The organism is Pseudomonas nitroreducens TX1 (assembly GCF_000313755.1).
Taxonomy (GTDB): domain Bacteria; phylum Pseudomonadota; class Gammaproteobacteria; order Pseudomonadales; family Pseudomonadaceae; genus Pseudomonas; species Pseudomonas nitroreducens_A.
This window is the reverse complement of sequence record NZ_AMZB01000112.1, coordinates 57672-111994: the sequence shown is the minus strand read 5'-3', so window position 1 is coordinate 111994 and position 54323 is coordinate 57672. Positions and strand designations below refer to the sequence as shown.

General features: G+C 66.0%; 57 protein-coding genes (2 of these 57 cut by a window edge). 33 read left to right on the top strand and 24 right to left on the bottom strand.

Annotated features, from left to right (window positions below; translation table 11 throughout):
- Nucleotides 1-1012, bottom strand: the 5' portion of a protein-coding gene (locus tag C167_RS0115050) for an acetate kinase (protein WP_017519104.1). It extends 179 nt beyond the left edge of the window; the window shows 1012 of its 1191 coding nt (coding positions 1-1012); it begins with the start codon at nt 1010-1012; its stop codon lies off the left edge, out of view.
- A gap of 2 nt (nt 1013-1014) precedes the next feature.
- A complete protein-coding gene (locus C167_RS0115045; protein WP_026079070.1) occupies nt 1015-1347 on the bottom strand; it encodes a DUF3565 domain-containing protein in 333 nt (110 codons plus the stop codon).
- Between C167_RS0115045 and C167_RS0115040 the strand changes: the two genes are divergently transcribed.
- The 3 genes from C167_RS0115040 to C167_RS0115030 all read left to right on the top strand — a co-directional run bounded on the left by C167_RS0115040 (nt 1316) and on the right by C167_RS0115030 (nt 3356).
- A complete protein-coding gene (locus tag C167_RS0115040; protein WP_017519102.1) occupies nt 1316-1801 on the top strand; it encodes an FKBP-type peptidyl-prolyl cis-trans isomerase in 486 nt (161 codons plus the stop codon). The two genes, C167_RS0115045 and C167_RS0115040, sit on opposite strands and share 32 nt — an antisense overlap.
- A gap of 217 nt (nt 1802-2018) precedes the next feature.
- The gene (locus tag C167_RS0115035) at nt 2019-2504 is read left to right on the top strand and encodes a glutathione peroxidase (protein WP_017519101.1); all 486 of its coding nucleotides are present in this window, start codon (nt 2019-2021) and stop codon (nt 2502-2504) included.
- 111 nt (nt 2505-2615) lie between these two features.
- On the top strand, nt 2616-3356 hold the full coding sequence (locus C167_RS0115030; RefSeq protein WP_017519100.1) for a nitroreductase family protein: 741 nt from the start codon (nt 2616-2618) through the stop codon (nt 3354-3356).
- Here the strand turns inward: C167_RS0115030 and C167_RS0115025 are convergent.
- Nucleotides 3343-3750 (bottom strand): tautomerase family protein, encoded by a 408-nt coding sequence (locus tag C167_RS0115025; RefSeq protein ID WP_017519099.1) that lies wholly within the window; start codon nt 3748-3750, stop codon nt 3343-3345. The two genes, C167_RS0115030 and C167_RS0115025, sit on opposite strands and share 14 nt — an antisense overlap.
- 107 nt (nt 3751-3857) lie before the next feature.
- Between C167_RS0115025 and C167_RS0115020 the strand changes: the two genes are divergently transcribed.
- The 4 genes from C167_RS0115020 to C167_RS0115005 all read left to right on the top strand — a co-directional run bounded on the left by C167_RS0115020 (nt 3858) and on the right by C167_RS0115005 (nt 8026).
- Nucleotides 3858-4748, top strand: coding sequence for a LysR substrate-binding domain-containing protein (locus C167_RS0115020; RefSeq protein WP_017519098.1), 891 nt, complete (start codon nt 3858-3860; stop codon nt 4746-4748).
- 74 nt (nt 4749-4822) lie between these two features.
- Entirely contained in the window at nt 4823-5413 is a 591-nt protein-coding gene (locus C167_RS0115015; protein WP_017519097.1) for a TetR/AcrR family transcriptional regulator, read from the top strand.
- A 78-nt stretch (nt 5414-5491) separates the two neighbouring features.
- Nucleotides 5492-6604, top strand: a complete 1113-nt coding sequence (locus tag C167_RS0115010) for an NADH:flavin oxidoreductase (RefSeq protein ID WP_017519096.1) — start codon at nt 5492-5494, stop codon at nt 6602-6604.
- Nucleotides 6605-7066: 462 nt separating this feature from the next.
- Nucleotides 7067-8026, top strand: a complete 960-nt coding sequence (locus C167_RS0115005) for a DegV family protein (RefSeq protein WP_017519095.1) — start codon at nt 7067-7069, stop codon at nt 8024-8026.
- A 2-nt stretch (nt 8027-8028) separates the two neighbouring features.
- Here the strand turns inward: C167_RS0115005 and C167_RS0115000 are convergent, their stop codons facing one another.
- From C167_RS0115000 to C167_RS0114990, 3 genes are all read right to left on the bottom strand, one after another.
- On the bottom strand, nt 8029-9225 hold the full coding sequence (locus C167_RS0115000; RefSeq protein WP_017519094.1) for a glycosyltransferase family 4 protein: 1197 nt from the start codon (nt 9223-9225) through the stop codon (nt 8029-8031).
- A 72-nt stretch (nt 9226-9297) separates the two neighbouring features.
- Nucleotides 9298-10038 carry a sulfate transporter CysZ gene (gene cysZ / locus C167_RS0114995; protein WP_017519093.1) on the bottom strand — a complete coding sequence of 247 codons (741 nt, stop codon included), beginning with the start codon at nt 10036-10038 and terminating at the stop codon, nt 9298-9300.
- A gap of 97 nt (nt 10039-10135) precedes the next feature.
- Nucleotides 10136-12067, bottom strand: coding sequence for a diguanylate cyclase domain-containing protein (locus C167_RS0114990; protein ID WP_017519092.1), 1932 nt, complete (start codon nt 12065-12067; stop codon nt 10136-10138).
- 412 nt (nt 12068-12479) lie between these two features.
- On the opposite strand from C167_RS0114990, the gene trxB reads away from it, so the two are divergent.
- Nucleotides 12480-13424 carry a thioredoxin-disulfide reductase gene (gene trxB / locus C167_RS0114985; protein WP_017519091.1) on the top strand — a complete coding sequence of 315 codons (945 nt, stop codon included), beginning with the start codon at nt 12480-12482 and terminating at the stop codon, nt 13422-13424.
- Between the two features lie 211 nt (nt 13425-13635).
- Here the strand turns inward: trxB and C167_RS0114980 are convergent, their stop codons facing one another.
- The 5 genes from C167_RS0114980 to folM form a co-directional block, all read right to left on the bottom strand.
- On the bottom strand, nt 13636-13974 hold the full coding sequence (locus C167_RS0114980; protein ID WP_017519090.1) for a HopJ type III effector protein: 339 nt from the start codon (nt 13972-13974) through the stop codon (nt 13636-13638).
- Nucleotides 13975-13986: 12 nt separating this feature from the next.
- On the bottom strand, nt 13987-14298 hold the full coding sequence (locus tag C167_RS0114975) for a DUF1244 domain-containing protein (protein WP_017519089.1): 312 nt from the start codon (nt 14296-14298) through the stop codon (nt 13987-13989).
- A gap of 136 nt (nt 14299-14434) precedes the next feature.
- On the bottom strand, nt 14435-14806 hold the full coding sequence (gene folX, locus C167_RS0114970; RefSeq protein WP_017519088.1) for a dihydroneopterin triphosphate 2'-epimerase: 372 nt from the start codon (nt 14804-14806) through the stop codon (nt 14435-14437).
- 1 nt (nt 14807) lies between these two features.
- On the bottom strand, nt 14808-15368 hold the full coding sequence (gene folE, locus C167_RS0114965) for a GTP cyclohydrolase I FolE (protein WP_017519087.1): 561 nt from the start codon (nt 15366-15368) through the stop codon (nt 14808-14810).
- Between the two features lie 32 nt (nt 15369-15400).
- Nucleotides 15401-16126: a dihydromonapterin reductase gene (gene folM / locus C167_RS0114960; RefSeq protein WP_017519086.1), complete on the bottom strand. Its 726-nt coding sequence runs from the start codon at nt 16124-16126 to the stop codon at nt 15401-15403.
- A 145-nt stretch (nt 16127-16271) separates the two neighbouring features.
- Between folM and C167_RS0114955 the strand changes: the two genes are divergently transcribed.
- From C167_RS0114955 to C167_RS33330, 3 genes are read left to right on the top strand one after another with little or no spacing between them, the layout of a single operon-like run.
- Nucleotides 16272-16727: a flavodoxin gene (locus C167_RS0114955; RefSeq protein ID WP_017519085.1), complete on the top strand. Its 456-nt coding sequence runs from the start codon at nt 16272-16274 to the stop codon at nt 16725-16727.
- Nucleotides 16727-17194: a cupin domain-containing protein gene (locus tag C167_RS0114950; RefSeq protein ID WP_017519084.1), complete on the top strand. Its 468-nt coding sequence runs from the start codon at nt 16727-16729 to the stop codon at nt 17192-17194. The genes C167_RS0114955 and C167_RS0114950 overlap by 1 nt, the downstream gene beginning before the upstream one ends.
- A 9-nt stretch (nt 17195-17203) precedes the next feature.
- Nucleotides 17204-18268: a hypothetical protein gene (locus C167_RS33330; RefSeq protein WP_017519083.1), complete on the top strand. Its 1065-nt coding sequence runs from the start codon at nt 17204-17206 to the stop codon at nt 18266-18268.
- Nucleotides 18269-18275: 7 nt separating this feature from the next.
- On the opposite strand, the gene C167_RS0114940 is transcribed toward C167_RS33330, so the two are convergent.
- Entirely contained in the window at nt 18276-19172 is an 897-nt protein-coding gene (locus C167_RS0114940) for a LysR family transcriptional regulator (RefSeq protein ID WP_017519082.1), read from the bottom strand.
- Between the two features lie 112 nt (nt 19173-19284).
- On the opposite strand from C167_RS0114940, the gene C167_RS0114935 reads away from it, so the two are divergent.
- Nucleotides 19285-19662: a CidA/LrgA family protein gene (locus C167_RS0114935; protein WP_017519081.1), complete on the top strand. Its 378-nt coding sequence runs from the start codon at nt 19285-19287 to the stop codon at nt 19660-19662.
- Nucleotides 19649-20335, top strand: a complete 687-nt coding sequence (locus tag C167_RS0114930; protein WP_017519080.1) for an LrgB family protein — start codon at nt 19649-19651, stop codon at nt 20333-20335. Before C167_RS0114935 ends, C167_RS0114930 begins: the two co-directional genes overlap by 14 nt.
- A 3-nt stretch (nt 20336-20338) precedes the next feature.
- On the opposite strand, the gene C167_RS0114925 is transcribed toward C167_RS0114930, so the two are convergent.
- Nucleotides 20339-21052: a WbqC family protein gene (locus C167_RS0114925; protein WP_026079068.1), complete on the bottom strand. Its 714-nt coding sequence runs from the start codon at nt 21050-21052 to the stop codon at nt 20339-20341.
- 422 nt (nt 21053-21474) lie between these two features.
- Here C167_RS0114925 and C167_RS0114920 point away from each other — a divergent pair, with 422 nt between their 5' ends.
- The 5 genes from C167_RS0114920 to C167_RS0114900 all read left to right on the top strand — a co-directional run bounded on the left by C167_RS0114920 (nt 21475) and on the right by C167_RS0114900 (nt 25446).
- Nucleotides 21475-22257 (top strand): class II aldolase/adducin family protein, encoded by a 783-nt coding sequence (locus tag C167_RS0114920; protein WP_017519078.1) that lies wholly within the window; start codon nt 21475-21477, stop codon nt 22255-22257.
- Nucleotides 22257-23135, top strand: coding sequence for an alpha/beta fold hydrolase (locus C167_RS0114915; RefSeq protein WP_017519077.1), 879 nt, complete (start codon nt 22257-22259; stop codon nt 23133-23135). Before C167_RS0114920 ends, C167_RS0114915 begins: the two co-directional genes overlap by 1 nt.
- A 99-nt stretch (nt 23136-23234) precedes the next feature.
- A complete protein-coding gene (locus C167_RS0114910) occupies nt 23235-23528 on the top strand; it encodes a hypothetical protein (RefSeq protein WP_017519076.1) in 294 nt (97 codons plus the stop codon).
- A gap of 112 nt (nt 23529-23640) precedes the next feature.
- Nucleotides 23641-24552, top strand: coding sequence for an SDR family oxidoreductase (locus tag C167_RS0114905; protein WP_017519075.1), 912 nt, complete (start codon nt 23641-23643; stop codon nt 24550-24552).
- A gap of 126 nt (nt 24553-24678) precedes the next feature.
- Nucleotides 24679-25446 carry a crotonase/enoyl-CoA hydratase family protein gene (locus C167_RS0114900; protein ID WP_017519074.1) on the top strand — a complete coding sequence of 256 codons (768 nt, stop codon included), beginning with the start codon at nt 24679-24681 and terminating at the stop codon, nt 25444-25446.
- A 204-nt stretch (nt 25447-25650) separates the two neighbouring features.
- Here the strand turns inward: C167_RS0114900 and C167_RS0114895 are convergent, their stop codons facing one another.
- The 3 genes from C167_RS0114895 to C167_RS0114885 all read right to left on the bottom strand — a co-directional run bounded on the left by C167_RS0114895 (nt 25651) and on the right by C167_RS0114885 (nt 28344).
- On the bottom strand, nt 25651-25998 hold the full coding sequence (locus C167_RS0114895) for a cupin domain-containing protein (protein ID WP_017519073.1): 348 nt from the start codon (nt 25996-25998) through the stop codon (nt 25651-25653).
- Nucleotides 25999-26056: 58 nt separating this feature from the next.
- A complete protein-coding gene (locus tag C167_RS0114890) occupies nt 26057-27478 on the bottom strand; it encodes an NAD(P)/FAD-dependent oxidoreductase (protein ID WP_017519072.1) in 1422 nt (473 codons plus the stop codon).
- Between the two features lie 113 nt (nt 27479-27591).
- Nucleotides 27592-28344 carry a nuclear transport factor 2 family protein gene (locus C167_RS0114885; protein WP_026079067.1) on the bottom strand — a complete coding sequence of 251 codons (753 nt, stop codon included), beginning with the start codon at nt 28342-28344 and terminating at the stop codon, nt 27592-27594.
- Between the two features lie 303 nt (nt 28345-28647).
- On the opposite strand from C167_RS0114885, the gene C167_RS0114880 reads away from it, so the two are divergent.
- From C167_RS0114880 to C167_RS0114870, 3 genes are all read left to right on the top strand, one after another.
- The gene (locus C167_RS0114880; RefSeq protein ID WP_017519070.1) at nt 28648-30459 is read left to right on the top strand and encodes a DUF1302 domain-containing protein; all 1812 of its coding nucleotides are present in this window, start codon (nt 28648-28650) and stop codon (nt 30457-30459) included.
- Nucleotides 30460-30481: 22 nt separating this feature from the next.
- Nucleotides 30482-31852, top strand: a complete 1371-nt coding sequence (locus tag C167_RS0114875) for a DUF1329 domain-containing protein (protein WP_017519069.1) — start codon at nt 30482-30484, stop codon at nt 31850-31852.
- Nucleotides 31853-32043: 191 nt separating this feature from the next.
- The gene (locus C167_RS0114870; protein WP_017519068.1) at nt 32044-34572 is read left to right on the top strand and encodes a LuxR C-terminal-related transcriptional regulator; all 2529 of its coding nucleotides are present in this window, start codon (nt 32044-32046) and stop codon (nt 34570-34572) included.
- Nucleotides 34573-34594: 22 nt separating this feature from the next.
- On the opposite strand, the gene C167_RS0114865 is transcribed toward C167_RS0114870, so the two are convergent.
- Nucleotides 34595-35404, bottom strand: a complete 810-nt coding sequence (locus C167_RS0114865; RefSeq protein ID WP_017519067.1) for a SirB1 family protein — start codon at nt 35402-35404, stop codon at nt 34595-34597.
- A gap of 154 nt (nt 35405-35558) precedes the next feature.
- Between C167_RS0114865 and C167_RS0114860 the strand changes: the two genes are divergently transcribed.
- On the top strand, nt 35559-36593 hold the full coding sequence (locus tag C167_RS0114860; protein WP_017519066.1) for a Glu/Leu/Phe/Val dehydrogenase family protein: 1035 nt from the start codon (nt 35559-35561) through the stop codon (nt 36591-36593).
- Nucleotides 36594-36688: 95 nt separating this feature from the next.
- Here C167_RS0114860 and C167_RS0114855 read toward each other — a convergent pair whose 3' ends face one another.
- Together C167_RS0114855 and C167_RS0114850 are read right to left on the bottom strand one after the other, a co-directional pair.
- The gene (locus C167_RS0114855) at nt 36689-36955 is read right to left on the bottom strand and encodes a YebG family protein (RefSeq protein WP_017519065.1); all 267 of its coding nucleotides are present in this window, start codon (nt 36953-36955) and stop codon (nt 36689-36691) included.
- Between the two features lie 269 nt (nt 36956-37224).
- A complete protein-coding gene (locus tag C167_RS0114850; protein ID WP_017519064.1) occupies nt 37225-37506 on the bottom strand; it encodes a DUF3509 domain-containing protein in 282 nt (93 codons plus the stop codon).
- A gap of 168 nt (nt 37507-37674) precedes the next feature.
- Between C167_RS0114850 and C167_RS0114845 the strand changes: the two genes are divergently transcribed.
- The 6 genes from C167_RS0114845 (at nt 37675) to C167_RS0114820 (ending at nt 42729) form a co-directional block, all read left to right on the top strand.
- On the top strand, nt 37675-38154 hold the full coding sequence (locus tag C167_RS0114845) for a phosphate-starvation-inducible protein PsiE (RefSeq protein WP_017519063.1): 480 nt from the start codon (nt 37675-37677) through the stop codon (nt 38152-38154).
- A gap of 84 nt (nt 38155-38238) precedes the next feature.
- Nucleotides 38239-39210 (top strand): HlyD family secretion protein, encoded by a 972-nt coding sequence (locus tag C167_RS0114840; protein ID WP_017519062.1) that lies wholly within the window; start codon nt 38239-38241, stop codon nt 39208-39210.
- Nucleotides 39192-40364, top strand: a complete 1173-nt coding sequence (locus C167_RS0114835; RefSeq protein ID WP_017519061.1) for an ABC transporter permease — start codon at nt 39192-39194, stop codon at nt 40362-40364. The genes C167_RS0114840 and C167_RS0114835 overlap by 19 nt, the downstream gene beginning before the upstream one ends.
- 9 nt (nt 40365-40373) lie before the next feature.
- Nucleotides 40374-41507, top strand: coding sequence for an ABC transporter permease (locus tag C167_RS0114830; RefSeq protein WP_017519060.1), 1134 nt, complete (start codon nt 40374-40376; stop codon nt 41505-41507).
- A 34-nt stretch (nt 41508-41541) separates the two neighbouring features.
- Complete coding sequence (locus C167_RS0114825; protein WP_017519059.1) at nt 41542-41901, top strand: YceK/YidQ family lipoprotein; 360 nt, start codon at nt 41542-41544, stop codon at nt 41899-41901.
- Nucleotides 41902-41943: 42 nt separating this feature from the next.
- The gene (locus C167_RS0114820) at nt 41944-42729 is read left to right on the top strand and encodes a 3-hydroxybutyrate dehydrogenase (RefSeq protein ID WP_017519058.1); all 786 of its coding nucleotides are present in this window, start codon (nt 41944-41946) and stop codon (nt 42727-42729) included.
- Nucleotides 42730-42755: 26 nt separating this feature from the next.
- On the opposite strand, the gene C167_RS0114815 is transcribed toward C167_RS0114820, so the two are convergent.
- Together C167_RS0114815 and C167_RS0114810 are read right to left on the bottom strand one after the other, a co-directional pair.
- Nucleotides 42756-44786 (bottom strand): DEAD/DEAH box helicase, encoded by a 2031-nt coding sequence (locus C167_RS0114815; RefSeq protein ID WP_026079065.1) that lies wholly within the window; start codon nt 44784-44786, stop codon nt 42756-42758.
- A gap of 441 nt (nt 44787-45227) precedes the next feature.
- Nucleotides 45228-46115, bottom strand: coding sequence for a DMT family transporter (locus tag C167_RS0114810; protein WP_017519056.1), 888 nt, complete (start codon nt 46113-46115; stop codon nt 45228-45230).
- 136 nt (nt 46116-46251) lie between these two features.
- Here C167_RS0114810 and C167_RS0114805 point away from each other — a divergent pair, with 136 nt between their 5' ends.
- The 4 genes from C167_RS0114805 to C167_RS0114790 all read left to right on the top strand — a co-directional run bounded on the left by C167_RS0114805 (nt 46252) and on the right by C167_RS0114790 (nt 50177).
- Nucleotides 46252-47652, top strand: a complete 1401-nt coding sequence (locus C167_RS0114805) for a PLP-dependent aminotransferase family protein (protein ID WP_026079064.1) — start codon at nt 46252-46254, stop codon at nt 47650-47652.
- Between the two features lie 394 nt (nt 47653-48046).
- Nucleotides 48047-48334 (top strand): hypothetical protein, encoded by a 288-nt coding sequence (locus C167_RS0114800; protein ID WP_017519054.1) that lies wholly within the window; start codon nt 48047-48049, stop codon nt 48332-48334.
- Nucleotides 48331-49854 (top strand): PepSY-associated TM helix domain-containing protein, encoded by a 1524-nt coding sequence (locus tag C167_RS0114795; protein WP_026079063.1) that lies wholly within the window; start codon nt 48331-48333, stop codon nt 49852-49854. Before C167_RS0114800 ends, C167_RS0114795 begins: the two co-directional genes overlap by 4 nt.
- Nucleotides 49854-50177 (top strand): DUF3325 domain-containing protein, encoded by a 324-nt coding sequence (locus C167_RS0114790; protein WP_017519052.1) that lies wholly within the window; start codon nt 49854-49856, stop codon nt 50175-50177. Before C167_RS0114795 ends, C167_RS0114790 begins: the two co-directional genes overlap by 1 nt.
- A gap of 73 nt (nt 50178-50250) precedes the next feature.
- Here the strand turns inward: C167_RS0114790 and C167_RS0114785 are convergent, their stop codons facing one another.
- On the bottom strand, nt 50251-51126 hold the full coding sequence (locus C167_RS0114785; RefSeq protein ID WP_017519051.1) for an AraC family transcriptional regulator: 876 nt from the start codon (nt 51124-51126) through the stop codon (nt 50251-50253).
- A gap of 137 nt (nt 51127-51263) precedes the next feature.
- Between C167_RS0114785 and C167_RS0114780 the strand changes: the two genes are divergently transcribed.
- Nucleotides 51264-52157, top strand: a complete 894-nt coding sequence (locus C167_RS0114780; protein ID WP_017519050.1) for a DMT family transporter — start codon at nt 51264-51266, stop codon at nt 52155-52157.
- A gap of 118 nt (nt 52158-52275) precedes the next feature.
- Here the strand turns inward: C167_RS0114780 and C167_RS0114775 are convergent, their stop codons facing one another.
- Together C167_RS0114775 and C167_RS0114770 are read right to left on the bottom strand one after the other, a co-directional pair.
- Nucleotides 52276-53250 (bottom strand): 2-hydroxyacid dehydrogenase, encoded by a 975-nt coding sequence (locus C167_RS0114775; protein WP_017519049.1) that lies wholly within the window; start codon nt 53248-53250, stop codon nt 52276-52278.
- Between the two features lie 207 nt (nt 53251-53457).
- Nucleotides 53458-54323: the 3' portion of a LysR family transcriptional regulator gene (locus C167_RS0114770; protein ID WP_017519048.1), read on the bottom strand. Its footprint extends 70 nt past the window's final position; 866 of the gene's 936 nt are visible here — the last part of the coding sequence; the start codon falls outside the window, past its right edge; the stop codon is at nt 53458-53460.

Below are 54323 nucleotides of genomic sequence, written 5' to 3'. Positions count from 1 at the left end.
GCACCAGCGCGGAGTTCTCGCCGATGCCGCCGGTGAAGATGATGCCGTCCAGCCGCGGCAGCGCACAGGTCAGCGAGGCCAGGGACTTGGCCAATCGGTAACAGAATACTTCGATGGCCAGCGCCGCATTGGCGTGGCCCTGCTCGCGGGCGTTTTCCAGGGTGCGCATGTCGTTGGACAGCCCCGACAGGCCGAGCAGGCCGCTGTCGTGGTTGAGCATGTGGTCGATCTTCTCCAGGCTCCAGCCCAGGGTGCGCGCCAGGTGGCTGTGCAGGTTCGGGTCGACGTCGCCGGAGCGGGTGCCCATCATCAGGCCTTCCAGCGGAGTGAGGCCCATGCTGGTGTCGCGGCTCTGGCCGTTGGCGATGGCGCAGGTGGAGCTGCCGTTGCCCAGGTGTGCGGACAGCCAGTAGCTGTCGCCCACCGCCAGCCCGCTCATTTCCGCCGCCCGGTGGCTGACATAGCGGTGGCTGGTGCCGTGGAAACCGTAGCGGCGTACGTGCTGCTCGCGGTACAGCGGTTCGGGGATGGCGTAGCGGTAGGCGCGCTCGGGCAGGCTCTGGTGGAAAGCGGTGTCGAACACCGCGATATGCGGCAGGTCCGGATAGAGCGCCATGGCGGCGTCGATGCCCACCAGGTTGGCCGGGTTGTGCAGCGGCGCCAGCGGCGAGGTCTCGCGGATGGCGCTGAGGACTTCATCGGTCAGGCGCGAGGCCTGGGTGAAACGCTCGCCGCCATGCACCACGCGGTGGCCGATGGCATGCAGTTCGCCCTGTGCGGCCTGGGCTACCAGCGGCAGCAGGCGGGCGAGGGCGGCCTTGTGGTCGGCGCCGGGCAGCTCGAGGGTTTGCGGCTGCTCGTCGGTCTCGCCCTGCCAGCGCAGGCTCGCGCCGTTGGCGCCGAGGCGTTCGGCCAGGCCGTGGAGGATGAATTCGTCGCGCCCCTCTCGAACCAGGGCGAACTTGATCGAAGAACTGCCGCAGTTGATCACCAGGATATTGCGAGCCGGCATGCCTACTCCTTGTTGCTGTCGGAATCCTTGGCGCACCAGCCGCAGGGGAATAGCCGGCCGATCTGCGCCTCGCGCTGTTGCGGGTCCAGCACCCAGGGCCGCGATTGCCACGGCGGCTCATGGCGCAGGTGCTGGGTGTGGCCGCAGGACAAGACTGCCACCCAGTGGCCGTCTTCGTCCTGATGAAAGTCAAGCAGGCGCGGCGGGACCGCGTGATCCCGTCCGTCCGTCTTCGGGTCGCATTCGGGGGCGTCGCCGCGTAGACTTACGCGCTCAACTTCTATATCAGATAGGTTTCGAACCATGCAGATCGCGGCCAACAAGGCGGTTTCCATCGACTATACCCTGACCAACGACGCAGGTGAGGTCATCGACAGCTCCGCCGGCGGCGCTCCGCTGGTCTACCTGCACGGCGCCCACAACATCATCGGCGGCCTGGAAAAGGCCCTGGAAGGCAAGCAGGTCGGTGACGAGCTGGACGTGACCGTCGAGCCGGCCGATGCCTACGGCGAATACAGCGCCGAGCTGGTCGCCACCCTGACCCGCGAGATGTTCGAAGGCGTGGACGAGCTGGAAGTCGGCATGCAGTTCCACGCTTCCGCTCCGGACGGCGGCATGCAGATCGTCACCATCCGCGACATCGAAGGCGACGACGTAATCGTCGACGGCAACCACCCGCTGGCCGGCCAGCGCCTGAACTTCAAGGTGAAAGTGGTCGACATCCGCGACGCGTCCGCCGAAGAAGTCGCCCATGGCCACGTCCACGGCGAAGGTGGTCACCACCATTGATGGCTGTCGCCCGGTCGGCCATCGGCCGGGTGAAGCCATCATTGAGCTGCTACGCTCAATCTTGAAAGGCGCCTTTGGGCGCCTTTCTCATGCAACCTGATCGACTGCAACAAGGCCAGGGCATTTTTCCCGCATCGACTGGGATTGCGCAGCACGACGGACACGTTGTCCGCTCCCTGCGCGGGCACTTCGTGCCTACTTCTTCAAGGAGCAAGCAATGAGCGCTTTTCACGATCTGACGCTGCATGGCCTCGACGGCCAGGATCTGCCGTTGGCCCCGCTCAAGGGCAAGGTCGTGCTGGTGGTCAACGTCGCCTCGAAATGCGGCCTGACCCCGCAGTACGCCGCTCTGGAAAACCTTTACCAGCAGTACAAGGACCGGGGGTTCGTGGTTCTCGGTCTGCCCTGCAACCAGTTCGCCGGGCAGGAGCCGGGCAGCGAAGCCGAGATCCAGTCGTTCTGCTCGCTGAACTATGGGGTCAGTTTCCCCATGTCGGGCAAGCTCGAGGTCAACGGCTCCGAGCGCCATCCGCTGTACCGCCTGCTGGCGGGCGAGGGCGCCGAGTTCCCCGGCGACATCACCTGGAACTTCGAGAAGTTCCTCCTCGGCCCGGATGGCCGCGTGCTGGCCCGCTTCAGCCCGCGCACCACGCCGGATGATCCGGCGCTGATCCAGGCCATCGAGAAGGCGCTGGGCGCCTGATCCACCGGCGGGAGAGGGCGCATGCGCCAATCCCGCCGGCATTTCTCCCTTCCGTCTTGTTCCACGCCAGGTGTGGCGGCTTAATCGGGCGACCTGTTTCCGGAGCCCGCCATGAGCCGTTTCGCCGCCGAGTCCGCCTGCCTGCCCGCCACGCCCGATGCCTTGCGCGCGCTGATCGAACAGCGCCGCGCGGTGCGCCGTTTTCTCGATGATCCGGTGCCGGAAGCGGTACTGCGCGACAGCCTGGAACAGGCGGTGCTGGCGCCCAACGCGTGCAACCTGCAGCCCTGGAGCTTCCAGGTGATCCGCGATGCCGAGCTGCGCCGCAAGCTGGTGCCGGTGTGCCTGGGGCAGAACGCCGCGCGCACGGCTCCGGTGCTGATCGTGGTGCTGGCGCGGCCGGACACCTGGCGCGAGTCATGTGCAGCGATCCTCGACCAGTGGCCGGAGCCGCAGGTGCCGAAAAAGGTGCGCGACTTCTACCAGCGCACCGCGCCCTTCCAGTACAACCAGGGCGTTTTCGGGCTACGTGGGCTGTTCAAGCGCACCCTCTATGCGTTCGTCGGCCTGCGCCGTGCGCTGATGCGCCAGCCCAACAGCCACGCCGAGATGCGCCTGTGGGCGGTGAAGTCCACTGCGCTGGCGGCGCAGAACCTGATGCTGGCCCTGCAGAGCCACGGCTACGCCACCTGCCCCATGGAAGGCTTCGATGAAGTGCGGTTGCGCAAGGTGCTGGATATTCCTCGCCGCGCGGTGCCGATCATGCTGCTGGCGGCAGGGCGGGCGGCCGACAATGGCGTCTACAACCCGCGCCTGCGCTTCCCGCTGGAGCAGCGCGTCAGCTGGCACTGACCGCATCGGGCTTGGTCAGCACGCCCATGCGACCGCCACCGAAGGACCAGTCGTCCGCCTCGCTGGTGGTGATCTGCACCATCACGTCCTCGCTGGCTATCTCCAGCCGCTCGCCCAGCAGCGCGTTCAGCCGCCGGTAGAACGCCTGCCTGGTCTGCGAGTCCCGCGGGCGGCCGATGGTGATGGCGATCAGCACGAAATCGTCGCTGCGCGGCCCGCCCAGGTAATGGCGATTGAAGACGAATTCCTCCGCCTCGTGCTGGTGGATCATCACGAACTGATCGCCCTCCGGCACGTTGAAGGCCTCGTGCATGGCGTCATAGACGGTGTCGGCGAGTTCGCGCAGGTACTCGGGTTGCTTGCCCTTGCGCAGGGAGATGCGGACGGTAGGCATGGCGCCGTTCCTCGGTGAGTGATTGACGGAATCAGGCTAGCCCGGCAATTTGATCCTGAAAATCGGGAAATATTTAACAGATAGTTCGAATAATCAGGATGGTTGCCATGCCCCGTATCCACTTCGACCTGGACGTGTTGCGGACCTTCGTGACCGGCATCGAGCTGGGCAGTTTTGCCCGCGCGGCGGATCGCCTGGGGCGCTCCACCTCTGCCGTCAGCGCTCAATTGAAGAAGCTGGAAGAGCAGGCTGGCACCCCGGTATTGCGCCGCGAAGGGCGCGGCATGGCGCTGACCGAGGCGGGCGAGACGCTGCTGGCCTATGCCCGCCGGCTGCTGGAATTGAACGACGAAGCCGCCGCCGCCTTGCGTGGCGGTGCGCTGGAAGGCCGGGTGCGCCTCGGCCTGCAGGAGGATTTCGGCGAAACGCTGCTGCCCGCCGTGCTGGCGCGCTTTGCCCGTGCCCATCCCAAGGTGCGCATCGAGGTACGCACCGCGCGTAACCAGCAGCTCATCGAAGGCGTGCGCAACGGCGAGTTGGACCTGGCGCTGGCCTGGGAGACCGGCGAGCGCACGCCACACATGGAGCGCATTGGTGCGGTGGCGCAGTGCTGGATCGGCGCGTCGCAAGCGCTACCGTCTCCCGGTGCGGAACCCCTGCCGCTGGTGATGCTGGAGGCGCCTTGTCTGCTGCGCAGCGCGGCGACGGCGGCGCTGGACCGGGCCGGTATTGCCTGGCGCGTAGCGTTCACCAGCGCCGGGTTGTCCGGCATCTGGGCGGCGGTCGGGGCCGGGCTGGGCGTTGGCCTGCGCACGCCGATCGGCCTGCCGGCCAGCGTCGAGCGGCTGGATTCCGAGCGCGCCGGGCTGCCGGTGATGGCACCGCTGGGCCTGTGCCTGCACCGCAGCGAAGCCGAGCCGGAAGCAGTGGTCGAGCGCTTGCGTGAATTGCTGCAGGAAGGTGTGGCGCAACTGCTGGAAAGCCCGGCGATCCGCTGATCCGCTTCTGAGGGAAAATCACTGCGATCAATGGTTCTGGAAGAGGCGAGACGACCGGTCATATTCTTGCGCCCATGAACAGCATTCGACTCGACAAACGTGACCTGATCCTCGCCAAGGGCTCCTTGGCGATGACCCGCAGCGGCTACCACGGCACGGGCGTGCAGGACATCGTCCAGGCCGCCGGCATCCCCAAGGGCTCCTTCTACCACTACTTCGAGAGCAAGGAAGATTTCGCCCTGCAAGCCCTGGAACATCTGTACGCGCCGCGCCTGGCACGTTACGCCGAGGCGCTGGGCAACCCGGCATTGGGTCCGCGTGCGCGCATCCTTACTTATTACCGCGAACTCCTGGCGCATTTCGCCCGCCAGGAGAAGCTCGAATACCACTGTTTCATCGGCAGCTTGAGCTTCGAGATGGCTGAGCTGTCGCCGCCGATCGCCGAGCGCGTCGACGGCATCCTTCAGCAGTCCATCGATACCCTGCGCGACTGCCTGGCTGACGCCCAGCGCGCCGGGGAGTTGCCCGCCTCGGAGAACGTCGAGCAACTGGCCGAGTTCATCGGCAATGCCTGGCAGGGCGTGCTGGCGCGCATGAAAGTCAGCGCTTCGCTCAAACCGGTGGAGCGCTTTATCGAGCGCCTGGAGCACTTGCTACAGGCCTGATCTGCCTGAGTCATCACCCATTTTTCAGCCCAACTCAAAAACGAGACGACCGGTCGCCTGGCCGTCATGGAGACTTCAATGACTGCATCCGTAGATACCCTGTTCTCGCCCTTCCGCCTGGGCGGCCTGGAACTGCCCACGCGTATCGTGATGGCGCCGATGACCCGCAACTTCACCCCGGGCGGCGTACCCCACGCCCAGGTCGTCGAGTATTACCGCCGCCGCGCCGCCGCCGGTGTCGGCCTGATCGTCACCGAAGGCACTACGGTCAACCACAAGGCCGCCAACGGCTACCCGAACGTGCCGCGCTTCCACGGCGAAGACGCCCTGGCCGGCTGGAAGCAGGTGGTCGATGCGGTACACGCCGAGGGCGGCAAGATCGTCCCGCAACTGTGGCACGTCGGAGCCGTGCGCCGCCTGGGCACCGAGCCGGATGCCAGCGTTCCGGGCTACGGCCCCAGTGGCAAGGAAAAGGACGGCACCGTGCTGGTCCATGAGATGACCAAGGAAGACATCCAGGAGGTCATTGCCGCCTTCGCCCAAGCCGCCGTCGACGCCAAGTCCATCGGCATGGACGGCGTGGAAATCCACGGCGCCCACGGCTACCTGATCGACCAGTTCTTCTGGGATGGCAGCAACAAGCGCACCGACGAATACGGCGGCAGCCTGGCCAACCGTTCGCGCTTCGCCATCGAGCTGATTCAGGCCGTGCGAGCGGCCGTTGGCCCCGACTACCCGATCATCTTCCGCTTCTCCCAGTGGAAGCAGCAGGACTACAGCGCCCGCCTGGTGCAGACCGCCGAAGAGCTGGAAGCCTTCCTCAAGCCGCTGTCGGATGCAGGCGTGGACATCTTCCACTGCTCGACCCGCCGCTTCTGGATTCCGGAATTCGAAGGCTCCGATCTCAACCTGGCCGGCTGGACCCGCCAGCTCACCGGCAAGCCGACCATCACTGTCGGCAACGTCGGTCTGGATGGCAGCGAGTTCTTGGCCTTCTTCGGCAACACCGAGGAGGTCGCCCAGCCGTCGGGCATCGACGGTCTGCTGGAGCGCCTGAACAAGGATGAGTTCGACCTGGTGGCCGTCGGCCGCGCGCTGCTGGTGGACCCGGAATGGGCGGTGAAAGTCCGTGATGGCCGCCTGGAGGACATCAAGCCCTTCAGCCGCGACGCGCTGACATCGCTGGCCTGATTCGCCATTCGGTAATGAAAAGCCCCTGGCACCCTCGGTGCCAGGGGCTTTTGCTATTGCTGAACCCCTCGCGCAGCCGCTTCTTGGAGGAGCAATGTATTTTCTGAAAGTCCGTGCTGGAGTTTCCCTCTCCCTTACCCTCTCCCTGAAGGGAGAGGGGACTGGTTCGGTGCCGGTTGAAATCTTGGCGTCAGCCGGCACGGAAAACGCCCTCTCCATTCAGGGAGAGGGCGGGGAAGAGGGCAACACCTGGCGCAGAATTTCCCCGGTGAGAGCCCACGGCCTGTGCTCTGGTTATGACTGTTCATAAGCAATCTGAATGGTCTGAAAGTACCGTCCTAGGCGTTTACAAATCTTTTCCGAGACCCACCTTTCCGCATGCTGACTTCCCAGTCCGAAACGGGCAGAGTATGACCGCGTTCACACAAAAATAAGGCCGGGATACGGCCATAGGAGTAAGACATGCGGATCGGCTTGGTGGTCGATGCAACCTGCGACCTTCCCCCGGAGTTCCTTGCTGCCCACGACATTCGCGTACTGCCCATCGGTATCCGTGTGGGCGAACGGCGCATCGTCGATGACCGCGATCCCGACACCACCCTCAGGTTCTATTCCCAGGACCTGCCCAAGGTCGGCCCCGAGGACGGCAGCGAACCGCTGACGCCGGCGCAGACCCACGACTGGTTCCTGGAGCACCTGGTCACCGACTTCGACTACGTGATCTGCCTGACCGTGACCAGCCAGCGCAGCCCGATCTTCGAGCACGCCACCCAGGCTTCCTTCAGCCTGTTGCAGACTTACAAGGAGCGCCGCGCCGCTGCCGGTATCGCCGGGCCGTTCGCGCTGCGGGTGATCGACAGCCAGACCGTGTTCGCCGGCCTCGCCGTGCTGGCCGCCGAAGGTATCCGCCTGCTCGGCGAAGACCAGCACCCGAACGCGGTACGCACCCGCCTGGAGCAGCTCAGCCAGCAGATGAATACCTTCCTGGTCGCCAGCGACCTCGGACACATCCGCCGGCGCGGCTTCCAGAAGGGCGACCGCAGCAGCATCGGCGACCGCCTGCGCGGTGCCTTCCTCGGCCTGGGCTCGATGCTCGACATGAAGCCGGTACTGAGCCTGGTACAGGGCGAGGACAAGCCGGTGTCGGTCTCGCCAAACTACGAGAAGTCCGCCGAGCGCCTGCTCAACTTCGCCCGCGCGCGGGTCGAGGCGGGCGAGTTGCTGGCGCCACAGATGTGCCTGAGCTATGCCGGCGATCCCTCCGCCCTGCGTGACCTGCCCGGTTTCGCTGCGCTGGAAGCGGCCTGCCAGGCCAAGGGGGTACAGGTGCACCTGGCGATGCTCAGCCCCACCGGCGGCATCAACCTAGGCGAGGGCGCCATGAGCCTGTCCTTTGCTGCCGAGCCCAAGCCTTTCGCCTGATCCTATTTGTGGATGTCGGGCTGGCCCAGGCCGCCGGGGTGCTTCCCCGGCAGGGCCGTGCGGCAGGCTTCGTGAAGATAGCCTTCGAAACGCTCGACCACGTGGTCCCAGGCCTGATGGATGGCATGGTGACGCGCGTTGAGGCGCACCCGGCGCAAGCGCTCCGGGTCGCCCAGCAGCCAGCTCGCCGCTTCGAAGAAGCTCTGGTTCTCACCCGGCACAGCGAGCACACCGTTGTGCCCGTGGCGAATGTGCTGGCCGGCTGCTGCCTGGTCGAAAGCCACCACCGCCAGCCCTGAGGCCAGTGCTTCCAGCACCACGTTGCCGAAGGTTTCCGACAGGCTGGGAAAGAGGAACAGGTCGCCACTGGCATAGTGCCGGGCCAGTTCCTCGCCGCGCTGCAGCCCGCAGAAGACTGCTTCGGGCAGCTGCTTCTGCAGTGAGGCGCGTTGCGGTCCGTCACCGACTATCACCAGCCGGAGCTTGAGCTGCGGGTGCGCCGCGCACAGCGCACGGAAGCTGCTGCCCAGCAGCGACAGGTTCTTCTCCGCCGCCAGCCGGCCGACATGCAGGACGGCGATGTCTCGCTCGCCCAGGCCCCACTCGCGGCGCAGCGTTTCGTTGCGCCGTGATGGATTGAACAATTGGCTGTCGACGCCGCGCGAGAGTTGCGCCAGGCGCTCGAAACCGCGCCTTTGCAATTCCACGGACTGGCTGGCGCTGGGCACCAGGGTCTGCTGGGTGCGGTTGTGGAACCAGCGCAGGTACAGCGTCACCAGGCGCATCAGCGGGCCGAAGCCATAGTGCGCGCTGTACTGCTGGAAGTTGGTATGGAAGCCGCTGATCACTGGGATTCGCAGGCGCTTCGCGGCTCGCAGGGCTGCCAGGCCGAGCGGGCCTTCAGTGGCGATGTAGAGCACGTCCGGGCGGGTGCGCTTCCAGTGACGCAGCAGCTTGTGCAGGCACGACTGGCCCCATTGCAGGCCGGGATAGCCGGGCAGCGGCCAGCCACGGGTGAGGACGAGTTCGCCGTCGCTGTGCCGGCCGTCGTCGCCTTGCTGGCGCGGTCGCACGATCTGGATCTGGTGTCCGAGGCGCAACAGTCCCGAGGCCAGGCGGCCCAGAGTGTTGGCGACGCCATTGATTTCCGGCGGAAAGGTTTCGCTGATCAGCGCAATGCGCAGGGGAGTCGTGGTCATGCTCGCAGTGTCCCGGCGTGCGGTGGCGCGCCGATGACAATGCGATGATCGATAGGTGACAGCCGCCGACGGTTACTTCACCAGCGCCTTTTCACCACCCTCGCGCACCCAGAACAGCACCGCGCCGGCCACGGCGGCGGGCATGGCGACCAGGTTGACCAGCGGGATCAGCAGCGCCAGGTAGGTCACCCCGCCAAAGCCCATGCAGGCCCAGCGCTTGCTGCGCAGCCAGGCGAGCATCTCGTTCCAGCCCAGCTTGTGGTTGTCCGCCGGGTAGTCGATGTACTGCACGGCCATCATCCACACGCCGAAAATCAGCCACAGCGGGGCGGCGATCAGGTTCAGGCCGGGGATCAGGCTGAGGATGAACAGCGCGATGGCGCGCGGCAGGAAGTAGCCGAGCTTGCGCAGTTCGCGGCCGATGGTGCGCGGGACCATGGCCATCAGCTCGCCCCAGCTGAACTCGGGGAAGTCGTCGGTGCCGCGCACCACCACTTCGACCTTTTCCGCGAGGAAGCCGTTGAAGGGCGCGGCGATGATGTTGGCGATCATGGTGAAGGTGAAGAACACGATCAGCAGTACCAGCGCCACGAACAGCGGCCAGAGGATGAACTGCAGGAAGCTGAGCCAGTCCGGCAGGCTCGGCATCAGCCAGTCTACCCAGTGGCTGAACTGGTTGATGGCGAAGCCGATCAGGCCGACGAACAGCAACAGGTTGATGCTCAGGGGCAGCAGCACGAACAGCCGCAGGCCGGGGCGCATCATCAGTTTAAGGCCTTCGCTCAAGTATTGCGGGCCGCGCAGGGTGGACATTGGCTTCTCCAGGTGTGAACCGTCGGAGACCTTAGCAGACCCGGCTGACGACCGGCGAGCCGTCTGTTTTGCCGGGTATGTGTTCGCGTAGCAGCGTTCAGGCGACGGTATAGCGATAGCAGCGATTGCGTTCCTGCTTGGCCTGGTACATGGCGATATCGGCGGCGCGGGTGAGGGCATCGGCGTCGCCGGCATCCTGTGGGTAGAAGGCGATACCGATGCTGGGCGTGACGAAGTCGATCACCTGGCCGCCCAGGTGGTACTGCGCGCCGAGCACGGCCAGCAGGCGTGTGCCCAGGGCTTCGGCCTGGTCCGGCTCGGCGTTTTCCAGCAGCACGGCGAATTCGTCGCCGCCCAGGCGGAAGGCCTGGTCCGGCTGGCGCAGGCTGCTGCGCATGCGCTCGCCCACCGTTCCGAGCAGGGCATCGCCTATGGCATGGCCGAAGCGGTCGTTGACCTGCTTGAAGCGGTCCAGGTCGATGTACAGCAGGGCCACGCGACGGGCCTGCACGACGGCCTGCCCCAGTTGTTCGTTGAACGCCTTGCGGTTGCCCAGCCCGGTGAGGGTGTCGCGGTAGGCCAGGTCCAGCAGCTGCTTCTGATAGGCCACCTGATCACTGATGTCGCGCAGGATGCCGCGGAAGCCCTGGAACTCGCCCTGGGCGTCGCGGATCGCCGAGAGCCGCGTTTCGCAGTTGACCAGCCGGCCATCGCGGCGCTTGAAGGGAGCGGAGAAGGTGGTTTCCTGTTCGTCGTCGCGAGCCTGCTCATAGAGGCTGCGGGCCCTGAGCAGGTCCGCCTCCTGCAGCAGAATGCCGAAATGCTGGCCAGCGAGTTGCTCGGCGCTGTAACCGAGCATCCGGCACAACGCCGGATTGAGGGTGAGGATGACGCCTTGCGTGTCCATCTCGAAGAAGCCATCGCGGATCGCGTCGAGGATCGCCCGGTCCCGTGCTTCGCTCTGCTCCAGGCGGTCGAGCATGTGATTCATCTCGCTGGCCAGCTGGCCCAGCTCGTCGGCTCCCTGGGGGCTCAGGCGCGAAGGCGCGCCGTCCTGGCCGATGACCGCGACTTCCCGGTTCATGGTGGACACCCTGCGGATGATGCGGAATTCCAGCGCCACATAGGCGAGCACCGTGGCCCCACCGAGCAGGCCGATAGTCAGGTAAAGGAACAGCCGGACGGACTGCCGGCCCTGCTGGTACAGCGGCCTGGGGCTGGTGAGCTCCAGGCGCAGTTGTGCCCGCCCGTGCGAATCGAGGTAGAGCAGGGACATCTGCTGGTTGTTTTCATCCAGCAGGCGCCGGGGACTGATCAGCGTGGCGCCGCGCCCGGTGGGGATATTCAGGGTGCGCCAGTCGTTGCCCTGCACCGGGTCCTGTGCCAGACGCAGGCTTGCGCCCATCTGGGTCTGCAGGCTGGACATGCGCGCCCTGTCGAGCAGCACGCCGGCGATGACCACGCCAGCCGGCTCGGCGGTGCCGGCGCTATTGCTGATCGGGTAGGTGAGCAGCAGCTGCGGCAGGCCTTCTATCTGCAGCAACTGGTCAAGGCTGTGGTGCGGATCGCCTTCGATATCCAGCGCGCCCAGTTCCAGGGCGGTCCGCAGGACGCCCTGGCGCAGTTGGTTGGCGTCGGGAACCTTCTGCTGGGGAAAACGCCGGGCCAGCCCGTCGAGTTTCCATTGCTGGGCGACTGTCCGGCCTTTGCGGTCGAGGTAGAGCACGTAGTCGAACCCCAGGATACCCAGCAGGTCCTGGTCGAGATTTTCCTCGACGAAGTTTGCCTGCGGCAGGCGCATGAACCGGTAGCTGGCGTCCCACCAGGCATAGCTGTGGACGATGTCGAGGTTGCGCTGTTTCTCGTAGGCGACGCGGTTGTGGACGATGCGCACCTCATCGGCCAGGCGCTGGCGGTCGCCGCGGTCGAAGCGGTCGAGCAGGATCAGGTCCGATAGCAGCCAGACCCCGGCAAGGCTCGCGACGAACAGGGGCAGGCACAGCCAGAGCAGGCGGGCGCGAAGGTTCATGGCAATGCGTGTGACCTTTGTTCTGTTTGAGTCTAGCCATCCGGGCCGTGGGCGTGCGCTGCATAGGCCAAGCCTATGAGGTGCATTGAGATTGGACATTTCAGCAGGCCGCGAGCGCGGCGGTAAGCTACGTGCCATGTGCTATCGAACCAGTTCGAGGGTCGTTCCGAGACTTCCTGACTTATCTCAACGAGCCGGGCGCGATAGCGGAAATCCCTGACTTATCTCAAGGGTTTCCCGGAGTTCTGCCGGAGAATGCAACTGTGATTTCGGTCACACCGCATTGCCTCCAGTCTCCGGGTGATGCGGTCCGCGCAACAAACCTTTCCGTGGAGCTGCCGTTCTCCCAACCTTCCCCCTGGTGCTTTGGCAGCTCCCTTTTCTTTTGTCCGCTTCAGTACTGGAGGCTGTCATGTCCGATCGTCATGCGCGCGTCATCATTCTGGGTTCCGGTCCGGCCGGCTACAGCGCCGCCGTCTACGCCGCCCGCGCCAATCTCAAGCCGCTGCTGATCACCGGGATGCAGGCCGGCGGCCAACTGACCACCACGACCGAGGTCGACAACTGGCCGGGCGACCCGCACGGCCTGACCGGCCCGGCATTGATGCAGCGCATGCAGGAACACGCCGAGCGCTTCGAGACCGAGATCGTCTTCGACCACATCCATGGCGTGGACCTGGCCGGCAAGCCCTTCGTACTCAAGGGCGATAGCGGCACCTACACCGCCGATGCGCTGATCATCGCCACTGGCGCCAGCGCGCGTTACCTGGGGCTGCCGTCGGAAGAGCGCTTCATGGGCAAGGGCGTGTCCGCCTGCGCCACCTGTGACGGCTTCTTCTATCGCAACCGTGAAGTGGCGGTGGTGGGTGGCGGGAACACCGCCGTAGAGGAGGCCCTGTACCTCGCCAATATCGCCAGCAAGGTGACCCTGGTGCACCGCCGCGAGAGCTTCCGCGCCGAGAAGATCCTGCAGGACAAGCTGCGCGCGCGCATCGCTGAGGGCAAGATCGAATTGCGCCTGAATGCGCAGGTTGAGGACGTGCTGGGCGACGACATGGGCGTCACCGGCGTGCGCCTGCGCCACAATGATGGCGAGGCTTCGGAGCTGAAGGTCGACGGACTGTTCGTCGCCATCGGCCACACGCCCAACACTTCGCTGTTCGAAGGCCAGCTCGATCTGAAGGATGGCTACCTGGTGGTCAGCGGCAGTCGTGATGGCAACGCCACCGCCACCAACATCCCCGGCGTCTTCGCCGCTGGCGATGTGGCCGACCATGTCTACCGCCAGGCCATCACCTCCGCTGGCGCCGGTTGCATGGCCGCGCTGGACGTTGAACGTTACCTGGATTCCCTGTAACGGCCCGAAGAGCCGGCGTGCAGGAAGGGGCCCCGCTTGGCGGGGCCTTTTTCTGTGCGGGCCGAACGTACTGTTTGCAGGAGCGAGCGTGCTCGCGAACCGCTTGGCACCCTGCCTGGCAATTTCGCTGCCAGGGTTGCCAGATCACGCCAGGTGTTCGCCCAAGAAAAAGCCCCGCATCAGCGGGGCCTTTTCATCGAGCCAGGCGGCCTCAGCCGCGGCGCGACAGCGGCTGACGCTCGAAGTTGACGCCAGCCAGGCCCGTGCTCAGCAGGGCGCGGATGTTGGCGTGGTCGGTGCCCTCGGGGTTGTCGCGTACGGCGCGGTAGTGCTCGCCAAAGGCCAGCAGCGACTCTTCCTGGCTCAGGCCTTCGAGAATGGCGAAGCCCAGGGTCTTGCAGGACCCTTCGTTCTGCCCGGCGGGGTTTTCCACGCTGCCGTTGGTGAAGGCGCTGGGGGTGTAGCTGTAGTGCTCGGCGATGTACGCCAGGGTGTCGGTGAACAGGTGCTGCTCGCTGCGCAGACGCGAGCGGAAATCGTTGAGGGTCATCAAGGCAAACTCTTAGTGTTTCTTCGCGGTATCGAAGGCCGCCTGTTGCTCGGGCGAGGCTTCCGTCTGGTACTTGGCCTTCCATTCGGCGTAAGGCATGCCGTAGATCTCTTCGCGGGCCTGGTCCGGGCTGACCGGCAGGTCCATGTCGTCCGCGGCCGCCTTGTACCATTTGGACAGGCAGTTGCGGCAGAACCCGGCAAGATTCATCAGATCGATGTTCTGCACATCCTTGCGGGTACGCAGGTGCTGCACCAGGGTGCGGAACGCGGCGGCTTCGAGTTCGGTGCGCTGCTCGTCGGTCAGGTTCATCGGCTCGGTCATGGCATGTCTCTCTACTAAGGCGCATCAGAGGCGCATGGCGGGGCTGGCGAGATTCTAAGAGGCGGGCGATCTGCCAGCAACGCCCGTTGGCCGACTGGCACGGGCGTGCAGGGTGGCTGCTGGGTAATGTCGCGGCTCAGCGCTGGGCGGCCAGGGCGATGGATACCGACTCGGCGAAGCGCAGGGCGTGGGGCTTGTCCACTTCCACCTCGGCGTAGCGCACGGCGGGGTTGGCCATGACCAGGTCGAGCAGTTCCTGGGTCAGGCGCTCGAGCAGGGCGAAACGGTTTTCCTCGACGTGGGCGATGATCGCCTTGGTGATGGTGCGATAGTTCAGCGCGTGATCGATGTCGTTGACCTGCACCGCATCGCCAGCCGGGTAGAGGATGGTGAGGTTGATCAGCACATCCTGCTTGTTGAGGATTTCCTCCTCCTTGATGCCGATGTAGGTGCGCACGCGCAGGTCCTTGACCCGGATTCGCGCCATGCCCGGCTGCAATTGCGTCATTTCACTTGCTCCGTCCGATCAGTTGCAGGAATTCCTGGCGGGTATTGGTGGACGCGCGGAAGGCGCCGAGCATCACCGAGGTGTTCATCACCGAGTTCTGCTTCTCCACTCCGCGCATCATCATGCACATGTGCTGCGCCTCGATCACCACCGCCACGCCGGCGGCACTGGTGACCTGCTGGACTGCCTCGGCGATCTGCCGGGTCAGGCTTTCCTGGATCTGCAGGCGGCGCGCGAACATGTCGACGATGCGTGCGACCTTCGACAGGCCCAGCACCTTGCCGGTGGGAATGTATGCCACGTGGGCCTTGCCGATGAAGGGCAGCAGGTGATGTTCGCACAGCGAGTAGAGCTCGATGTCCTTCACGATCACCATTTCGTCATTGTCCGAGGCGAACAGCGCGCCGTTGACGATCTCCTCCAGCGTCTGCCCATAGCCGTGGCAGAGGTACTGCATGGCCTTGGCGGCGCGCTTGGGAGTGTCCAGCAGGCCTTCGCGGGTCGGGTCTTCGCCGAGCCCTTTGAGAATCTCACGGTAGTGGTGAGACATGTCTTCGATCATCGTGGGAGTTCCTCGCGCCCGCGCCGGGCGGGTCATTTGAGGTGCCGGCCGCCGTTGACGGTGAGGGTAGTGCCGGTCACGTAGGGGCTGTCGAGCAGGTAGCGCACGCTCTGGTAGATCACGTCCGGGCCGGGCTCGATGCCCATGGCGGATTTCGCCAGGGTGCGGGCGCGGTAGGCGTCGTCGTCGCCTTCGTTGAACAGGATCAGTGCCGGCGCGATGCCGTTGACCTTGATACGCGGCGCAAGGCTCGCGGCGAAGGACAGGGTGAGGTTGTCCAGGCCGGCCTTGCTGGCGCAATAGGCGATGCGGTTGGCGCTGCCCTTGCGGGCGACGTCGTCGGAAAGGTGGATGATGTCCGCCGCGGCCCCGCGCTCGGTCGCGTCGCGCTCGAGCAAGGGCGCGCAGCGCAGGTTGATCAGGTAGGGCGCGAGCATGTGCAGGCGGAACAGCGATTCGAAAGCCTGGGCTTCCTCGCCGGGGGTGTCGCCGATCCAGGCCGAGGCGTTGTGGATGATCGCGCGCAGGCGATCGGTATGGGACTTCAGTTGGTCGACGAAGGCGAGGATGCCGGCTTCGTCGGCCAGTTCGGCGTGCAGGCAGGTGGCGCCCAGTTCACGCAGTTCGGCAATGCCGGGCTTGTCCTGGCGATAGCTGACGATGACCGGCTGGCCGTCCCCCAGCAGGCGCTTCGCGCAATGCAGGCCGATGCGCTGGCTGGCGCCGGTGATCAGGATGGGGGCTGGGGTCTGGCCCATGCGCGCCTCGCGAAAATCCACTTCAGGGAGCGCCGCGGCGGACAATGTCCTAGCGGCCGGGTAGGGCAAAACTATACCAGCCCCGGCGCGGTGCGGCACGGATGGGGCATAATGGGCGGCCTTGTCTTGCCTTGTGGGAGTGAACATGAAAGTCGCCATTGTGTCCGGCTCGGTCTACGGCACCGCCGAGGAAGTCGCGCGCCATGCCAGGCGCCTGCTCGAAGCCGCCGGCTTCGAAGCCTGGTACGACCCGCGCGCCACCCTGGACGCCATGCTCGAGTTCGCCCCCGAAGCCTTCCTGGTGGTGACTGCCACCACTGGCATGGGCGACCTGCCCGACAGCTTCCAGCCGCTGTTCCACGCCATCCGCGACCGCCTGCCGGGCGAGTGGCGCGGCCGCCCGGGCGCTGTGCTGGCGCTGGGCGACTCCAGCTACGGCGATACCTACTGCGGCGGTGGAGAGCAGGTGCGTGAACTGTTCGCCGAACTGGGTGTGCAGGAAGTGGTGCCGATGCTGCGCCTGGATGGCAGCGAGACGGTGGACCAGGAGACCGATTCCGAGCCGTGGCTGGCCGATTTCATCGCCGCGCTGAAGGCCTGATGCACTCGCGCGCCCGCTTTCTGATCGACACCCTGCAGCTCGCCCCGCATCCCGAGGGCGGCTTCTACCGGCGGGTGTTCGAATCGGGGCTCGTGGGCGCCGCTGGCCGGCTGCAGTCCTCGGCCATCCTCTTCCTTTTACCCGCCGGCACCGTCAGCCGCTGGCACCGCGTGGACGCCGACGAGCTCTGGCATTTCCACGAAGGCAGCCCGCTGGAGTTATTGATCGCCGAGCGGGCGGATGCCGAGGTACGTCGTGAAACGCTTGGCCCGGTGGGCGAGGGCAGTCTGCCGCAGCGCGCCGTGCCCGCCCACGCCTGGCAAGCTGCGCGTTGCCTGGGAGATTACGTGCTGGTGGGTTGCACCGTGTCGCCGGCTTTCGAGTTCGCTGGCTTCAAGTTGCTCGCCGACGATGGCCAGGCGCAGCGGGAATGGCCGCGCCTGATGGAGTTCACCGATCTGCTCTGAGGGACAAGGATGATCCCGGTACCGCTGTTTTCCCCGGCCCTGCTGATCACGCTCGGCGTGTCGGCACTGGCCGTCCTGGCCCTGCTGCTGTGGCTGCTGGCCTTGTGCTTGCTCCGCCCGGCGCGCCAGTGGTGGAGGCGCCACCGTACGGTTTCCTGGAGCCTGCTGGTGGTGCTGCTGGTGCTGTGTATTCCGCAGGCCTACATGGCTTACGTCTGGCATGCGGTTGGCGAGGAGATGCGGCAGGAACAGGCGGCCCGTCACCCGACCCTCACTGAGCCGGCGCGCATCCGCGGCCTCGACGTGCCGGCCGGCACGCGCCTGTCGTTGCCCGGCTCCCATGATTGGCAGGCCGCCGAGGAGGTCGAGTTTCCGGTGCCGACACCGGTTCACGGGATTCCCGCGCTCTCCGTGCGCTTCAGCTCCACCTGGGACGAGCAGACGCCAGCGGGCGCTTCGGTAGAGTGGCCCGTCCATGAATTGCGCATCGCCGCGCCGGCCACGGTCGATGGCTGGCACTGCGGCCTGCAGGCGCCGATGCGCCTGTCGGTGCGGGCGGACTCGGAAGTCTTGCTGATGGGCTGCCAGATTGCGGCGGGCAATCATGCTGCCGGCCTGGATATTCCGACGGACAGCGAACTGATGCGCTACACCACGACCTACGGCGATGGCCTGCGCGACGCTGACGTCTGGCGCATCGACGTCCACGCGCCGCTGCAGTTGGCGCAGCTACCCCTGTCCGGCGTCACCCTGCTGCTGGACCGCGAGCGCAGGCTGTATGGCTTCGAGAGCGCCAACCTGGCTCGGGAATTCACCCTGGGCGAGATCAGCTACCCCGCCGGGACACAGGTTCAGTCGGTCAATCGCACCCTGCGTGACCGCGCTCCGGGCGCTTGGCTGTTCACTCCCGTGAATGGCAAGGCAGCGCGGCGTGCGGACGGCGCGACGATTGCCGAAGGCATGACCGTGGTCCAGCAGCCTGACGGGCGCATCGAAGCCGAGTTGCCCAACGATAAGGCTGGCGTGATCGTCTTCGACACTTTCGACTTCTCGCCGGAGGACGCGGGTTCGTAAGCCCGCGTCACTCCGAGCCCTGCGCATGCAGCGGCATCTCCACCATCAACGCCAGCCAGGCCTTCGCCGCATTCGACAGGTAGGCATCGCGGCGCCAGATGAAGCTGATATCCCAGCGCAGGTCGGGCCGGCTCAGCAGTGCGCGCACCAGCCCTGGCCGCTCCAGGCCCTTCGCTACCACCCGGGGCAGCAGCACCGCACCTTGCCCGGCGGCGACCAGCGCGCCGAGGAAGTCCGCCTGGCCGCTGCGGCCGCCTTCCTTCGGCTCGAAACCGACCTCGCGGCAGGCGCGCAGCAGCCGGTCGTTGAGGGTGAAGCTCTGCTGGTAGAGCAGGAAGGGGGTGTCGGAGAGCTCCGCGAGCTCCAGGCTCTCGCGGCCCGCCAGCGGGTGTGCGGCGGGCAGCAGCACATCCAGCGGCTCGTTGCAGAAGGGCTGCCAGTCGAAGCCGGGATCGTCCGGCGTGAGGCCGCCGCCCAGTTCCAGTTCACCGCTGTAGACCATCTCTTCCATGGTCTTGCTGCCGCCCTCGATCAGGTGCACGGCGATGTTCGGGTAGCGCCGCCGGTATTCGGCGAAACGTCCGGCGAACAAAGCATCGGCGCCGAGCAGCGGCAGGCCCAGGCGCAGTTCGCCGCGGTGCAGGTGGGTGAGGTCGTCCAGTTCGGTGTGCAGTTCGCGGCGCAGGCGCAGCATGTCCTCGGCGCGGCGCAGCACGACTTCGCCAGCGGCGGTCAGGCGCAAGTGCGGGCCGCTGCGCTCCAGCAGTTGTACGCGCAGGCTCTGCTCCAATTGCGCGACCTGCTTGCTCACCGCCGACTGGCTGGCGTTCAGGTACACCGCCGCCTGGGTGAAACTGCCGTGGCGTACGACTTCGGCGAAGGTGCGCAACTGCTTGAATTCCATTCTGGAATGGCTCCGATTCGATCTATTCGCTTTGGGGATGATAGGCGTGGGAGTAGGCTTTGCGCCATTCCCATCGATTTTCCTTCCCGCTCAACGCATCGAGATCGCCGCCATGTTCCGCCGCGCCGCCCGCCTGATTTTCGAACTCGCCATCCTTGCCGCCTTCTGGTGGGTGGGCGGCTGGATCGCCACGCTCAGCGGCCTGCCGCTGCCGGGCGGGGTGATCGGCCTGGCGCTGCTGCTGGCGCTGTTCGCCTGCGGGGCGATCCGCCCGGCCCTGCTGCAGGGCGGGGCCGGCCTGCTGCTGGCGGAGATGCTGCTGTTCTTCATCCCCGCGCTGATGAGCCTGCTGGACTACGGCCCGCTGCTGCGCAGCGAGGGCTGGAAGATTCTGCTGGTGATCACCGCCAGCACCGTGATGGTGATGCTCTCCACCGCCCTGGCGGTGGAATGGATGTGCAACAGGAGTTCGCGCCATGAGCCTCGATAAGCAAGCCCTGTTCTGGTTGGCCGTGACCCTGGGCGGGTATCTGCTCAGCCGTACCCTCTACCGCCGTTTCCAGCGGTACTGGCTGTCGCCCATCGTTTTCGTGCCGGTGCTGCTGTTTGCGCTGGCCATCCCGCTGCAGGCCCGCTACGCCGACTACGCCCGCGATACCAGTTGGCTGGTGGCGCTGCTCGGCCCGGCCACCGTGGCCTTCGCCATCCCGATCTGGCAGCAGCGCGCCTTGCTCGTCCGGCATTGGCCGGCCTTGCTGACCGGCATGCTGGCCGGCTCGACCATGGCCATCGGCAGTTCCTGGGCGCTGGCCCATGCGCTGGCGCTGGATGGCCAGGTGACCCTTTCGCTGATCCCGCGCTCGATCACCACCCCCTTCGCCATGGAAATGTCCCATGACCTGGGCGGCGTGCCGGCGCTGACGGCGGCCTTCGTGATGATCACCGGGGTGTTCGGCGCGCTGATCGGCGGCGTGCTGATGAAGCTGCTGCGCCTGCGTTCCGCCCTGGCCCGTGGCGCACTGCTGGGCGTCGGCGCCCACGGCGCGGGCACCAGCCGGGCCTACGAGTTCGGCGGTGAGGAGGGTTCGGCGGCCGGCCTGCTGATGGTCCTGACCGGGCTGTTCAACCTGCTGCTGGCGCCAGTCCTGGCGTGGTGCCTGTAAGGCCTAGCTCAGCTCGTAGGCATCGAGCATGCGCGAGACGTCGGCGGGGGAGTTGAACATCATCACGTCGATGATCGACAGGCCCGCCTCGAAGGTCGGGCGCTTCTGTTCGTAGGGCACCAGCTTGGGTTCCTGGAAGCGCAGGATCAGTCCGGCGGCGTCGTACTTGCGGCGATCGAAGAAGCTCTGCCCGCCCGGCGGGTTCCAGTATTCCTCTACGCCCCCCAGCGCCTTGCAGATGTTCAGCGCCCATTCGTCCGGCGCGGTCGGTCGCTCCATCGGCAGGTCCATGCGCGAGAGCACCGGCATCTGCCGGGGGAAGCCCAGGTAGGCACAGGTCGCCTCCAGGGTGGCCTTGTTCAGCGAAACGATGTCCTGGAACGGGTGGTCGAGGGAGGCTGCGATCATCTCGCGCACGTCCCGGTAGTAAGGCGCTACCTTGCGGTACACGTCCAGCTGGGAGAACAGGCTGCGCCGCCAGTCCTGGCGGTTGTCGACCTGCACGTCGCAGATCAGCGTCTCGCGGTGGTGCTTGACCCGCGGCACGCGGATGTACAGCCAGCCGTCCTGCTGCTTGAGGATGCGGTTGCGCTCGATCCAGCCGTGATGGATGTACTGCACCGTATCGAACAGCACGAACAGGTCGGTGTGCTTGATCAGGCTGAAGTAGCCCAGGTATGGAAAGAAATAGGGCTGCATGATGGCGGTTCGTTTCACGTCGGCTGCCTCGTTGGCCGAACTGGAGTCTCCTCCCGACTCCCGGGTACTACGCGAGCGTGTTGCAAAAGATATTGCGAAATGTTTCCAAATGGGTTGGAGATGCCGCAAAGGGCGTCGGGGCAGGTGCGAAGATCGGGCACGCTTCCGCCAGCCCTGACGTGCGAACTGGCTGCCGCACTGTCTGGATAGCGCTTTTGGAGGGGGTCGCCATGGCGCCCGGGAATGCCGGCGCCGCTGCAGGCGACTGTGCCCACTATAGGTGGGGATATCGCCCGCGCAAGGCGGATTGGCAGCCCGCGCTTATAGGGGAACATTCGCCAGGCGCTGACGCCGGACAACTGTCAGTTCCGTGACAGTCGCCGGGCCGCCGGGCTGACTAGACTGCGCCATCGGATAACAACAACGAAGAGGCTACCGACATGCACGCCGCTCACCCGCTGCCCACCGTCAACGTCAAGGACCAGGTCTCCGCCGCCGAATGGCAGACCCGCGTCGACCTCGCCGCCTGCTATCGGCTGATCGCCCTGCAGGGCTGGGACGATCTGATCTTCACCCACATTTCGGCCAAGGTCCCCGGCACCGAGGACTTCCTGATCAACCCGTACGGCATGATGTTCCACGAGATCACTGCCTCGAGCCTGGTGAAGGTGGACCTGTCGGGCAAGAAGCTGATGGACAGCCCCTACGACATCAACCCGGCGGGCTACACCATCCACAGCGCCATCCATGAAGTACGCCACGACGTCGAATGCGTGCTGCATACGCACACTGCCGCCGGCATTGCCGTGTCCGCGCAGAAGCAGGGCCTGCTGCCGATTTCCCAGCAGTCGCTGTTCGTTCTCTCCAGCCTCGCCTACCACGGCTACGAGGGCGTGGCGTTGAACCATGACGAGAAGGCACGCCTGCAGGCTGACCTGGGCGATGCCAACTTCATGATCCTGCCCAACCACGGCCTGCTGACCTGCTCGGGCACCATCGCCGACACCTTCCTGATGATGTTCACGATGCAGCGCGCGTGCGAGATCCAGGTACTGGCCCAGGGCGGCGGCGCCGAGCTGATCATGATCCCGCAACAGATCCTCGACGGCGCCCGCGCCATGGCTGCCGCCGTCACCAGGAGCAAGCAGGGCATGGGTGGCGCGCTGGCTTGGCCGGCACTGCTGCGCAAGCTGGACCTGCAAAACCCCGGCTACCGCGACTGATGGCCTTGGCCGGCATCGCCCTGCGCGACTGGCGCGCGCAGGGCAGCGACTTCACCTTCCGAGGACATGCAGTACGTTACTGGAGCGCCGGCAGCGGCGCTCCGCTGCTGCTGGTACACGGTTTCCCAACCGCCTCCTGGGATTGGCACACCCTCTGGCAACCGCTGGCCGAGCGCTACCGGGTGATCGCCTGCGACATGCTCGGTTTCGGCGATTCCGCCAAACCCAGGGGGCACGACTACCGCATCCTCGAACAGGCCGACCTGCAACAGGCGCTGCTGCAGTACCTGGGCGTGCGCGAGCCGGTTCACCTGCTGGTGCACGACTACGGCAACAGCGTCGGCCAGGAGCTGCTGGCACGACACGAGGAGGGCGGCTTCGCCCTGGCTTCGCTGGTCTTCCTCAACGGCGGGCTGTTTCCGGAAACCCACCGCGCGGTGCTCTCGCAGAAGCTGCTGCTCGGCCCGTTCGGTTTCCTGTTCGGCCGGTTGTTCGACCGAAAGCGTCTGGCGCAGAACTTCGCCAAGGTGTTCGGCCCGCAGACCCAGCCGTCGGAGGCGGAGCTCGATGCCTTCTGGGAGCTGATCCGTCACAACGACGGGCCGCGGGTCATGCACCGGCTGATCCATTACATCCTCGACCGTCGCCGGCATCGCGAGCGCTGGGTGGGCGCAATGCAGGGCACTTCGGTACCGCTGCGCCTGATCGATGGACCGGAAGACCCGATCTCCGGCGCGCACATGGTGGTTCGCTACCGGGAGTTGATCCCGCAGCCGGATACCGTCGAACTGCCCGGTATCGGCCACTACCCGCAGGTCGAGGCGCCGGAGCAGGTGCTACAGCACTATCTGGCGTTCCGACAGGAAAGGGCTCCCTAGGTACGGACCGATCCATCAGTAGTTTCGGAACTGACTGATAGATCACCTCTGAGCGGCAACGGTAGTTTCCCCGGTTTTGTCCAGCCGGAGGCCGCTGCCATGCCACTCAGATCCGTCATTCCCGTCCGCCAGCCGCAGGGTTCGCTGCTGTACCGGGCGTTGCTGCACTTGCGCCGGGACTTCGCCTTCATCGCCGTTCCCGTGCTGCTGGTGCTGGTCGCTATCTGTGCGGCCGGCGGCTATTACGCCTGGCTCACGCAGGACTGGGTGCCGGCCGCACTGGGCGCACTGGCGCTGCTGCCGGCCTTCGGCCTGCTGCTGTTCTGGAGCGAGTACGACTGGTGGCTGTTCAAGCTCGGCCCGCGCTCGGAGCTGAACCTGCCGATGCGCTGACGGATCATCCCCTGGCCTTATCGGGCACCATTCAGCCTTGGTCGTCTTGGTTGTGACCGGATCGTGACTGCCGGACACTCCGGGAAAAACCATCCTGCCTGGAGCCCCAATCATGAGTGATGCCCTGCACTTCGACGGAAAAGTCGTGATCGTTACCGGAGCCGGTGGCGGCATCGGCCGTGCCCACGCCTTGTTGTTCGCCAAGTACGGCGCCAAGGTAGTGGTGAACGACCTGGGCGGCAGCACCCATGGCGAAGGCGCCAACGCCTCGGCCGCCGACCGCGTGGTGGCGGAAATCCGCGAAGCCGGCGGCGTCGCCATCGCCAACCATGACTCGGTGACCGACGGCGAGAAGATCGTCCGCCAGGCCGTCGAGGCGTTCGGTCGTATCGACGTGGTGGTGAACAACGCCGGCATCCTGCGCGACAAGACCTTCCACAAGATGGAAGACGCCGACTGGGACCTGGTCTACAAGGTCCATGTCGAAGGCGCCTACAAGGTGACCCGCGCCGCCTGGCCGTTCATGCGCGAGCAGGGCTACGGCCGGGTGATCTTCACTTCGTCCACCTCCGGCATCTACGGCAACTTCGGCCAGAGCAACTACGGCATGGCCAAGCTGGGCCTCTACGGACTGACTCGCAACCTGGCCATCGAAGGCCGCAAGAACAATATCTTCGTGAATGCCATCGCCCCCACCGGCGGCACCCGCATGACCGAGGGCCTGATCCCGCCGCAGGTGTTCGAGGCGCTCAAGCCCGAACTGGTCAGCCCGCTGGTGGTGTACCTGGGCAGCGAGGCCTGCCAGGAAACCTCCGGCCTGTTCGAAGTCGGCGGCGGCTGGATCGGCAAGGTGCGCTGGGAGCGCAGCCTGGGCGTGGGCTTCGACCCGCGCGAGGGCTTCAGCGTCGAGGATGTGGCGGCCAACTTCGCGCAGATCTGCAACTTCGACAACGCCGTGCACCCCAAGGACAACGTCGAGGCGCTGCGCGAAATGATGGCGAACCTGCAGAAATACGCCGGCTGATCCGGCCAGGCTGACCGGCGGAACGGCCAGCGGGGCTGTTCCACGGTGGCGAACGCAGTAAGGTGAAAGGGCCGGCTCAAAACCGGCCCTTTCGCTTTTCTGATTCCTGTCCCCTAGGAGTTCGCCATGAGCGTGATAATCCAGAAGAACGGCCCGGTGACCACCCTGGTCATCGCCCGCCCTGCGGTGCGTAACGCCGTGGACCTGCCCACCGCCCAGGCGCTGGCCGATGCCCTGCGCGATTTCGAACAGGACGAGGAAGCCCGCGTCGCCGTGCTCACCGGCGCCGGCGGGACCTTCTGCGCGGGCGCCGACCTGGCGGCGGTGGCCGAGGGCGGCGAGCGGCGCAACCGCCTGGAAACCGAAGGCGACGGCCCCATGGGGCCGAGCCGCATGCACTTGTCGAAGCCTCTTATCGCCGCCATCGAGGGCTACGCGGTGGCCGGCGGCCTGGAGCTGGCGCTGCTGGCCGACCTGCGGGTGATGGCCGAGGATGCGGTATGCGGGGTGTTCTGCCGGCGCTTCGGCGTGCCGCTGATCGACGGCGGCACTGTGCGCTTGCCGCGCATCGTCGGCCAGGGGCGGGCGCTGGACCTGATCCTGACCGGTCGCCCGGTGGGCGCGCAGGAAGCTTTGGCGATGGGCTTGGCCAACCGGGTGGTAGCCAGCGGTACGGCACTGGAGGCGGCCGAGGAGTTGGCGCGGGAGATCGCCGAGTTTCCGCAGCGTTGCATGCTGGCCGACCGGGCGAGTGTGTTCGCGCAGTGGGAGCTGTCGTTCGACGTGGCGCTGGCCAACGAATTCCAGGGTGGGATGGCGGTGATCGAAAGCGGCGAGACGGCGGACGGGGCGAAGCGTTTCGCCGGTGGGGAAGGGCGACATGGGACATTCTGAAGGGGCGGGGAAAGTCTTTGAGCGCCCTCTCCCCAGCCCTCTCCCTGAAGGGAGAGGGAGCCGTTCGTGCAAACGGATTGCATTGTGCTTCCCTGCGAACTCGGATATGGCGCTTAACTCTGAACGGTCCCCTCTCCCTTCAGGGAGAGGGTTAGGGAGAGGGGGAGGCCTGCGCACCGAACCTTCCCATCACCAACAGGCCAATCAATCGCGCTCGATGATCACGTAGGTCTTGCGCGTGGTTTCCTGGATATCCCAGATGCCCAGGCTGTTCTGCGGCAGCAGGAAGGCGTCGCCGGCCTGGAAGGCGATCGGCTCGCCGCCGTCCGGGGTGAAGGTGCCGCGGCCGGCGATGAAGTGGCAGAACTCCTGCTCGACGATCTGCCGGCGCCAGCGCCCGGGAGTGCATTCCCAGATGCCGGTTTCCACGCGATCGGTGCGCTCGATGGATTCCACGCGGGTCTCGGAGACCGGCTCGCCCAGCGGCACGGCGACCGGGCTGGCTTCACCGAGTTCGGCGTGCAGGGTGTCTTTCAGGTGGGTCAGTTTCATACGGGGCTCCAGTGGGCTTTCTATTCGGGGACTGGCTGTTGGCAAGCCGGTCGGCGTTTCAGCCGACCTTCCAGGTCATCAGGTTTTCCATGCTGGCGGCGACCTTCTCGGCCAGCCGGCGGCGCCAGGGCGCGCTGTGCGGGTTGGCCAGCACATCGTCCTCGTGCACGAAGCTGCGGATGATGGCGTTGTAGCCCAGCCAGCGGCAGGGCTCCGGCTCCCAGCCGCGCAGGCCGTCCTGCACGCTGCGGTCGTTGATCACCCAGGGCTGGCGGGTGAGGGCGCTGTCCTGGCCGAGGATCAGGTCGGCGAGGGTGCGGCCGCCCAGGTTGGTGGCGCCTACGCCTTCGCCGCCATAGCCGCCGGAGAGGGCGATGCCGTTGCGGCGGTCGATCAGCATGTGCGGGTGGAAACGCCGCGACATGCCCAGGTTGCCGCCCCAGGTGTGGGTGATGCGCACGTCCTTGAGTTGCGGGAACAGCTCGCCAAACAGGTAGCGGCGCAGGCCGACTTCATCATCGGTCAGGCTGAAGTCGTTGCGCAGCTTGCCGCCGAAGCGGTAGCCGCCGCGGGCGCCGAAAGCCAGGCGGTTGTCCGGGGTGCGCTGGCCATAGGTGACCTGGCGGCTGAATTCGCTGAAGGCCTGGCCCTTGTCGAGGCCGATTTCCGCCCACACCGAGTCGGGTAGCGGCTCGGTGGCCACCAGCAGGCTCTGCACCGGCAGTTGGTAATTACCCAGCGGCGGCAGGTCGGCGGCGTAGCCTTCGATGGCCGGCACTATCCAGTGAGCCTTCAGCTCACCCTGGGCGGTGCGCAGCAGGCCAGGCTGCCAGTGGGTGACGCGGCTCTTCTCGAAAATCTGCGTGCCCTGGCGCTCCACGGCGCGGGCCAGGCCACGCACCAGCTTGGCCGGGTCGATGGTGGCGCAGTGCGGGGTGTGGATGGCGCCCAGCGCACTGGGAATGCGCAGTTGTTCGGCCAGCTCGCTCTTGCTCAGCCAGCGGTAGTCGTCCTCGGTCAGGCCTTCGGCATGCAGGTGGGCGAGGTACTCGCGCAGGCGGGTTTCCTGCTCCGGATAGCGCGCGGCGGTATAGAGCACGCCGCCCTTGCGGTAGTCGCAGTCGATGCCTTCGCGGTCGAGCACACGGGCCACTTCATCGGGGATGTCGTGCAGCAGGTCGTAGGACGCGCGGCGCTGCTCGGGCGACAGGGCGGCGAGCAGGCGGTCTTCGCCCAGCATGTTGCCCATCAGCCAGCCGCCATTGCGGCCCGAGGCGCCGAAGCCGGCAGTTTCGGCCTCGACGATGGCGATTTTCAGCTGCGGTGCGCGCAGTTTCAGGTAGTACGCGGTCCACAAGCCGGTATAGCCGGCGCCAGCGATGGCCACATCGACGTCCAGGGTGCCCTGCAGGGGCGGCCGCGGGACGAGATCATCGTCCAGCTGGTTCATCCACAGACTGATATGACGCCATGCCGACATAGACGACTCCAAAGGGAAGAAGGGGGAATGTCGGCAAGCCTAGATTTGGCGCGGGGTTCTGTCGTGCGCGCGGGTACGCGAGGATTGCTCGCGTACCCGCCGGCAGGGGCGCATCAGGGCTCCTGCTGTTCCTCGCGCAGGCGCTTGAGGTATTCGCGTGGCGACTGTCCGGTCTGCTGGCGGAAGCAGCGATAGAAGGCCGAAAGCGAGTTGAAGCCGGCGGAGAAGGCCAGCTCGTCGATCCGCGAAGGCAGCGGCGGGCGCAGTTGGCTGAGCAGATGGGTCAGGCGCGTCTGGTTGACGTATTGGTAGAAGCTCAGCCCCATCACCTGATTGAGCAGGTAGGAAATCTGGTTGCGGGTGTAGCCGGTGGCGGTGGCCACCTGGGTCAGGTCCAGGTCCGGCGCGAGGTACGGCTGGCTCTTGCTGAAATAGTCTTCCAGGTCGCTGGCCAACTGGCTGAGCTGCCGCGGCGAAAGGCCAAGCCGGCTGGTGGCCGGGCGCGGGTCGACGGATTGCGGCCGGCTTTCACCGCCTTCGCGCACCACCGAGGCGTATTCGTTGATGCGCCAGATCAGGCCGTCGCGCACGGTGATCGCTTCGCTGGAATGGAAAGTCGCCAGGCGCCCGCTCAATGTCACCGCGATGCGGTATTGGATGAAGGCGGTGTCGCCGTCCACGCGGATGCGGTCGATGTGGTCGAGGAACTCTTCCGGGCGGCTGGGCATGGTGCTCTGCACGTAGTCGCGCAGGTCGGCGTAGCCCAGGGTGCGGTTCTGGAAGAAGTCGTTGTACTGCACCTGTGGGTGATACAGCGCGAGCACCGCTTCGAGGTCGCGATGCTTCCAGCACTGGTGATAGCGCAGCACCACCTCGCGGGTCTGCTCGGTCAGGTGGCTGTCGGTCGGGCGTTGGTCGATGGCATGCATAGGGGGCTAAGGATGCCCCAGACCGCGCTTCACGGGTAGTGGCAAAGCACTTACAAGCCCCAGGCACTATCCATCGTCTCGATGATTCGTCATCGCCTGCACCAATATCGCCCGCCATGGTCCGTCCTAGAAGGGGGATTCACTCTTTCGGGCGACACGCCAAATACCACCTTGGAGCGCTTACTCCCCGTCAGGTCGCTCAGTAGGGTAAGGCCACCTAGACACCGTCAGGAGAGCCGCATGACAACAAAAACAAGGCGCGGATTCTTCCAACCGCAACTTCTCGCCACTGCCGTCGCCCTGGGATGCGCCACCCAGGCTCAGGCAATCAACTTCAACATCGGGGAGATCGAAGGGCAGTTCGATTCCAGCCTGTCCGTGGGGGCCAGCTGGAGTACCCAGAGTCCGAAGCAGGATCTGATCGGTGCCGCCAACGGCGGCCACGGCATGACCCAGACCAACGACGATGGTCGGCTGAACTTCCGTAAGGGGGATACCTTCTCGAAAATCTTCAAGGGCATCCACGACCTGGAGCTGAAGTACGGGGACTTCGGCGTGTTCACCCGGGGCAAGTACTGGTACGACTTCCGTCTGAAGGACGAAAGCACCGACTGGAAGCAGATTTCCGATGACGGCCGCAAGGAAGGCGCCAAGTCTTCCGGGGCGCAGCTGCTCGACGCCTTCGGCTACTACAACTACGCCATTGCCGATATGCCCGGCACCGTGCGGGTGGGCAAGCAGGTGGTGAGCTGGGGTGAAAGCACCTTCATCGGCAACAGCATCAACACCATCAACCCCATCGACGTTTCCGCCTTCCGCCGTCCCGGTTCGGAGATCAAGGAAGGCCTGATCCCGGTGAACATGCTGTACATGTCGCAGAGCGTGACCGACTCGCTCTCCGTTGAAGGTTTCTACCAGCTGGAGTGGGACCAGACGGTGCTGGACAACTGCGGCACCTTCTTCTCTACCACCGACGTCGCTGCCGACGGTTGCAACACCAACTACAACATCCTCGACCCGGCTACCGTCAACTCGCTGAACGCGCCGGCGACCAAGGCATTGCTCAACTCCCTGGGCGTCACCGTCACCCCCGAGGGCCTGATGGTGCCGCGCGGTGCCGACCGCGACGCACGTGACTCCGGTCAGTGGGGGCTGGCCCTGCGCTGGCTGGGCGACGACGTGGAATACGGCGCCTACGCCATGAACTACCACAGCCGCACGCCGATCGTGAGCATGAAGAACGCCGGCACCGCCGACATCGGCAATGTCCTGCGCGCGCTCTCCGTGCCCGGTGGCGCCGCGCTGGCCCAGCCGTTGCTGCTGGGGCGTGGCAACTACTTCCTGGAGTACCCGGAAGACATCCGCCTGTATGGTCTGAGCTTCTCCACCACCCTGCCCACCGGCACCGCGTGGAACGGCGAGATCAGCTACCGGCCGAACATGCCGCTGCAGCTCAATACCACCGACATGACGCCGTTGCTCGCCACTACCGTGGTCGGCGGCTTCACCAGTGGTGGTGCGGCCGGCGCGCTGGCCCAGGCCAACCGCATCAGCCACGGTTACGTGCGCAAGGAAGTGACCCAGGCACAGACCACCTTCACCCACTTCTTCGACCAGACCATGGGCGCGGACCGCCTGACCCTGGTGGGCGAAGTCGGCGTGACCTACGTCGGCGGCATGACCAATGAAGTCGGCGAGCGCTACGGCCGCGATTCGGTGTACGGCGTGCCGGAGAACGCCACCGCGCGCAACGAGTACGGCAGCGGCGGCTTCTATACCTCGTCTTCCTGGGGTTACCGCGGCCGCGCCATCTGGGACTACAACAACGTCTTCGCCGGGGTGAATCTCAAACCGAACGTGGCCTGGTCCCATGACGTGCACGGCTACGGCCCGGTCTTCAATGAAGGCAGCAAGGCCGCCAGCGTCGGACTCGATGCGGACTACCAGAACACCTACACCGCGAGCCTGAACTACACGAACTTCTTCGGCGGCGACTACAACACCATCGTCGACCGGGACTTCGTTTCGCTCAGCTTCGGCGTGAACTTCTGACCTGCCTGCTCAAGGAATCGACATGAGAACGACAAGAATCCTCCAATGCGGTGCGCTGGCCCTGAGCCTGCTGTCCTGCGGCGTGATGGCGGCGGTATCCGCCGATGAAGTGGCCAAGCTCGGCACCAGCCTCACGCCCATGGGCTCGCAGAAGGAAGGCAACGCCGACGGCAGCATCCCGGCCTGGACCGGCGGCATCTCCCGCACCGCCGGCAAGGTCGATGGCAAGGGCTTCCTCGCCGATCCCTTCGCTGACGAGAAACCGCTGTTCACCATCACCGCGCAGAACGCCGACCAGTACAAGGACAAGCTTGCCCCCGGCCAGTTGGCGATGTTCAAGCGCTACCCGGACAGCTACAAGATCCCGGTGTACAAGACCCACCGCAGCTTCGCCCTGCCCGATGACATCTACGGCGCGATCAAGCGAAGCGCCGAGTTCGTCCAGCCGATCAACGACGGCAATGGCCTGGAGAACTTCGAGAAGAGCCGCTATTACGCCTTCCCGCTGCCCAAGAACGGCGTGCAGGCGCTGTGGAACCACCTGACCCGCTACCACGGCGGCAACATCTCCCGCGTGGTGGTGCAGGTCGTGCCGCAGACCAACGGCAGCTACACGCCGATCCGCTTCGAGGAATCGATCGCGGTGCCGCAGAACATGGCTGACCAGGATGCCAGCAAGACCAGCAACATCCTCACCTACTTCAAGCAGCAGGTAACGGCTCCGGCGCGCCTGGCCGGTAACGTCCTGCTGGTGCACGAGACCCTGGACCAGGTGAAGGAGCCGCGCCTGGCGTGGATCTACAACGCCGGCCAGCGCCGCGTGCGCCGCGCACCGCAGGTGGCGTACGACGGCCCGGGCACCGCCTCGGACGGCATGCGTACCTCGGACAACTACGACATGTTCTCCGGCGCCCCGGACCGTTACGACTGGAAGCTGGTGGGCAAGCGCGAGATGTACATCCCGTACAACAGCTACCGCCTCAACTCGCCGACGCTCAAGTATGACGACATCGTCAAGCCGGGCCATATCAACCAGGACCTGACCCGTTACGAACTGCACCGCGTGTGGGAAGTGGTGGGCACCCTGAAGTCCGGCGAGCGCAACATCTACGGCCAGCGCCACTTCTACCTCGACGAGGACAGCTGGCAGATCGCCGTGTCCGAGCTGTACGACGGTCGTGGCCAGCTGTGGCGCGTCGGCGAAGGCCACTCGATGGTCTTCTATCCAGAACTGGCTACCGGCTACGCCGCCGAATCGCTGTACGACATCCTTGCCGGCCGCTACGTGACTTTCGGCCTCAACAACGAGGAGAAGCGTGGCTACGTGTTCGGCAACAAGGCCTCCATGGCCGACTTCACCCCGGCCGCGCTGCGTAACACCGGCGTGCGCTGAGTAACACCCGCTCCTTGGCCCCGGCATCCCGCGTGGATGCCGGGTTTCTTTTTTTGCCCTTCGATGCGGCGCCATCTCTAGCACGCACCTCAGAGCAGCCTGCGCTATATCGCGCCATGAGTCTGGCTGATGGTCCTTTGCCCGCTCCGCCCAGGGGCATAGTCTGGCCGGCAAATGGCCGGAAGAAGCCCATGTCGACAATCGCCCTGCACAGCGCGGCGCTGCCGCGACTGCCACGCCAGCATCTGCCCCGCGGACGGCTGCACGCCAGCCTGAGCACCACCGAATGCCGCCTGCGCCTGCTGGTGGCGCCGCCCGGCTGTGGCAAGACGGTGCTGATGAGCGAGTGCGCACGCCTGGCGCCGGCCGGTACCCGCGTGGTCTGGCTGGGGATGGGTGGCCGCGGGCTTTCGCCCGAGCAATTCTGCGAACGGCTGGGCGAGGCGCTGGGCGTACCCTGGTCCGGCGAGGAAGCCCTGTGTGCCTGGCTGGAGAACGCCAGCGAGCCGGTCTGGCTGATGCTCGATGACTATCCCCGCGCCCCCGATCCGGTCCTCGACGATTGTTTCGACCGCCTGCTCGCCGTTGCCTCGCCGCAGATCGGCTGGTGGCTGGCCAGCCGCCGACGCCCCGCCTGCAACCTTACCCGCCTGCTGCTCGAGGGCGAACTGCTGGAACTGGGCGCCGCCACGCTCGCGTTGACCCAGGGCGAGCTGGACGCCTATCTGCAGACCGCCGGCCTGGAATGGCCCCAGGCCCAGCGCCAGGCCCTGCAGGAAGCAACCCACGGCTGGTTTGCCGGCGTGCGCCTGCGCCTGCTCAGCCTGGGCAACGACTTCGTCGCTCCCTGTGCCACCCAGATGAGCAATGCCGGCATCGGCCTGCTGCAGGATTATCTGCAACGCGAAGTCCTGGCGAGCCTGCCGGCGGAGCTGGCGGAAACCCTCTGCGGCCTGGCGCAGATCAGCCGCTTCAATCGCGAACTGTGCGACTACCTGTTCGACGAACCCGGCCTTGCGCTGGACGGCCTGCAGGCCTGGGGCGTGCTGATCGAGCCCGTGGACAACACTCAGCACTGGTTCCAGGTCGCGCCCATGGTTGCGGCGGCGCTGGCCAGCCTGTCGCGCTGGCCTGCGGCCAACCTGCACCGGCGCGCCTGCCAGTGGTTCACCCAGTGCGGGGAGATCCATTCAGCTTTCGAGCACTCGCTGTACGCCGAGCAGCCGGACGTTTCCGCCAGCCTGTTGCAGCGTCTGACCGAGGAACAGCTGCTGCACGGCCGCAACGTCGAGCGCGTGCTGCAACTGCGCGAATCGCTGCCCGACGAGCTCCTGTGCAGCACGCCGCGCCTGCTGATCCTCAATGCCTGGACGCTGTTGTTCGTTGGTCGCCTGGACGACGTCGAGGCGCTGCTGACCGGTTTCGACCGCTTCCTGCCGATGCCTGGCGAACACCGTCAGCGCGCACTGGTGGCCCAGTGGCAGGGGCTCAACGGCATGCTTACCCACGCGCGCGGACTGCCCGGCTCCCGCGAGCAACTGCGCGAGGCGCTGGCGCACCTGCCCGAGGATGCCTGGGCGCAGACGCTCATCTGCCTGTCTGCGCTGACCCAGCAGGCCCAGGCTGAGGGGCGGCTGGCCGAGGCGCGACTGATCAACCGCGAGGCGCTGCGGCGCGCTCGCCTGCAAGGCAGCACCACCTTCGAAGCGCTACTGGAACTGGACCGCGCCCAATGGCTGGAACAGCGCGGCGAATTGCAGCGCGCCGACGCGTTGTTGGCGCGGGTGCAGGAATACCTCGACGAGATGCGCATCACCTGCAACGCCATGGCCGGTCGCGTCGCCTTGCGCCGCGGCTGGCTGTGCCTGCGCCAGGGCCGCGACGACGAGGCGCGCGAGCTGTTCATCGCCGGCCTCAACGAAACCCGCCGCAGCCACGACCCGAGCCTGATCTACGGCTTCACCGGCATGGCCTGGCTGGACGCACTGGATGGCGACACCGACGGCGCCTTCAGCCGACTGCTGGAGGTCGAGCGGCTGATGCAGTTGCAACACGTGCCGGAGCCGATCTATCGCGGCCCGCTGCTGCTTGCCAGTGGCGCGCTGCACCTGCGTTTGAACCGGGCCGGCCCGGCGCGGGAAATCCTCCAGCGGGTCGCCTCGCGCTACCGCACCGATCGCCTCAGCCCGCCAGCGGCAGCGCCGGACCAGATCCTGCGGGTCGAGCATCACCTGGCGCTGGCCGAACTCTACGACGGCGACGTGGACGCCGCGCTGCAGCGTCTGCAGGGCCTGCTTCCCGACCTGCTGCGGCAAGGCCGCAATACACTGGCCTGCGAAGTCTGGCTGGCACTGGCCGAGGGACACTTCATCTCAGGCAATCTGGACGAAGCGCGTAGCTCGCTGGACGAGGGCGTCGCCCTGGCCCAGCGCTTCGGCCTGCTGTCCTCCCTGCACGAAACCCAGCGCCGCCAACCCGGCCTGTTCGGCCTGCGCCCCAACGCGGGTGAGATCACCCCGAACAACCTGTTGAGCCTGCGCGAGCTCTCGGTGCTGGAGCTGATCGCGCGCGGTTGTTCGAACCTGGAGATCGGCGAGCGGCTGTACATTTCCCTGCACACGGTAAAAACCCACGCGCGTCGGATCAACGGCAAGCTCGGCGTGGAGCGCCGCACCCAGGCGGTGGCGCGAGCCAAGGAGCTTGGTCTGTTGAAGGTCTGAGGCCTGTTGAACGTCCGAGGCGTTAGTGCAGCGCCTTGGGCGGCACGCTGAACTCGGCCAGGCGCTGAGCCAGGCGCATCTGCTCGGTGGCATCGTCGCTGAGCAGCATCGCGCGCTCCAGGTCGTAGCGCTCCGCCTGCGGGCAATCCAGAACATGGTACAGATCGGCGCGGGCGAGGTGATCGCTGGAACTGGGTGTCCCAAGCTCCAGTACGCGCTGGGCATCCTTGAGCGCCGCCAGCGGTTCCCCGGCGGCCAGGTGCAACTGGCGCAGGTTGCGCGACAGGCGCTGCAACATATCGGCGGCACTGGCGGTGCGCAGGTGCTCGGCGGACAGCTCTACGCTGGTGCCCATCTGCCGTGCCAGCAGGTCACGGCAATCGCGCGTGTAGAGACGGCGGCCGGTGGCGGGATCGAGCAGATGGTCGGCGCTGGGTACGCGCAGCAGAAAACGACCGGGGAAGTTCACGCCCACCAGGGTGATGCCGTTGCGTCGAGCCATTTCCAGGGCGATCAGCGCCAGCGACAGCGGCTGGCCGTGACGGCGCTGCAGCACCTGGGGGACCAGGGCGGCGCGCGGGTGCAGCGGGTATTGGTCGTCTTCGGCGAAGCCCAGTTCGCTCAGCCGGCGCAGCAGGAACTGCGCGCGTTCCGCATCGCCGTTGCCCTGGGGCAGCGCCACCGCGACCTGATGGGCAAGCGAGTCGAACAGGCGCAGTGTCTGCTCGGGCGGCAGGTGCGGTTCGTGCTCGGCGGCGATCCACAGGGCCGCTTCGAACAGGGCGGGCGGGTCCTGGGCAAGACAGGTGAGGCAGGCTTGACGCGGGTCCATGGCGTTCTCCGGCTGACCCTGCGGTTGTAACCGGAGCGCCGGGCACTCGTCCAGTGGCGCGGTCGTCGCCGGTGAAGGTGATGTGACAGGTGCTGCCTATACTCAAGGGGTCCGCCTACGGACCGCCGTTCACCCCAAGCAAGGGAGCGCCGCCATGTTCGACATGATGGAAGCCACCCGGCTCGAGTCGCTGCATCTCTTCCAGGACCCGACCACGGGACTCAAGGCCATCATCGCCATCCACAACTCCCGGCTCGGCCCTGCCCTGGGTGGCTGCCGTTACCTGCCTTACCCCAACCAGGACGCCGCGCTGCGCGATGCCGCGCGCCTGGCCCAGGGCATGAGCTACAAGGCGGCGCTGGCCGGCCTGCGCCAGGGCGGCGGCAAGGCGGTGATCCTGCGCGCCCCGCACGTCGACAATCGGGGCGAGCTCTTCGAAGCCTTTGGCCGCGCGATCGATTCCCTCGGCGGGGCGTACATCACGGCTGTGGACAGCGGCACCTCCAGTGCCGACATGGACTGCATCGCCCAGTTCACCCGCCACGTCACCAGCACCACCAGCGGTGGCGATCCTTCCCCTCATACAGCACTCGGAGTATTCGCCGGCATCCGCGCCAGCGCCCAGGCGCGGTTGGGCAGTGACGATCTCGATGGCCTGCGGGTGGCGATCCAGGGGCTGGGTAACGTGGGCTATGCGCTGGCCGAGCATCTGTCGGCGGCGGGGGCGGAGCTGCTGGTCAGCGACATCGACCCGGGCAAGGTGCAACTGGCGGTGGAGCAACTGGGGGCCCGACCGGTGCCCAACGAAGCGCTGCTCACCACCCCGTGCGACATCCTCGCGCCTTGCGGGCTGGGGGGAGTGCTGACCTCACAGGTGGTCGGCCACCTGCGTTGCGCCGCCGTGGCGGGCGCGGCCAACAACCAGCTGGCCCATCCCGAGGTCGCCGATGAACTGGAGGGAAGGGGCATCCTGTATGCGCCTGATTACGTGATCAATTCCGGTGGGCTGATCTACGTGGCCCTGCAGCACCAGGGCGAAGCGCTACCTGTCATCACCGCCCACCTTTCGCGCATCGCCGAGCGCCTGACCGAGGTCTTTGCCCATGCCCAGGCGGAGCATCTGTCGCCTGCACGAGTCGCCGACAAGCTGGCCGAACGGATTCTCTACGGGGAATATCCGGGCCACTGAAGCTGCAGCAACCCTGCAGGAGCTCGCCATGCCCGCGATCACGCGCATGGCGCTGCGGTCCGGAGTTTCCGGTTGTACCTGGAGTGCGCCGAGGCTCATTCCTCGGCGGCAGGCTCGCTGAATATCTCGCTCAACGCATCCGGTTGGTTCTTGAAGGCGCGGGCGAAGGCATCGCGGTTCCTGGCCATGAAGATACCGATCTCCTCGACCTGATCCTCCTTCAGCGAAGGCACCGCCTTCTGCAGCACGTCGGCCAGCGTTTCCGCTAGCTCCAGCATCTTGTCGTGCCGGTCGGCTTCTGCCTTATCCATGAACAGGCGCTCCGGATCGCGGCTGCTGCGGTACACCACTTCGACGGCCATTCATCACCTCTGTGCCTTCTCTTTGATTGGGGAGTTCGGAATAACTGTCTATTTATACAGTAATGCGATCGCACAATGCTACTGCTGCGGTGCGAATCGTTGCCAGCAGCGTAGACGCAGGAAAGGGCTGTGCTGGTAATTGGCCGGTATTGGCTGCGGCCCAAAGCAGTGCGCCCGCCCCGAAGGCGCGCGCGACGCAGCCAAGTGACTGGCGCAATGAATCGTCAGTCAGATGGCTCTGTAGGAAGGAATTCTTGCGAAGACGAGCTTCAGGACGCGATTGGCAGGCCGTTTTCGCCGCGCGTCATGGCTGCCAGCAACTGGGGCGCCGTGCCGCCTTGTTCGATGGCGATGCCGAAGCGGATGCTCTGGATGAAACGCTGAAGCTGTTCCGGGTCCTGCAACTGGGCGTAGCGGATCAGACGGCGCGCGGCCACGCCTTCCTCGGTGGAAAGGGTAAGGACGATGCTGCCGTCGGGCCGTTCAAGGCTGAAATTGACGCGGTATTGTTCCTGAAAGGCGTCGGTCAGTTTCTGAAAGGGGCTTTCCATCACTCGTTCCTGCCTGTTTTGTGGCGTGCCTCTGGATGGACTCAGGGGCTGCCGAAAAAGTTGCAGTCATCTTGTCGCAGCCTGTCTGTGGGATGACTGCGCAAGATCAATGGCGTAGCACTTGCAGGCTTCACGCCAACACAGCCATGTATTGCGGAGAACCGACGAATGAAACAGAACTGGGCCGAGCGTCTGAGCGAGCGGATGCATGGGTGCGCCGAATCCCTGGGCAACCTGCTGGTGGAGGGATTCCATTACCTGGCACTGTTCGCCATCGGCGGCACGGTGTTCTGGTCGGCGGCGGTGGCCTTCGGCGAGATGGTGGGGAAGGGGCACGCCAGCATCGACGACATCCTGCTGCTGTTCATCTACCTCGAACTGGGTGCCATGGTCGGCATCTATTTCAAGACCAACCACATGCCGGTGCGCTTCCTGATCTACGTGGCGATGACCGCGCTGACCCGCCTGATGATCGCCGATATCCAGCACAACCATGTCCCCGACGACGGCATTATCCTGGTCTCGGTAGCGCTGTTGCTGCTGGCGCTGGCGATTCTGGTGGTGCGTTATGCGTCTTCGCGCTTCCCCTCGCCGAGCTCGCCGCAACGCAGCGGCGAACGTGACCTGATCAGCGACGACGAGCGCTGATCGCCCGGTGGCTTGACCCAGGGCCGCCGCCCCGGCGGCGAATGCACTACCATCGGTGCACCGCCACCTGAGAAGACCTGCTCCATGAAGGGATGGAAACTGTTCGCCCCGCTGCTGATCCTGGTGATCATCGCCATCACCCTTTACCTGCGCCTGCATACTCAGCCGCTGTTGCTGCAAGGTGAAGCGGACGCCACCACCGTCATAGTCGCTTCCAAGGCCAAGGGGCGCGTCGAGGCGCTCCATGTGCGGCGCGGCGATGACGTGAAGCAGGGCCAGTTGCTGATCTCCATCAGCAGTCCGGAGCTGCAAGCCCAGCTCGATTCCCTGCGCGCTGCGCGCAACCAGGTGCAGGCGAACCTCGACGAATCCCTTCATGGCACCCGCGAGGAAACCCTGCGCGCTTTGCAGGCCAGCCTGTCCCAGGCCCAGGCCGAGTTGCGCAACGCCGAGCTCGAGTACCAGCGCAACGAGGAGCTGGCCGGTCGCGGCTTCGTTTCCCAGGCGCAGTTGGACCTGTCGCGGCGTGGCCGCGACGTGGCGCGCAATCGTGTCGCTGAGGCCCAGGCCAATCTCGACGAAGGCACCCAGGGTGACCGCGAGGAGCGCCGTCGAGCCCTGGAGGCCGCCGTGCGCAGGGCTGACGCACAGATACTCGAGTTGCAGGCGCAGACGGATGACCTCAATGTGGTGGCGCCTGTGGATGGCGAGGTCGGACCGATTCCTGCGGAGCAGGGCGAACTGGTCAATGCCTACAGCCCGTTGCTGACACTGGTGCGCTTGTCCGACAGTTATTTCGTATTCAACCTGCGCGAAGACATTCTTGCCGATGTGAAAAAGGGCGACGAAGTGGCCATCCGGGTGCCGGCTCTCAAAGGTATCGACGTGAAGTCCAGGGTCGCCTACATCGCGCCGCTCGGCGATTTCGCGACCAAGCGCGCCACCCGCGCCACCGGTGATTTCGACCTGAAGACCTTCGAGGTGCGTCTGTATCCCGACCAGCCGGTACCGGGCCTGCGCCCCGGCATGAGTGCGCTGTGGCAGTGGAAGCAGTAAGGCGCAACCTGCGGCGTTTCGCCCAGGCCTTCGGCAGCGAAACGCGGGTCGCGCTGCGCAGCTGGACCATTCACTGGCTCGGCTGGCTCTGGCCGCTGCTGCTGTTCGTGGTGATCAGTGGCGTGTACCAGGCGGGGACGCTACTGGACATGCCGGTAGCAGTGGTCGATGCCGACCACAGCAGCCTGTCGCGCAGGATCGTCCGCGAGCTGGATGCCGGTTCCCACGCCAAGGTCGAGGTGCTGGGTGGCGGCTTGCAGGAGGGGCTGCGTCGGCTGCGCATGGCCGACGACTACGCGCTGCTCTATATTCCTCGCGACCTCGAAGCCGACGCCCTGTCCGGCCGCCAGCCGGTCGCCGAGCTGTACTACAACTCGCTGTTCTATTCCGCCGGTTTCTACTCGACCCAGGATTTCAGTGGCCTGATGAGCTCGGTGAACGCCGAGTTGCGCCCGCGCCTGGCCGCGGGCATGGACCGCGCCATGCCCGCGTTGGCGAGTATCAGCGTGTCCTACGAAAGCCTGTTCAATGCCAGCGGCAACTACATCTACTTCCAGCAGTTCGCCGCCATCGTGCACCTGCTGCAACTGTTCGTGATCGTCGCCACCGTGCATGTGCTGGCGCGCGAGGCGCCGGAGCTGCGCGCCTCCTCGCCGCACATCCTCCGCGCCCAGGCCCTGGGCGCGCGGCTGCTGGGCAAGCTGGCACCCTACACGCTGCTGTTCAGCACACTGCTGATGGTTGAGCTGTTCCTGCTGGTGGAGCTCAACGGCGCGCGGATCAATGGCAATACCTGGTGGATGCTGGCGATCACCCTTTGCTACGTGGTGGCGGCGCAGAGCGTCGGGTTGATGCTGTTCATCTTCACCGCCAACCGTTTCAGTGCCTACTCTTTGATCGGCCTGCTGATCGGCGTGGCACAGACATATTCCGGCGTGCTGTTGCCCGAGCTGGCAATGCCCTCGGTCGCCCGCATCATCTCCGAGGCTGAACCCCTGACCCACACCTTGCACGGCCTGTTCGACCAGTTCCTGCGCAGGGCACCGGCCGAGTCCGGCCTGTATACCTGCTGCAAACTGCTGCTCTACCCGCTGATCGCCTACATGATCGCCAAGATGCGCCTGCGCCGGCGCCTCGACCTGAGCCCGGCGTAAGGAACCGCCATGGAGAATTTCTGGAAGGTCTTCCGCGAATCCCTCAGCGGCATGCTCGGCAAGCCGCTGTGGCTGCTGATGGTGCTGTCCGTGGCGCTGACCACCTTGCCCTATGCCCACCGCACCATGGACGACTTGCCGGTGGCGGTGATCGACATGGACCACAGTGCCGTGTCCCGCGAGCTGGTGCGCCAGCTCGATGCCGCGCCGAAGATCGCCACCGTCGGCTACGACCAGTTGCCCGAGGCGCAACGCGACCTGGCCTGGCGCAAGCTGTTCGCCATCGTGGTGATTCCGCTGGACTTCGAGAAGCGCGTGCTGCGCGGCGAAGCGGTGACCGTGCCGATCTTCGGCGACGCTACCAACCGCATGGCCAACGGGCAGATCCAGCAAGACATCAGTGCCACCTACACCGAGCTGTCGCTGCGCTACAACCGCGAGCGGCTGATGCGCGGCGGCTTCTCCGAGGTGCAGGCCAACGTCCTGCTGCAACCCGCCATCGGCCAGCTGACCGATCTGTTCAACCCTGGCACCAGCTTCGCCGCCATCGTCCTGCCGGGGCTGGTGACCCTGATCCTGCAGCACAGCCTGCTGCTCTCCTGCACGCGGGTGAACCTCAACCTGCGCGGCGGCACTCCGCGCTCGCTGCGCCAGCCCACCTCGACGCGATTCGGCCGCTATGCCGCGCAGCTCTCCATCTGGACGGTGCTGGCGATGCTTTTCTATGTGATCTGGCCGTGGATGATGGGCTACCGGCAGACGGCTTCGTTCTTCATGCTGATGGGCCTGGTACTGCCCTTCCTGCTGGCAGTGATCGCCATGAGCGAATTCATCGCCGAGGTGTTGCCTTCGGAGGAAGCGGTCTACCTGACCATGACTTTCATCACCCTGCCGCTGTTCTACATGGCCGGCTTCACCTGGCCGCCACAGGCCATGCCTGGGTGGGTGCAACTGCTGGCAGATGCGATTCCGTCCACCTGGGCGATCCGCGCGGTGGTGGAAATGAACCAGATGAACCTGCCGCTCTCGGCCGTGGCTGACCGTATCCTCGTCCTTTTCGCCATGGCAGCTGCCTATGGACTGTTGGGTACACTGATCTACCAGTACCGCAACTGGCGCTGGGACCAGCTCAAGGGCTGGTAGGCTGCCGCTTTCGCCATCGAGAGGGAATTTCGATATGACGATGTTCCGTTCCTGCGTGCTGCTCGGCGCCGCGTTGCTCAGCGGTTGCGGGTCCTATCACACCCTGCGCAGCGACGCTGTGGTGGACGCCAGCGACCTGAGGCTCGAGGGGACCTATTGCGGCGCCATTCCTCGCGTGTATGGCGGCGTGGTCTGGGATGCCTGCCAGCTGTATGGCGAGCCACCGGCCGATGCCGGTTATTCGCCGCCATCCACACCGGCGAACTACACCTTCGGCCCGCCGATCCTGCCTGTGCTGGACATGGCCTTTTCCGGAGTAGTCGACACCCTGGCCCTGCCTTACACCCTGTATCGGCAGAACCGCGACGGCAGTATCGAGCTGACCCGCGACTGATCCGTCTAGAGTGATAGTTCCTACCTCTTCGGGAACTCTCTGATGAAAGCACTCAACGGCAAGGTCGCGGTGGTTACCGGCGCGGCCAGCGGCATCGGCAGGCAGATTGCCCTGACCCTGGCGCAGGCCGGCGCGGCGGTGGCCATCGCCGACCTGCAGCAGGACGCCGCCCAACGCGTAGTGGCCGAGATCGAAGCCGCTGGTGGCAAGGCGCTGGCGGTGGCCATGGACGTGACCGACGAGCAGGCCGTGGACAGCGGCATGGATCGAGTGGTGGACACCTTCGGCGGCCTCGACATCCTGGTCTCCAACGCCGGCATCCAGATCGTCGACCCGCTGCAGGACTATGCCTTCGCCGACTGGAAGAAGATGCTCGCCATCCACCTCGACGGCGCCTTTCTCACCACGCGCGCGGCGCTGCGCCACCTGTACCCGGCAGGGCGTGGCGGCGTGGTGATCTACATGGGCTCGGTGCATTCCCACGAAGCCTCGCCGCTGAAATCGGCCTACGTCACCGCCAAGCATGGTCTGCTCGGGCTGGCGCGCACCCTGGCGAAGGAGGGCGGTCCGCACGGCGTGCGCTCCCACGTGGTATGCCCTGGTTTCGTGCGCACGCCTCTGGTGGAAAAGCAGATTCCCGAACAGGCGAAGGAACTGGGCATCAGCGAGGAGGCAGTGGTGAAGCAGGTGATGCTCGGCGGGACGGTGGATGGCGAGTTCACCACCGTGGAGGACGTCGCACAGACGGTCCTGTTCCTTGCCGGCTTCCCTTCGGCTGCGCTTACCGGGCAGTCGGTGCTGGTCAGTCACGGCTGGGGGATGCGCTGATTGGATGCGAACCGCTCTGGTGGAGATCAGACGGCCTTGGGCAGCGGCGCGAACAGCGCGTCGATATCCGCGTCGTCCAGCTGCCAGTCGCTGCCTGAGCCGTCGAGGATGCCGGCGGCCAGCGCGGCCTTGTCGCGTTGCAGCAGCTGGATCTTCTCTTCCACCGTGCCCCGGGCGATCAGCTTGTAGACGAACACCGGCTTGTCCTGGCCGATCCGGTAGGCGCGGTCGCTGGCCTGGTTTTCGGCAGCCGGGTTCCACCAGGGGTCGTAGTGGATCACGGTGTCGGCGGCGGTGAGGTTCAGGCCTACACCACCGGCCTTCAGGCTGATCAGGAACAGCGGCACGCGACCTTCCTGGAAATCCTTCACCGGTGCGCGGCGGTCGCGGGTATCGCCGGTGAGCAGGGCGTATTCCAGGTTGCGCTCGGCCAGCGCGTCGCCGATCAACGCGAGCATCGAGGTGAACTGCGAGAACACCAGCACCCGGCGGCCTTCGGCGAGCAGCTCTTCGAGCATGTCGAGCAGGTAGACCAGCTTGCCCGAGGTCACCGCGCGCGCGGATTTACCGGTGTGCGGCGGCGCTTCCTTGTTCACCAGGCGAATGTCGCAGCAGACCTGGCGCAACTTGAGCAGTGCTTCGAGGATGATGATCCGGCTGCGCGCCAGGCCACGACGGGCGATCTCGTCGCGCACCTTGCGATCCAGCGCCAGGCGCACGGTTTCGTAGAGGTCGCGCTGCGCTTCGCTGAGCTCGATGTGCTGGATGAACTCGCTCTTGGGCGGCAGCTCCGAGGCGACCTGCTCCTTGGTCCGGCGCAGCAGGAACGGCCGTATGCGCGCGGCGAGGTGCGCCAGGCGGCCCTGGTCGCCGTGGCGCTCGATGGGCGTGCGGTAATCCACGGCGAATTGCCGAGCATCGCCCAGCCAGCCGGGCAGGAGGAAGTGGAACAGCGACCACAGTTCGCCCAGGTGATTCTCCAGCGGCGTGCCGGTCAGGCACAGCCGATGACGTGCGCGAAGATGCCGCGCGGCCTGGGCGGCCTTGGTGGTGGCGTTCTTGATGTTCTGCGCCTCGTCGAGGATCAGCAGGTGGTACTCGTGCTGGGCGAGCTTCTCGGCATCGCGCGGCAGCAGGGCGTAGGTGGTGAGGATCAGGTCGTGCTCGGCGATTTTCGCGAACGCCTTGCGCCGCCCGGCGCCATGCAGGGCCAGCACGCGCAGGTCGGGGGTGAAGCGCTCGGCCTCGTCCAGCCAATTGGGAATCAGGCTGGTGGGCATGATCACCAGGGCCGGGCTGGTCAGGCGTCCGGCCTGTTTTTCCAGCAGCACGTGGGCGAGTGATTGCAGCGTCTTGCCCAGGCCCATGTCGTCGGCGAGGATGCCGCTGGCGCCGACTTCGCGCAGGGTCTGCATCCAGCTCAGGCCCTCGTGCTGATAGCCGCGCAGCTCGGCGTTGAGGCCCGCCGGAATCTGCGCCGGCTGGGCGCGGTAGTCGCGCAGGCGATGGGCGATCTCGCGCAACTGCTCGCCGCCCTGCCAGGTCAGCGGCAGTTCTTCCAGTTCCGTCAGGCGCGCGGCATCCGGCGCGCCCATGCGCAGGCGGCGTACCGGCGGCTGTTCGCCGATGTAGAACTCGGACAATGTACCCAGCAGCGGCTTGAGCTTGCCGAATGGCAGCGAGACGCGCAGAGGGCGGTCGGAGGCGGTCTGCCAGGTGTGGATCGGGTTGCGCCCGGCATCCAGGCGCAGCACCAGTTGTTCATCGTCGGCATGGCGGGCGAGGGCGACCGGGTCGAGCAGCGCCGGCATGCGCCGGATCAGTTCGATCAGCGCCGGCAGCAGGCTGATGCGCCGGCCATCCACCTCGATGCCCAGTTCCAGGTCGAACCACTGGCGGTCGTCGGTTTCCTCGATTTCCGCGTACCACTTCTCCACCGGCGAGAGATCGAAGACGAATTCAGGGCGGATGTCGATTTCCCAGCCCTGTTCGCGCAGCTGCGGCAGGCCCTCGCGCATGAACTCCTGCCAGGCGCTGTCGTCTGGCAGCTCGAACATTTCCCCGGCGCTGTCTTCCAGGGCATCGCTGCGGCGCATCGCCGGCTTGAAGCCCAGCTCGCGCAGCTCCAGGCGCCAGGCGTGCTCCTGCTCCAGTTCGCGGCTGACGCGCACGATCTGGTCGTCGCGGAACACCCGGATCTCGCGGCCCGAACGCGGGGTGACGCTCCCCGAAACCGGCATGTCGCCGTACAGAAATGCCAGTGCAGCGCGGTGCCGGGAGATGTTCTGCATGCGTCCGCTGCGCAGGTCGAAGCCGCTGTGCACATGGCTGCCCAGGGTCAGCCGTGGCCGCGGCGCGAGTTCGTCGCGCTCCACGGCAGGCAGTGGAGATTCGGCGGGTGGCTTCATCCGAGTTTCCTTCCGGCAGTCCAGCCGAGTACGCAAACGCCCGATGATACCGCGATTTTTCTCGGGCGGGACGCGGAAGGAAACCGGCGGTCAGCGGGCGAAGCGTTTCGCCCCCGCTACACACAGCACGACGGCGACGGTGGCGCCAGCCATCAGCGGGCTGATCTGCTCGTGCAGCAAAAGACCGGCCAGCGCCAGGCCGAAGAAGGGCTGCAGCAGTTGCAACTGACCGACTGCGGCGATGCCGCCGGTGGCCAGGCCGTGGTACCAGAAGAAGAAGCCGATCAGCATGCTGAACAGCGACACGTAGCCCAGGCTGAGCCAGGCCGGCCAGCTGGCGCCGGTGAAGGTTTCCGGCTGGGTGTACCAGGCCAGCGGCAACATGAGTGGCAGGGACAGCACCAGCACCCAGCAGATCACCTGCCAACTGCCCAGATGCCGGGCGATGCGTCCGCCCTCGGCATAACCCAGGCCGCAGACCGCGACGGCGGCCAGCATCAGCAGGTCGCCGATGAAGTTGCCCGCGCCGCTTTGTGACAAGGCGAAGCCGGCGACCACGGCGCTGCCCAGCAGCGAGCAGATCCAGAACGCCGGGCGTGGTCGTTCGCCGGCGCGCACCACGCCGAACAGTGCGGTAGCCAGCGGCAGCAGGCCGACGAAGACGATGGCGTGGGCCGAGTTGACGTGCTTGAGCGCCAGCGCGGTAAGCAGCGGGAACCCCACCACCACACCGCCGGCGACCACCAGCAGGGGGAGCAGGTCCTTGCGCGCCGGCAGTTTCTGCCGCAGCACCAGCAGGATCGCCGCCGCCAGCAGGCCGGCGATACTGGCGCGGGCGAGGGTGAGGAAGGTCGGGTCGAAATCGGCTACCGCGACCCGCGTTGCCGGCAGCGAACCGCTGAAGATCAGCACGCCGAGAAAGCCGCTGAGCCAGCCGCCGAGGTTGCTGTTCGTGGCGAGAGTGGAAGTGTTGTTCATGGTGGTCTTCCGGCAGGAAAGCGAGCTTGCAGATTGCGCGCGGAGCCGCCCGGCGGCCAGTGACAGAAGAGTACAATTTGCGCAAACTGTCCGTAAATTATATGGGTACACATTTTCCGGGGCAGGTGAGGGCCGCATGGGCAGAACCAAGAGCACTCGGGTCGATTCGGTAATTCAACTCGTGCGCGAGCGCCTGGCTGCACGGGCGCTGGTGCCGGGAGAACGGCTGCCGTCGATTCGCCAGTTGGCCGAGCAGTTGGAGGTCTCCAAGACCACCGTCGTGGAAGCCTACGACCGGCTGACCGCCGACGGCGTGATCGCCGCGCGTCGGGGCTCGGGCTTCTATGTCGCCGGCCACGCGCCGCCGCTGTCCCTGGCTGACGTCGGCCCGACACTGGACCGCAGCATCGACCCGCTGTGGATTTCGAGGCAGTCGCTGGAAGCCGCGGATACCTCGCTCAAGCCCGGCTGCGGCTGGCTGCCGCCGTCCTGGCTGCCGGAGGAGGAACTGCGCCGCGCGCTGCGGCAAATCGCCCGCGAACCGCAGTCGGGGTTGCTGGAATATGGCCGTCCCTATGGCCATTCCGGCCTGCGCGAACAACTCGCCCGCCGGCTGGCGGACTACGGCGTGCCGGTCGGTCCGCAACAGGTGGTGCTCACCGACAACGGCACCCAGGCCATCGATCTGGTGTGCCGTTTCCTGCTGGAGCCGGGCGACTGCGTGCTGGTGGACGACCCCGGTTACTTCAATTTCCAGGCCCTGTTACGGGCGCACCGCGTGCAGGTGGTTGGGGTACCCTACACCCCGACCGGGCCGGACGTCGTCGCCATGGCGACCTTGCTGGAGCAACACCGCCCGCGCCTGTACATCACCAACTCGGCCTTCCACAACCCCACCGGCGCGGTGCTCTCGCCGCTGGTCGCCCATCGCCTGCTGAAGCTGGCCGAGGCCCACGACCTGCTGATCGTCGAGGACGACATCTTCGGCGACTTCGAGCACGAGAGTGCTCCACGGCTATCGGCCTTCGACGGGCTGGAGCGGGTGATCCAGGTCGGCAGCTTCTCCAAGACGCTGTCCGCTTCCGTGCGCTGCGGCTACATCGCCACCCAGCCGGAATGGTGCGAGCGCCTGGTGGACCTGAAGCTGGCGACCAGTTTCGGCAACAGCCCGTTCAGCGCCGAGATGCTGTACGAACTGCTGCGCAAGGGCAGCTACCGCCGCCACCTGGACAGCCTGCGCGGACGCCTGGCCGATGCCATGGGCGAGACACTGCAGCGCCTGCGTGCGCTGGACATCCAGCCCTGGCTGGAGCCGCGCGGTGGAGTGTTCGTCTGGGCCTGCCTGCCGGGCGGGCTGGATGCCGCCGAGGTGTCCCGCGCAGCCCTGGCGGACAACCTGGTGCTGGCGCCGGGCAACGTGTTCAGCCTGAGTCAGAGCGCCGCCGGCTACCTGCGTTTCAACGTCGCCCAATGCCTGTCGCCCCGCGTCTTCGAGGGGCTGGAGCGGGCCATGGCACAGGCGTCGGGTCGCCGGTAACGACGTCCGGCCCCGCGCCGAGCGAAACGGCTGCGGGGAACTGAACAGTGGGATGAGAGCGTCTTGAACAGACACTTCGCGTGGACGGGGAGACTCCCTCGTGGGGGCCGAACCTGTTCAGCCCTCCACCAACAGCCGCTGCCTCGCCCCTCCTGGCAGCGTCCGACGGGACGATGAACAGCCTGCTGCGCGCCCTGGACCTGACCGAGACCGGCACCGTTCAGCGAATTTTCGACACAGATACTCACAAACAGCGCTGTCAGGTTCTTTTAATTGAGAACCAATATCATATAATTCCGCTTTTCAATCGCGTGCCCGGGAGTTGCCTGGGCCGCCTCGCAGGATCCCGTCCGATGTGCGTCTCCCAGCGCCTGACCCATCCGAGAGCCGACGTATGAGCGGAACCCGATTCGGCGCCGTCGCCGCGCGCATTTTCAGCGCCGTGGTTGTCGGTTATGCCCTGGCCTATGCCGCCACGGCCTTCTTTAGCGTGTACCTGCCGATGTCGCGCTCGGACCGTGTCTCCCTGGCGAGCCTTGCCTGCTTCATCGTCTGGGTCGCCGCGATCCTTTACGCGTTCGGCGCAAAAAGCCCCTGGCGCGCGGTCTGGGCGCCAACGGCGCTGAGCATCGCGCTGGGCCTGGCGGCTTTCCTGCCGACAGCCTACGGGGTGCGCCCATGAGCCTGCGTCAGTCGATGTCCGGGCTGCACACCTGGAGTGGGTTGCTGGTCAGCTGGATTCTCTTTGTCGTGCTGTTCTCCGGCACGGTCGCGGTGTTCGACAAGGAACTCACCCGCTGGATGACGCCGCAGTTGCACAAGCTCGAAGCGGTGAACGTCGGCGCCGACCAGGTGCGCGAGCTGATCGTCGAGCGCGCGCCCAAGGCCCACGGCTACTGGATGCACCCGCCCACCGAGCGCATGCCGTACTGGACCGCCGGTTGGGAGCCGGCGGACTTCAGCGAGTTCCAGTCCTTCCTGGTGGACGCGCAGAGCGGCGAGGTGCTGCCCAAGACCGTCGGCGGCAACTTCTTCCTCGAACTGCACTACGAACTGCACGGCGGGATGATCGGCCTCTACGTGGTTGGCGTCGCCGGCGTGTTCATGCTGGTGGCGCTGGTCAGCGGGGTGATCGTCCACCGACGCATCTTCAAGGACTTCTTCACCCTGCGCCCGAAGGCGGCCCGTCAGCGAGCGTGGCTGGACGCGCACAACGTGCTGGGCGTGCTCGGCCTGCCGTTCCACCTGCTGATGGCCTACACGGGCCTGGCGATCTTCATCACCTTCTATATGACCGCTGGCATCAAGGTGGCGTACAAGAACGACCTGGAGCATTTCTTCCATGACGTGCAGGGCGCCTTCGACCGCGAGGAATTGGACAAACCGGCGAAGCCGCCCAAGTCCATCGACAACATGATCCTCAAGGCCCGCCAGGCGTGGGGCGACGACAGCCAGGTCGGCTGGATCAACATCGAACATCCCAACGACGCCGCGGCGATGGTGCAGATCCGCAAGGCGGTGGACAAGGGCATGGTCAACGACCAGCGCACCGTGTCCTTCGACTCTGGCACCGGCGCGCTGCTGCACGTGCAGAAGCCTTACAAGCCGGGCTACAAGACCTACGCCTGGTTGACCGGCCTGCACATGGCGCAGTTCGGCAACGACCTAGTGCGGGTCATGTATTTCGTCCTTGGCCTGGTGGGTTGCGTGATGGTTTTCGGTGGCCTGCAGGTATGGGTGAGCAAGCGAGAAACCCGCGGCCACCGAGGCTTGGCGCTGGTGCGGACGCTCAATGGCGCGGTCTGTGGCGGCTTGCCGATTGCATCCCTGGGCTTGCTCGCGGCTTCGCGCCTGCTGCCGGCCGATCTCCTCCAGCGTACCCGCTGGGAGGCCACCGCCTTCGTGGTGATCTGGCTGTTGGCGCTGGCCCACGCACTGCTGCGACGTGGCAGCCGCGCGATGGCTCGCGAGCAGTTCGGCGCGCTGGCGGCGCTGGCGCTGCTGCTACCGATGCTGAGCCTGTTCGGCCCCGAGCCGGGCCGGGTGACGACGCATGTCGCCAACGGCGACTGGATGATGGTCGGTATCGATTTCGGCCTGCTGCTGATCGGCGTGCTCTGTGCCTTCCTCGGTTGGCGACTGGGGCGCGAGCGTGCCGAGCCTGTCCGCGAACGTCGTGCCCGTAGCGAGGAGTACGCCTGATGCTGCTGGTGTTCGGTCTCAACCTGCTGGCGCTGGCGGCGGCGTGCCTGTCGCTTTCCCGCCATCATCGCGATCTGTTCGGCAGTGCGCCGTCGCAGCCCCGTGTGCGGCTGCTGCGTATTGCCGCAGTGGTGGATGGTGCGTTGGCGCTGGCGTATTCGATCCACGTCATCGGCGTCGAACTGGGCATCGTCTACTGGGCGTGCCTGCTGATGATTGCCGGGGCTGTGCTGGTCCTGCTGCTGGCCTGGCGGCCGCGCTGGGCGTTGCCGACGGCCGCGGCGATGCCGGTGATCGGCGGCGTGCTGGCCGTACTGGGCTGACGCTTCAGGCTCCTACAGGTCGGTTATTTACGTAGGATCGGACGCCGTTGGGTTTACCATGCCGGCCCGCGCTCTATTCCTCGAACGCCTGCCGATATTCCCCCGGCGTCCCGCCCACCACTGAGCGGAAGCGGTTGGCGAAATGGCTGGCGCTGGAGAAGCCACAAGCCAGGGCGACCTGGCTCAGCGGCTGGCGCGTATCGCGCAGCAGCCGCTGCGCCAATGCCACGCGGCGGGCCAGTACATACTGGTGCGGCGGCATGCCGAAGCTTTCGCGGAACATCCGCGCGAAGTGGTATTCCGACAACGCGGTCTGCATTGCCAGCTCGCCCAGCGACAGCGGCTGATCCAGGCGTTGCTCGATGTAGTCCGCCACACGCTTGCGCATGGTCGGCGCCAGGCCGCCTTTGAGTTTCAGCCCTTCCCGCAAGCCTACCTGGTTCAACAGCAGATGATCGATCAGGTCGTGGGCCAGGGTGCTGGTTCGGATGCGTTCACCCGGCTCGTGCCAGTCGAGTTTCACCAGTTGGCGAAAGCGCGCGGCCTGCTGCGGGTCGTCGAGGAAGGTGCGTTCGTGCAGTTGCAGTTCGCGCGGCTCGCGGTCGAGCAGGCGGATGCAGCCGAGGGCGAACTGTTCCTGGCCGATGTAGAGGTGCGCCAGGCGGATGTCGCCGTTGACGATCCATGCCGACTCGGCGCCGGCGGGCATCACGCAGAGCTTGTCCGGCGCGCCCTTGCTGCCGGGTGCGCCACGGCGAAAGGTGCCGGTGCCGTCGTTCAGGTAGCAGGACAGGGTGTGGTGGCTCGGCGCGTGATAGTCGCGGGCGTCGTGGCTGTTGCTCCAGATCGCCGCGGACAGCCCGTCGCCCAGTTCCGCACAACGCTCCAGGCGGGCGTTGGGCGAGGCGTTCATCGACTGGAAGACTTCGAGCTGGGAAATGGCTGACATGGGCGTTCCTCTGTTGTCTTCAACTCTACCTGTGCGGGCGTGCCTTGCCAGCCCGGTTGTCGCAATAAGCGCAAGAATCTGCAAGCCGGGGTCGGGACGGGACGGGAGACTGTTTCCCCAGTACTCCGGAGACCGCCATGAATCTCTCGCTCTATCTGCTCACCGTGCTCATCTGGGGCACGACCTGGATCGCCATCAAGCTGCAGGTCGGCGTGGTCGCCATTCCCCTGTCCATCGCCTACCGTTTCAGCCTGGCGGCGCTGGTGCTGTTCGCCCTGTTGCTGGTGTCGCGGCGGCTGCAGCCGCTGGGGCGGCGCGGACAGGCGATCTGCTTCGCGCAGGGGCTGTGCCTGTTCTGCGTGAACTTCCTGTGCTTCTACACCGCCAGCCAGTGGATCCCCAGCGGGCTGGTCGCGGTGGTCTTCTCCACCGCCACGCTGTGGAATGCGCTGAATGCGCGTGTGTTCTTCGGCCAGCGCGTTGCACCCAATGTACTGGGCGGCGGGGCATTCGGCCTGGCGGGGCTGGCGCTGTTGTTCTGGCCGGAGCTTTCCGGGCATCAGGCGACGCGGGAGACCTTCTACGGGCTGGCCCTGGCGCTGCTGGGCACGCTGTGTTTCTCGGCGGGCAACCTGCTGTCGAGCCTGCAACAGAAGGCCGGGCTGCGGCCCCTGTCGACCAACGCCTGGGGCATGCTCTATGGGTCGCTGATCCTGCTGGCGATCTGTCTGGTGCGGGGCGTGCCGCTGACCTTTGACGCCAGCCCGCAGTACGCCTGGTCGCTGCTGTACCTGGCAATTCCCGGTTCGGTGATCGGCTTCACCGCCTACCTGACGCTGGTCGGGCGTATGGGGCCGGAGCGCGCGGCCTACTGCACCGTGCTGTTCCCGGTAGTGGCGCTGAACGTCTCGGCCTTTGCCGAGGGCTACCAGTGGAGCCTGCCGGCACTCGCCGGGCTGGGGCTGGTGATGGCTGGCAACGTCCTGGTATTCCGCAAGCCCAAACCGGTGTTGCAGCCAGCACGGGCGTGACCCTGTAGGAGCGAGCTTGCTCGTGAACCAACCCCGCCGCGAGGCTGTTCGCGAGCAAGTTCGCTCCTACCTAGATACCCTGGCTTTCAGCGCTGGGCCATCAGCCTCGTGGGGTGCATCAGGCCTTCCAGGCCTGCGGATTGACCAGATTCTTCGGCTGCTCGCCACGCAGGGCGGCTTCGAAGTTGTCCAGCGCGCACTCGGCCATGGCCTGGCGGGTTTCGTGGGTGGCTGAACCGATGTGCGGCAAGGTCACGGCGTTGGGCAGGGTGAACAGCGGCGATTCGGCCAGCGGTTCCTTCTCATAGACGTCCAGGCCGGCGGCGAGGATGCGTTTCTCCTGCAGCGCTTCCACCAGCGCGGCCTCGTCGATCACCTGGCCGCGGGCGATGTTCACCAGGATGCCGCTGGGCTTCATCAGCTCCAGCTCGCGCTTGCCGATCAGCTTGCGGGTCTTGTCCGACAGCGGCACCACCACGCAGACGAAATCCGCCTCGCCCAGCAGTTCCTCGAAGCCGCAGAAGCGCGCACCGAACTCCTGTTCCAGCTCCGGTTTGCGGCTGTTGCCGTGATAGAGGATGTCCATGTTGAAGCCGAAGCGGCCGCGGCGGGCAATGGCCGCGCCGATGCGGCCCAGGCCGAGGATGCCGAGCTTCTTGCCGTGCACGTCGACGCCGAAGTGCTGGGCGTCCACGGTGCGCTTCCACTGGCCGGCCTTGGTCCAGGCGTCCAGCTCGGCGGTGCGCCGGGCAGCGGCCATGATCAGGGCGAAGCCGAGGTCGGCGGTGGTTTCGGTGAGCACGTCCGGGGTGTTGGTCAGCGGGATGCCGCGCTGGTTCAGGTAATCCAGGTCGTAGTTGTCATAGCCCACCGAGACGCTGGAAATGACTTCCAGTTGCGTGGCCTGGGCCAGTTGCTTCTCGCCGAGCGGGCGGCCGACACCGATCATGCCGTGGGTGGTCGGCAGGGCGGCGGCCAGCTGCGCGTCGACATCGCCCTGTTTGGGGTCCAGCACGGTGACGTTGAACTGGCTGCGCAGGCGGTCGAGGTGTTCCGGGGCAAGGCGGCTGAATACGAAGACGTTCTTTTTCATGGCTCTCGGACGGCTGGAAGGCGGGAAGGGGGTTAACCCTACCATTGCCGGACCAGAGCGGCGCAAGGCTTGCGTGCGCGCCGGGCGATTGTCGAACGTGAGGGGGGGCGCAGCGGGGAAGACGATGGGTTCGCGGGCAAGCTCACTGAACACCGGGGTAAGGAGTTACACAGTGAGCTTGCCCGCGAAACACGGCGAAAAGGGTGGTCAGGGTCCCACATCGGCGAGGCCAGCGCCATCGGCCTGGAGCACGCCGGGGAGATTTTCCCGCAGGTACGCGACCCAGGTCTTGATTTTCGCGTCCAGGTACTGACGCGACGGGTACAGCGCGTAGACGTTGAGGATCTGCAGTTTGTAGTGCGGCAGCACGCGCACCAGCGAGCCGTCGCGCAGGCCGTCGATGGCCGAGTAGACCGGCAGGGCGCTGATGCCCATGCCCGAGCCGATGGCCTCGGTCATGGCGTCGCCGACGTTCACCTGGAAGGGCGATGGGCCCAGCGTGATCATCTCCTGGCCGTTGGGCCCGTCGAACAGCCACTTGTCCAATGGCAGCACCGGGCTGATCAGGCGCAGGCAGTCGTGCTCCATGAGCTCGGTCGGGGTTTTCGGCGTGCCGCGCCGGGCCAGATAGTCGGGCGAGGCGCAGAGGATGCTGTAGGTCTCGCCGATGCGCTGGGACACCAGGCCCGAGTCGGGCAGTTCCGAGGCGACCACGATGGCGACGTCGAAGCCTTCGTCGAGCAGGTCCGGCACGCGGTTGGCCATGGTCAGCTCGAAGGTCACGTCCGGGTGCAGCTGGCGATAGTTGGCGATGGCGCGGATCACATAGTGCTGGCCGATGCCGGTCATCGAGTGTACGCGCAGGCGGCCCGCGGGGCGGGCATGGGCGTCGCTGGCCTCGGCTTCGGCCTCCTCGACATAGGCGAGGATCTGCTCGCAGCGCAGCAGGTAGCGCTGGCCGGCCTCGGTCAGGGCGATGCGCCGGGTGGTGCGGTTGAGCAGGCGGGTCCGCAGGTGGGACTCCAGATTGGCGACCGCACGGGATACGTAGGCGGTGGTGGTGTTCAACTGCT

Excerpts from the sequence above, each read along its gene's own strand:
- C167_RS0115015 (WP_017519097.1), top strand. The coding sequence starts at position 4,823 with ATGAACAGCATTCGACTCGACAAACGTGACCTGATCCTCGCCAAGGGC.
- cysZ (WP_017519093.1), bottom strand. The coding sequence starts at position 10,038 with ATGTCCACCCTGCGCGGCCCGCAATACTTGAGCGAAGGCCTTAAACTG.
- C167_RS0114785 (WP_017519051.1), bottom strand. The coding sequence starts at position 51,126 with ATGTCAGCCATTTCCCAGCTCGAAGTCTTCCAGTCGATGAACGCCTCG.
- C167_RS0114875 (WP_017519069.1), top strand. The coding sequence starts at position 30,482 with ATGAGAACGACAAGAATCCTCCAATGCGGTGCGCTGGCCCTGAGCCTG.
- C167_RS33330 (WP_017519083.1), top strand. The coding sequence starts at position 17,204 with ATGATCCCGGTACCGCTGTTTTCCCCGGCCCTGCTGATCACGCTCGGC.
- C167_RS0114900 (WP_017519074.1), top strand. The coding sequence starts at position 24,679 with ATGAGCGTGATAATCCAGAAGAACGGCCCGGTGACCACCCTGGTCATC.
- C167_RS0115005 (WP_017519095.1), top strand. The coding sequence starts at position 7,067 with ATGCGGATCGGCTTGGTGGTCGATGCAACCTGCGACCTTCCCCCGGAG.
- C167_RS0115010 (WP_017519096.1), top strand. The coding sequence starts at position 5,492 with ATGACTGCATCCGTAGATACCCTGTTCTCGCCCTTCCGCCTGGGCGGC.
- C167_RS0114860 (WP_017519066.1), top strand. The coding sequence starts at position 35,559 with ATGTTCGACATGATGGAAGCCACCCGGCTCGAGTCGCTGCATCTCTTC.
- C167_RS0114790 (WP_017519052.1), top strand. The coding sequence starts at position 49,854 with ATGCTGCTGGTGTTCGGTCTCAACCTGCTGGCGCTGGCGGCGGCGTGC.
- C167_RS0115020 (WP_017519098.1), top strand. The coding sequence starts at position 3,858 with ATGCCCCGTATCCACTTCGACCTGGACGTGTTGCGGACCTTCGTGACC.
- C167_RS0114820 (WP_017519058.1), top strand. The coding sequence starts at position 41,944 with ATGAAAGCACTCAACGGCAAGGTCGCGGTGGTTACCGGCGCGGCCAGC.
- C167_RS0114845 (WP_017519063.1), top strand. The coding sequence starts at position 37,675 with ATGAAACAGAACTGGGCCGAGCGTCTGAGCGAGCGGATGCATGGGTGC.
- C167_RS0114955 (WP_017519085.1), top strand. The coding sequence starts at position 16,272 with ATGAAAGTCGCCATTGTGTCCGGCTCGGTCTACGGCACCGCCGAGGAA.
- C167_RS0115040 (WP_017519102.1), top strand. The coding sequence starts at position 1,316 with ATGCAGATCGCGGCCAACAAGGCGGTTTCCATCGACTATACCCTGACC.
- C167_RS0114905 (WP_017519075.1), top strand. The coding sequence starts at position 23,641 with ATGAGTGATGCCCTGCACTTCGACGGAAAAGTCGTGATCGTTACCGGA.
- C167_RS0114975 (WP_017519089.1), bottom strand. The coding sequence starts at position 14,298 with ATGACCGAGCCGATGAACCTGACCGACGAGCAGCGCACCGAACTCGAA.
- C167_RS0114920 (WP_017519078.1), top strand. The coding sequence starts at position 21,475 with ATGCACGCCGCTCACCCGCTGCCCACCGTCAACGTCAAGGACCAGGTC.
- C167_RS0114935 (WP_017519081.1), top strand. The coding sequence starts at position 19,285 with ATGTTCCGCCGCGCCGCCCGCCTGATTTTCGAACTCGCCATCCTTGCC.
- C167_RS0114990 (WP_017519092.1), bottom strand. The coding sequence starts at position 12,067 with ATGAACCTTCGCGCCCGCCTGCTCTGGCTGTGCCTGCCCCTGTTCGTC.
- C167_RS0114825 (WP_017519059.1), top strand. The coding sequence starts at position 41,542 with ATGACGATGTTCCGTTCCTGCGTGCTGCTCGGCGCCGCGTTGCTCAGC.
- C167_RS0115030 (WP_017519100.1), top strand. The coding sequence starts at position 2,616 with ATGAGCCGTTTCGCCGCCGAGTCCGCCTGCCTGCCCGCCACGCCCGAT.
- C167_RS0114880 (WP_017519070.1), top strand. The coding sequence starts at position 28,648 with ATGACAACAAAAACAAGGCGCGGATTCTTCCAACCGCAACTTCTCGCC.
- C167_RS0114910 (WP_017519076.1), top strand. The coding sequence starts at position 23,235 with ATGCCACTCAGATCCGTCATTCCCGTCCGCCAGCCGCAGGGTTCGCTG.
- C167_RS0114940 (WP_017519082.1), bottom strand. The coding sequence starts at position 19,172 with ATGGAATTCAAGCAGTTGCGCACCTTCGCCGAAGTCGTACGCCACGGC.
- C167_RS0114890 (WP_017519072.1), bottom strand. The coding sequence starts at position 27,478 with ATGTCGGCATGGCGTCATATCAGTCTGTGGATGAACCAGCTGGACGAT.
- C167_RS0114855 (WP_017519065.1), bottom strand. The coding sequence starts at position 36,955 with ATGGCCGTCGAAGTGGTGTACCGCAGCAGCCGCGATCCGGAGCGCCTG.
- C167_RS0114915 (WP_017519077.1), top strand. The coding sequence starts at position 22,257 with ATGGCCTTGGCCGGCATCGCCCTGCGCGACTGGCGCGCGCAGGGCAGC.
- C167_RS0115035 (WP_017519101.1), top strand. The coding sequence starts at position 2,019 with ATGAGCGCTTTTCACGATCTGACGCTGCATGGCCTCGACGGCCAGGAT.
- C167_RS0114800 (WP_017519054.1), top strand. The coding sequence starts at position 48,047 with ATGAGCGGAACCCGATTCGGCGCCGTCGCCGCGCGCATTTTCAGCGCC.
- C167_RS0114850 (WP_017519064.1), bottom strand. The coding sequence starts at position 37,506 with ATGGAAAGCCCCTTTCAGAAACTGACCGACGCCTTTCAGGAACAATAC.
- C167_RS0114870 (WP_017519068.1), top strand. The coding sequence starts at position 32,044 with ATGTCGACAATCGCCCTGCACAGCGCGGCGCTGCCGCGACTGCCACGC.
- folE (WP_017519087.1), bottom strand. The coding sequence starts at position 15,368 with ATGATCGAAGACATGTCTCACCACTACCGTGAGATTCTCAAAGGGCTC.
- C167_RS0114810 (WP_017519056.1), bottom strand. The coding sequence starts at position 46,115 with ATGAACAACACTTCCACTCTCGCCACGAACAGCAACCTCGGCGGCTGG.
- C167_RS0114815 (WP_026079065.1), bottom strand. The coding sequence starts at position 44,786 with ATGTTCGAGCTGCCAGACGACAGCGCCTGGCAGGAGTTCATGCGCGAG.
- C167_RS0114950 (WP_017519084.1), top strand. The coding sequence starts at position 16,727 with ATGCACTCGCGCGCCCGCTTTCTGATCGACACCCTGCAGCTCGCCCCG.
- trxB (WP_017519091.1), top strand. The coding sequence starts at position 12,480 with ATGTCCGATCGTCATGCGCGCGTCATCATTCTGGGTTCCGGTCCGGCC.
- C167_RS0114865 (WP_017519067.1), bottom strand. The coding sequence starts at position 35,404 with ATGGACCCGCGTCAAGCCTGCCTCACCTGTCTTGCCCAGGACCCGCCC.
- folX (WP_017519088.1), bottom strand. The coding sequence starts at position 14,806 with ATGACGCAATTGCAGCCGGGCATGGCGCGAATCCGGGTCAAGGACCTG.
- C167_RS0114980 (WP_017519090.1), bottom strand. The coding sequence starts at position 13,974 with ATGACCCTCAACGATTTCCGCTCGCGTCTGCGCAGCGAGCAGCACCTG.
- C167_RS0114795 (WP_026079063.1), top strand. The coding sequence starts at position 48,331 with ATGAGCCTGCGTCAGTCGATGTCCGGGCTGCACACCTGGAGTGGGTTG.
- C167_RS0114830 (WP_017519060.1), top strand. The coding sequence starts at position 40,374 with ATGGAGAATTTCTGGAAGGTCTTCCGCGAATCCCTCAGCGGCATGCTC.
- C167_RS0115000 (WP_017519094.1), bottom strand. The coding sequence starts at position 9,225 with ATGACCACGACTCCCCTGCGCATTGCGCTGATCAGCGAAACCTTTCCG.
- C167_RS0115045 (WP_026079070.1), bottom strand. The coding sequence starts at position 1,347 with ATGGAAACCGCCTTGTTGGCCGCGATCTGCATGGTTCGAAACCTATCT.
- C167_RS0114780 (WP_017519050.1), top strand. The coding sequence starts at position 51,264 with ATGAATCTCTCGCTCTATCTGCTCACCGTGCTCATCTGGGGCACGACC.
- C167_RS0114775 (WP_017519049.1), bottom strand. The coding sequence starts at position 53,250 with ATGAAAAAGAACGTCTTCGTATTCAGCCGCCTTGCCCCGGAACACCTC.
- C167_RS0114895 (WP_017519073.1), bottom strand. The coding sequence starts at position 25,998 with ATGAAACTGACCCACCTGAAAGACACCCTGCACGCCGAACTCGGTGAA.
- folM (WP_017519086.1), bottom strand. The coding sequence starts at position 16,126 with ATGGGCCAGACCCCAGCCCCCATCCTGATCACCGGCGCCAGCCAGCGC.
- C167_RS0114930 (WP_017519080.1), top strand. The coding sequence starts at position 19,649 with ATGAGCCTCGATAAGCAAGCCCTGTTCTGGTTGGCCGTGACCCTGGGC.
- C167_RS0114805 (WP_026079064.1), top strand. The coding sequence starts at position 46,252 with ATGGGCAGAACCAAGAGCACTCGGGTCGATTCGGTAATTCAACTCGTG.
- C167_RS0115025 (WP_017519099.1), bottom strand. The coding sequence starts at position 3,750 with ATGCCTACCGTCCGCATCTCCCTGCGCAAGGGCAAGCAACCCGAGTAC.
- C167_RS0114840 (WP_017519062.1), top strand. The coding sequence starts at position 38,239 with ATGAAGGGATGGAAACTGTTCGCCCCGCTGCTGATCCTGGTGATCATC.